This is a genomic window from Streptomyces sp. NPDC004629, assembly GCF_042873595.1.
In the GTDB taxonomy this organism is placed as follows: domain Bacteria; phylum Actinomycetota; class Actinomycetes; order Streptomycetales; family Streptomycetaceae; genus Streptomyces.
The window spans coordinates 263500-319653 of the sequence record NZ_JBIALO010000003.1 but is presented as its reverse complement, the minus strand read 5'-3'; the positions used below and the strand labels follow the sequence as shown (position 1 = coordinate 319653).

Genomic DNA, 56154 nt, shown 5'->3' with positions numbered 1-56154 from the left:
GGGACAGCTCGGTCAGCGCCGCGACGACGCCGGCGTCCAGCCGGGACGGCCAGCGGCCCATCCGCCAGGCGGGGAGCGCGACGCGGGTCAGCAGCCGGTCCCAGCCCGCGTACGCCAGACCCACCTGCTCCTGTGCGACGATCCGCAGCCCGTAGTCCACCGCCTGGGCCCGCTCGGCGGCGGCCGCCGCCACGCCCCGCTCCATCTCGGCAGCATGCCCCCGGCAGCCGCGCAGCATCAGCCGGGCCGCCCAGCCGGCGCCCGCGAGCACGCTGCGGGCGAGCGGGCCGCGGCCGGGCGCCGAGGTCACGGCCACCGCCGCGTCCAGCCCCCGGACGAAGCGGCGGGCCGCCGCTATGTCGGGGTGCGCCGAGGGGCCCGTGCCGGCGACGACCGGGGCGAGGACCGCGCGCAGCTCACCGACGCGCATCCACCACAGGAAGGGCGAGCCGATCACGAGGACGGGAGCGGCGGGCGTACGACGGTAGGGGCGCCGCCCCGGGCCCGTCAGTTCGTCGCGGCGGCGCACCGCGGGCGGGCCGTGCGCGGGATGGGTGCGGTCCTCCAGCCAGCTGTCGCAGTCCGGGGTGAGCGCTATGGCGGACGGGGCCGGTACGTCCAGGCGGTCGGCGAGGTCGCGCACCATTCGGTACAGATCCGGGGCGGACTCCTCGGAGACCGGGATCGTCGGGCTGACGGCGGGGCGGGCGCGGGCCACGACCAGGGCGACGCCCGCCGCGGCCAGCAGCACCAGCAGGGCGACCACGGTCACGATCCCGCGCGCGGTGTCCCAGCCGCCGCCCACGAGATGGCCGGTGGTGCCCCCGGTCAGCAGGATCACGGCCGCCGCGGCGGGCAGCAGCGCCACGGCCAGCGCCCGGCCGCGCACCCGCAGCACGGCGAGGGCCCGGGATCGCGCGGCCTGCGCGCCCGCCTCCACACCCATACCGGTCACGACCGGACGTCACCCCCTCACTGTCCTGGCGTTTTCCTGGCGTTGCTCACTCCCCCACTGTGGCACCCGCCACTGACATCGCAATGCCGGTGGGCCAAGTGCCGGAACGCATGCGCCGCACCCTAGTTGGGGCCCCGGCCTCCGTCAGCCGGATGGAACATCGCTCACTCGATGGAATGGCTTTGGTCAGAGGTGGATGACAGACAGCAAAGATCAGGCCCCGGATTTACGTCCGGGGCCTGATCTGCGTCGACTGCGGTCAGGCGCCCGCCGCCTCGGCCGCGATGTCCGTACGGTGCTGGGATCCTTCGAGACCGATACGCCCCACGGCCGTGTACGCGCGATCGCGGGCCTGGGCCAGGTCCGCGCCGGTTGCCGTCACGGACAGGACCCGCCCGCCGGCGCTGACGATCGCATCGCCGTCCCGCTTGGTCCCGGCATGCAGGACGTACGTGTGCGGGGCGTCCTCGGCGGCCACCTCGTCGAGACCGCTGATCGGGTCACCGGTGCGCGGGCTGCCGGGGTAGTTGTGCGAGGCGACGACCACGGTGACCGCGGCCTCCTCGCTCCAGCGCAGCGGCTCCAGGTCGGCGAGGGTGCCCCGCGCGGCGGCGAGCAGCACGCCGGCCAGCGGGGTCTTCAGCCGGGCCAGCACCGCCTGGGTCTCGGGGTCGCCGAAGCGGGCGTTGAACTCGATGACCCGGACGCCGCGCGAGGTGATCGCGAGGCCGGCGTAGAGCAGGCCGGAGAAGGGGATGCCGCGGCGGCGCATCTCGACGACGGTCGGCCGCAGGACGGTCTCCAGGACCTCGTCCACCAGCTTCGGGTCGGCCCAGGGCAGCGGCGAGTACGCGCCCATGCCGCCGGTGTTGGGGCCCTCGTCCCCGTCCAGGGCGCGCTTGAAGTCCTGCGCGGGCTGGAGCGGGACGACGGTCTCGCCGTCGGTGATCGCGAACAGGGACACCTCGGGGCCGTCGAGGAACTCCTCCACCACCACGCGCTCGCAGGCGGCGGCGTGCGCCTTCGCGGCGTCGAGGTCGTGCGTGACGACGACGCCCTTGCCGGCGGCGAGACCGTCGTCCTTGACGACGTACGGCGCCCCGAAGGCGTCGAGCGCCGTGGCGACCTCGTCGGCGTTGGTGCAGACGTAGGAGCGGGCCGTGGGTACCCCGGCCGCCGCCATCACGTCCTTGGCGAACGCCTTGGACCCTTCGATCCGCGCGGCCTCCCCGGACGGGCCGAACACGGGGATGCCCGCCGCGCGCACGGGGTCGGCCACCCCGGCGACCAGCGGGGCCTCCGGACCGACGACGACGAGGTCGGCGCCGAGGTCGGTGGCCAGCGCGGCAACGGCCGCGCCGTCGAGGGGGTCGACCGGGTGCAGCTCGGCGACCTCGGCGATGCCGGCGTTGCCCGGGGCGCAGTGCAACGCGGTGACGGCGGGGTCGAGGGACAGGGAACGGCACAGGGCGTGTTCGCGGGCGCCGGTGCCGATGACGAGGACCTTCACGGGGTCAGCCTAACCGGCAGGGAGAGCGCCCATTTGTGCGGGCTGTCGAGGGGCCGGGGGCGGTCGGCTTGTGTGAATCTCCGAAGACGCCCGAAGACATCCGAAGAAAGCCGAAGACATACGCCGGGGACGGGCGAGGAGGGCCCGGGTACCCGGACCGCTCCGCCCAGGGCGGCGAGGAGCGCCGGCGCATCCAGACCGCTCCCCACGGCAAGAGGTGCCGGGGGCCCGGACCGTTCCCCCAGGCGGCAAGGAGCGCTGCCGTACCCGGACCACTCCTCCGGGCGGCGTGGAGTGTCAGGCGCATCCGGACCACTCCCCACAGCGAGAGGTGCCGAGGGCCCGGACCACTCCCCGGGCGGCGAGGAGCGCTGCGTACCCGGACCGCTCCTCCGGGCGGCGAGGAGCGGTGGGGCAATCCGGACCGCTCCGCCAGGCGGCGTGGAGTGCCGGCGCATCCGGACCACTCCCCACGGCGAGAGGTGCCGGGGGCCGGACCGCTCCCCACGGGCGGCGAGGAGTGGCGGCGCATCCTGACCCCTCCCCACGGCAAGGGGTGCCCGGACCGCTCCCCGGGCGACGAGCGCTGCCGGACCGGTCCGCCTGTCGGTGCGGGTCGGGCCCTACTCGTTCGTGAACTCCTCCACCACCGTCGCGCCCAGTTCCCGGACGATGAGGTCGTGCCCGGACAGGGCCGACTCGTCGAGGTCGGGGTCGTCGTCCTCGGGAATGTCGTCCTCGGGGGCGACCGGGGGCGGTTCCGGAGCCGCCGTCGGCCGGGGGGCCGGGGCGGCGGCCGACCCGGCGGCGGAGGACCGGTCCTGGGGCGCCGCGGCCGGCGGTGCCGCCTGCTGGGGTGCAGCGGGGCGTGGGCCGGGCCCGGTGCCGGGAGCGCCGTACCCCTGGGTCCCGCCACCGCCGTAGCCGCCGCCTCCGCCGTGGCCGCCCGGAGTTCCGCCGGCCGGCGCCGGGGCCGGGCCGCCCGACGGGTCGATGATCGCCTCGATCTTCCACTGCACGTTGAACTGCTCGGCCAACGCCTGCCGCAGTACGTCCTCGCTGCCGCTGCTCGCGAAGTTGTCACGGGCGCCCGCGTTGACGAAGCCGACCTGGAGGGTGCTGCCGTCGAAGCCGGTGACCTGGGCGTTCTGGCTGAGCAGGATCCAGGTGAAGCGGCGGCGGTTCTTGACGGCCTCCAGGATGTTCGGCCAGAGCATGCGGGGGTCGAGGCCACCGGGGGCGGGTGCCGCCGGGGCCTGCGCGCTTGCGGCGGCCGGAGCCTGCGCGGTGGCGGCGGGAGCCTGGGGGGCCGCGGCGGCCGGGGCCGGGGCCGGGGGCTGCTGTCCGCCGCCCGCCGCGGCCGCCGTGGGCCAGCCGCCGGGCCGTCGCCCACCGCCCGCGGGTGCCGCGGTGGGCCAGGCACCCGGGGCGGAGGCGGGAGCGGGCGTGGGGGCCTGGGGGGCGGCCGGTGCGGGGGCCGGCTGAGCCGCGGGCGCGGGCGTCGGAGCCGCCGGGGCCTGCGGGCTTGCGGCGGCCGGGGCGGTGGACATGGCGCCAGGAGGGGCCCCCGGTGGCGTCTGCGGAGGCGTCTGCGGAGGCGCCGTCGGAGGTGTCATCGGGGAGGCGCCGCCGCCCGGTGTCCGTACGGCCGCGCGGGCCGCGGCGGGACCACCGCCGGGCAGCCCACCGCCGCCTCCCGGGTGGGCGTCGGGACCGGGGACGTACCCCGCCGCGGGGGCGCCGCCGCCTCCGGAGAAGTTGACGCCGCGCTCCAGCCGGTCGAGGCGTGCCATGACGGAACGCTCGTCCCCGTAGGCCGCGGGCAGCAGCACGCGCGCGCAGATGAGTTCGAGCTGGAGGCGGGGGGAGGTGGCGCCGCGCATCTCGGTCAACCCCTCGTTGACCAGGTCGGCGGCGCGGCTCAGCTCGGCGGCGCCGAAGATGCCCGCCTGGGCCTGCATGCGCTCGACGACATCGACGGGGGCGTCGATGAGCCCCTTCTCCGCGGCGTCCGGCACGGCGGCCAGGATCACCAGGTCACGCAGCCGCTCCAGCAGATCGGCGACGAACCGACGGGGGTCGTTGCCCCCCTCGATCACCCGGTCCACGACCTCGAAGGCCGCGGCCCCGTCACCGGTGGCGAACGCCTCGACCACGGAGTCCAGCAGCGACCCGTCGGTGTATCCGAGCAATGAGGTGGCCATGGCGTACGTCACACCGTCGGCGCCCGCGCCCGCGAGGAGCTGGTCCATGACGGACATGGAGTCACGCACGGACCCGGCCCCGGCGCGCACCACGAGCGGCAGCACCCCGTCCTCGACCGGGATGTCCTCCTTCTGGCACACCTCAGCGAGGTACTCCCGCAGGGTGCCGGGCGGCACCAGCCGGAACGGGTAGTGATGGGTGCGCGACCGGATGGTCCCGATGACCTTCTCGGGCTCGGTGGTGGCGAAGATGAACTTGAGGTGCTCCGGCGGCTCCTCGACGACCTTCAGCAGGGCGTTGAAGCCGGCCGACGTGACCATGTGGGCCTCGTCGATGATGTAGATCTTGTAGCGGCTGCCTGCGGGGCCGAAGAAGGCCTTCTCGCGCAGCTCACGGGCGTCGTCCACGCCGCCGTGCGACGCGGCGTCGATCTCGATGACGTCGATGGAACCGGGCCCGTTCCTGGCCAGGTCGCGGCAGGACTGGCACGCGCCGCACGGCGTGGGCGTCGGCCCCTGCTCGCAGTTCAGACAGCGGGCCAGGATGCGCGCGCTCGTCGTCTTGCCACATCCGCGCGGCCCGCTGAACAGGTACGCGTGATTGACCCGGTTGTTCCGCAGCGCCTGCTGCAACGGGTCGGTGACATGCTCCTGCCCGATGACCTCGGCGAAGGTCTCCGGGCGATAGCGGCGGTACAGCGCGAGAGACGACACGCTTACGAGGTTATAGGCGCCCACTGACAACGATCCCCGCCGCGGTCCCCGCGCCCGGGCATGCAAGCGCCCCCCACGCACCCGTCAGAGCCAACCTACCCTTGCTGCCTTCCGGCCCTGGGGGAGTTCAGTCAGATAGCGCCGCGTGAGGGGCTTCGCAAAGAGTACCCGATGTCAGCGGGAGGAACGAGTTCGCGAGCACTCCTCCGGGTCATGTAATGTTTCCGGCGGAGGATTCGCCTAGAGGCCTAGGGCGCACGCTTGGAAAGCGTGTTGGGGGCAACCCCTCACGAGTTCGAATCTCGTATCCTCCGCAGCCGCCTGAACAGGCGAAACGAAGAGCTGGACCGCTCATTGCGGTCCAGCTCTTCGGCATGCCCTGGTTGCAGTTTCGGTTGCATTTACAGGCGGCATTCAGGACATACCATCGAGCAGGAAAGGCTCACACTCGCGCCCTGCAGGGCGACCGGCGCAGACCCTGAGGAGCTTTGACACCGAACGCGGTCATGCCCCCGCATCCGGCGGTGCCTTATTCACCCATCGCGGGCCGACCCGCGGCGACTCTGCTTTCTGCGGATCCACGCGGATCTGTCCTCGGTCCCGGGATGTCGCGGTCATAGCCCGATCATCCGGACCTTGCTGCCGCACAGCCGGGTCAGGTCATCGACATCCGACGTGAGGATGGCGACCGGGCCAGGCTGACGCAAGGCCGCTTCCGCGACGGTGGCGTCGATCGCGTACTTGTGTCCGTGCAGACCGGCGCCCTTGAGCAGTTGGGCCGCCGCCTTGGCCGCCGCCTCCGTGATCGGCTCCACCTTGACCCGGGAGAGCGCCCATTGCAGTCGGGGCAGGTTCACCCTGGCGTGGCTCACCTCCACGATGGTGTTGGCGCTGACGACAAGGTCCGCTCCCATGTCGTGGAACACCTGGAACATCGCCAGAACCTTCCGGTCCTGCGCCACCCAGGCCGACAGCCCCTCGCTGTCCAGGACGACGGTCTCGATGTGCCCGCTCACGCGGCGCTCGCGCCGCCGGCGGCCGACGTCGTACCGAAGATCCGCGACCGCGCCTCGGCCAGCTCTTCCTCACTGAAGACCCCGTGCTCGTCTGTGTGGCTGCGCAGGTCGGCCCCCAGGAGCTGGTGCCGGATCTGCCTGGCGACCGCTTCGGCCACGTAGCCGGAGATGTTGTCCGTGATCTTCTTCAGCTCCGCCACCTGCTCGGTGGGGAGTGTCACCGTGATGCGTGTGGTGTCAGCCATAGCCGCAAGCATACTGCGGTATGCGCACTACGTGCTGTCTGTTCCCCGCAGTCGGTCCGAGCCGGCAGCAGTCGGGGTGGCTGCCCGTTCGAGCAGGGGCTCAGCTGGGCAGTTGTGCGACGCACCAGTTCAGCGGGCCCAGTAGCGGTATGCCTCGATCCATTGCGAGCCCTCTGGGGCGGGTTCCGGCAGCGGCAGGTCCAGAATTCCGATTTCCTGCCGGTCCGACCCTCGGGCGCAGCGTGCGACCACGCGCCCGTCCTCGGCCAGATCGACACCGACCACGCTCACCTCAACGCCGAGAACAGTCGTGGTGAACGGCACGGCAAGGCTCTCCTCGATCATCGTGAAGAAGCCGGTGAGCTGCTCACCCTCGCCGTAGGCGTCGACGGTGGCCTCTTCGATCAACGCCTCCAGCGCGGCTGGATCCCACGTGTTCATGGCCTCACCGTAGCGCTGCACCATACGGCTGAGGACCGGTGTGTTCAGCAGCGGCGTATCCGTCGTGGCGCCGTCGCCGGCAGTCAAGCCAAGGCCCGTGGTTGCCAGCGTGTGACGTTGCCTGGTGAGGTTCGGTAGTGAGCGGTCCGGGGGAAGGTCCGGCAAGCGACAGGGCGGAAGAGAGTGGCACGAGTCGTCGTACGAGAGCCGAGTACGGGCGCGAGGAGCACACTGCCGCCGGCCCGGCAGAAAACGTCCGCCTTCGTGAGGGAGCTGCTCGGCGCCGGCTGGGCGGCGGTGTTCCTGCCCGGTGAGCCCGCCCGCCTTGGGCGGCTGCTGCTGTGGAAGCCGACCGGGGCAGCAGCCGGAGACAGCGTGGCGCCCACCGGCCTTGAGACCGAAGCGGTGGAGCTGGTCCTGCCGCACGGCCGCTCGGTCAGGCGGCGCAGGGTCGAGGGTTACGCGCTGCCTGTCGCCGTCGCTGTCTCCGCCCTGGCCGATGCGGAGCCGACGCATCCCTCCGGCGCCGCCTGGCAGGCCGTCACTCGCTTCGCGCTGCGGCTGCTCGCCGACGGCCGCCTCCACCCGGCCATCACCCCCGCCGGTTACGACACCTGGCAGGTGGGTCCCTGCAACGCCGCCCAGCGCCAGACGCTGGACGCCCTGGCCGCCGCTTTCCCGCCACACGCCCACTGCCTGCCCGAGCCAGGCCCTGCGCCGATGGGGGTCCCCCCTGTTCGAGCGCAGCCGAGAACTCGGGGGAGGATCGCCGAACCGGCTGCGCTGGTACGCCAGTTCTGCGACGCGGTCGCCGATGATCTGGTCCGTACCCCGGCCGCGCCGCTCGCCATGGGAGCGCTGCCGTACGCCTGGCGCGAGGCCCGTGCCGTGCCCACCTTGCGTGAATGGGCCGAGGAAACCCAGGCGGCGCTCACCGCCGAGGTCAGTGTCTCCCTGCGCGTCGACGTACCCGAAGGACGCCGACGGCAGTTTCGGGCCGTCCTGCAAATGCACACCGCGGCGGACCCGGCGTTCGTCATCGAGGCCGCACGGCTGTGGAGCGAGCAGACCGAAGTGGAGCGGCTGCTCGGCCCACGCGCCGAGACCGAGACCCTGCTCGCCCTGCGTCGCGGTGCCCGCGCCTGGCCCCCGCTGCGGAGGCTGCTCAACGATGCCGCTCCCGATCAGCTCCGGTTGACCGACGACGAAGCCTTCGAGCTTCTCGGGGATGCCACGGACGCGCTGCGCGCGGCCGGTGTCGACGTGCACTGGCCGCGCGAACTGGTCAAGGCACTCACCGCGACCGCGGAGATCGGGCATCGCACCGCCCCCGGTTCCACCGCGGACGGCCTGCTGGACACCGAGGCCCTCCTCGACTTCCGCTGGCAGGTCTCCCTCGGCGGCGAGCCGCTCACCGAGGCCGAGATGGATGCCCTCGCAGAGTCACGCCGTCCCCTCGTCCGGCTTCGCGACCAATGGGTGCTCGCCGACCCGAAGCTGGTGGCCCGCGCCAAGCGCCGCCGGATGGAACCGCTCACCCTCATGGAGGCGTTGAGCGCCGCGCTGACCGGCGAGGCCGAGCGGGACGGTGACCGGGTCCCCTGTGCGGTGGTCGGTGCGCTCGGCGACTTGGTCGCTCGTATCCGCGACCCCGAGTCCCGCACGCCCGTGCCCCAGCCCGCCGCACTCAAGGCCACGTTGCGCGAATACCAGAAGCGGGGCCTGGCCTGGCTGGCCGAGATGTGCGCGCTCGGCCTCGGCGGCTGTCTCGCCGACGACATGGGCCTGGGCAAGACCATCAACCTTCCTCGCTCTGCACCTGCACCGCCAGAGCGACCCCACCACCGCGGGCCCCACCCTTGTCGTCTGCCCGACCTCCCTGCTCGGCAACTGGCAGCGCGAGGCCGCCAGATTCGCGCCGCTCACCCCCATACGCCGTTACCACGGCGGCGACCGCCACCTCAAGGACCTGGCCGGCGACGAGATCGTCCTGGTCACCTACGGGGTGCTGCGCCGTGACCGCGAAGTGCTCGCCGAGACAGCCTGGTCGCTGGTGGCCGCCGACGAGGCCCAGCACGTCAAGAACCCCTACGCCGTCACCGCCCGCGAATTGCGCGCCCTGCCCGCCCGCGCCCGCGTCGCTCTCACCGGCACCCCCGTGGAGAACAACCTTTCCGAGCTGTGGGCACTGCTCGACTGGACCACCCCGGGGCTGCTCGGCACACTCGCCGCCTTCCGTGACCGGCATGCCCGCGCCATCGAGGTGGGCGAGGATCCTGAGGCAGCCGAGCGTCTGTCCCGTCTCGTACGTCCCTTCCTGTTGCGCCGCAAGAAGTCCGACCCGGGCATCGCGCCCGAACTGCCGCCCAAGACCGAGACCGACCGCGTCGTCCCGCTGACGGCCGAGCAGGCCAGCCTGTACGAGGCACAGGTCCGCGAGACCATGGCGAAGATCGCGGAGTCGGAGGGCATCGCCCGACGCGGTCTGGTACTCAAGCTGCTCAACGCGCTGAAGCAGATCTGCAACCACCCCGCCCAGTACCTGCGCCAGTCCACTCCCCTGCGGGGCCGCTCCGGCAAGCTCGACCTGCTCGACGAACTTCTCGACACCATCACCGCCGAAGGCGAATCCGTGCTGGTCTTCACGCAGTACAAACAGATGGCGGCTCTGCTGGAGAAGCATCTCGCCGAGCGCCGCGTCCCCGCTCTATTCCTGCACGGTGCCATCCCCGTCGCGCCGCGCGAGGAGATGGTGGACCGCTTCCAGCGCGGTGAAGTGCCGGTATTCCTGCTGTCGTTGAAGGCGGCGGGCACCGGACTCAATCTCACCCGCGCCACGCACGTCGTGCACTACGACCGCTGGTGGAACCCGGCCGTCGAGGAACAGGCCACCGACCGCGCCTACCGCATCGGCCAGGACAAACCGGTCCAGGTACACAGGCTCCTCGCGGAGGGAACCGTGGAGGACAAGGTAGCGAAGCTGCTCGAAGCCAAGCGCGCCCTCGCCAACGCCGTCGTCGGCTCCGGCGAGGCAGCCCTGACCGAACTGTCCGACGCCGACCTCGCCGAACTCGTCGCCCTGGGAAGGCAGTCATGAGCCCCGCCGTCCCCGGCCCGCGTCGTGCGCCCACCCGCGGCAAGCGGGCCTTCGCCGCGACCTGGTGGGGCCAGGCATGGGTGGACGCCCTGGAGGACTCCGCCCTGGACGCCGGACGGCTCTCGCGCGGACGTACCTACGCCCGCAAAGGCATGGTCGGCCCGGTCACCGTCGCTCCGGGCAAGATCAGTGCCGCTGTCCAGGGCAGCCGCCCGCGCCCGTACCGCTCCTCAGTCCACCTTCCCGTCCTCACCGACCTTCAGTGGGACACCCTGCTCGACACGATCGCGGCCCGCGCCGGACATCTCGCAGCACTTCTCGACGACGAGATGCCCGCCGAACTCGTCGACGACGCCCGGCACGCAGGCGTCCCACTGCTCCCACTGCCCACCGAGCTCGATCCGGGGTGCTCCTGCCCCGACCGGGGATACCCCTGCAAGCACGCCGCCGCGCTCTGCTACGCCATCGCCGCCACCGTCGACACCGACCCGTTCGTGCTCTTCGCGCTGCGCGGCCGCGGCCGCGAGGAGGTCTTCGCCCAGCTGCGCGCACTCCGTACGGCAGCACAGGAGACCGCGGCCCCGCCAGCACCGGCCGGCATCCCGGCCGCCGCCGCATACGCCCGCTGGGCCGAAGAGGCTCCCGAACTGCCCGAACTCCCGGAACCCGCCGCCCACACCACGGCGCTGCCCGTCGCTCCGCCACCCGCCACCGGCCTGGCCGCCGCGGACCTGGAACGTCTCATGGCTGACGCCACCGCGCGCGCCGCCCGGCTCCTCGCGGGCGACACCGCAGACCTGCACCTGACCCAGCACCAGGACGCGGTGCGCATCGCCGCAAGCGACCCCGGGCCCGAGTGGTTCCACCACCTGATCCAGAACACCGGCACCAACCCCACTGCCTTCGCACGCCTCACCCGCGCCTGGCGTCACGGTGGCCCCACGGGCATCACCGTCGCCGAACAGCCCTACGCCCCCGACCCGACGGTGATGAAGGCCACCCGCACCGCCCTGGACGCGGCCCTCGCCGAGATGACTGACTCACCCACACACCTCAGAACCTGGCGCAACCGCCTCACCCTCACCGACCACGGCATCCAGCTGCGTCTGGGCCCCGACACCCGCTGGTACCCCTACCTCCAGGACGACGACGGCGAATGGTGGCCCGCGGCACCAGCCGAAAGTGACCCGGTCACCGCGCTCACTGCGGTCTGGTCGGAGAACGGGGAGTAAGGAGGCAGTTCCCTACTGAGCGGGAGCCACGGGCAGAAGCCGTGGTTGCAGTTCTGGTTGCAGTTCTGGTTGCATTCGTACAGCACCGTTCAGAACCCCCGCCCGAACCAGCTGCACCGCAGGTCAGGACGTTGCCGTACGCCCCAAAACCCCCAGACGAAGGCTTGGAAAGCGTGTTGGGGGCAACCCCTCACGAGTTCGAATCTCGTATCCTCCGCCAGTGCCTCACCGGGCACGTTGTCGAAGGGCCCCATTGCTTGCAGTGGGGCCCTTCGACGTGTGTCGCTGCGCCAGACCCTGGCACGTCCGACACTGCGCCGCGATCCCTACACCACTCCCCTGCCAGGTGTGTATCTCTGCTCGGCTTCCTCCCCCCAGGTCCGTCCGTCCACGGCATGTGCGGTCACCTCGCCGCGCTCTCCGCCCTCCGGCGCCACCACGGCATACGAAAGTCACCCGCCCTGTCCCCCAAGAACAAAAAGGAGTTCATCCAATGCGCACACCCACCTCGGCAGCCGCAACAGTCGCCGCCACCGGTATGGCGTTAGCCGTCGTGACGCCGGCCACCGCGCGCGAGACCCTGGCACCCCGAACCGTTGAATCGTCGGCCGAGTTCGAAACGGTGACCGCGGCGGGACAACGGCTCTGCAAGAACACCGCCGACACCAGTTCCTGTGCCCCATGGACGAACAGCACCTGGTGGCCCATCGACCAGACCTGAACCGACTTCCAGCTCACCGCACTCGAACCACCGCCGCATCCATCGAACGAGGTGCCCCTTGCTGACGCTCCTGTGGAAACGCCACGGCCTGTTCATCACGATCGGAATCATCTGCATCCTGGTGAACAGACAGGGGCTGGGCCCACTGTGGTACGCAGGCGTCACCCTGTTGCTGGCGGGCGAACTGATGCGTTGGACCCTGTCGCGCAGCCAACGTCCCCCACAGCAGCAGACGCCCGTGGCGGTCGAGGTACCCGTCACCGGACGCTGGCAGGCCCTCAACGGCCCTGGTACGAAGGTCCCGAGCCACACCCATAGCCACGCACAGACGTACGCCATCGACCTCACTTACCACCCGCCGGGAGAGGTCTCACCCGCGTTTCGCCGGCTCTGGCCACTCGGCCGGCGCCCGCGCCACTACCCCGCCTTCGGCCGCTCAATTCTGGCCCCCGGTGACGGAGTGGTCGTAGCAACGGCCGATCGCCAGCGTGACCACCTCTCGCGCACGTCGCTGCCCGGATACGCATACCTCTACCTTGAGGGCTTCATCCGCAGTCTGGGCTGGCGCCGCCACCTTTGGGGCAACTACGTCATCCTCGAACTGGACCAGGGTGTGTACGCGGGGTTCGCTCATCTCCGGCGGGGCTCCCTCCGGGTGGCCGTGGGTGACCGAGTCAGCAAGGGGCAGGAACTCGCCGAGTGCGGCAATTCCGGCAACTCCTCCGAACCGCACCTGCATTTCCAGCTCATGAACGGTCCCGACTCCGAGGTCGCACGTGGCCTGCCCTTCGAGTGGCGCTACCTCGATGACGATCGGACCGAACACACTGGAGTACCGAAGGACGCCACCTACTTCACTCCGTCTCCGGGCTGAAGCAGGGGGCACCCGACTCAGGAGCCATCGGGGAGCCGACCAGTTGCCGGTTCTGGTTGCAGTTCTTGTTGCATTCACCGACGTACAGGACCGTTCCTGAAGGGACCGCTGATCCCCGCAGCGGCTCACCGTAGATGCCCCCAGGGCCCCCGAAGGGGTGGAAATAAATGTGCTCTGGGCCACAACCATCCGGTGGGTCCGCCTGTCTGACCTGATGACCGAAACGCGCGGACAGTGATCTTCGCAGGGGTTTGTGGTGATTCACAGGGATATGCCGTGTCCTGCCCGCTGTCCGGCGACCGTGAACGGCACCCGTCGAGTCAGTCATCCAGAGCTAGGGGGAGCTTCCTCATGCGTGCTCGCAGAATCCTGGTCGTGGCGGCGGTGTCCGCCTGTGCCCTCCTTCCGGCGACCTCCGCCGTGGCCGGCACCGGACCCGCTCCGTCACCGAACAAGCAGCACATGACCGCCCGTTCGGCCGTCCCGTCCGAGGCCGGCAACCCGATGAGCGTCAAGGCTCAGGCCGCCGGCGTCTGCGCGGACGCCTACCAGATCGGCACCACCGCCTACATCGACCGAGGGGGCGCGCACGTCGCCTCCGTGAAGCAGTTCTACTCACCGAACTGCAACCGCAACTACGGCTATCTGTGGGTGTGGCAGAGCTTCCGCGACAAGATCAAGGACTACGACGTGAGCACCGGCGTCTACAGCTACGCGCGCGACCAGGTCGTGGGCCAGGCCTCGTGGAAGGCCACCAACGCCCAGGAGTTCTGGTCGCTGCCGGCGGACACGGTGAACGAGTGCACCGCGGCCATCGGCAGCCTTCGCGCCCCCGGCGACCCGGTGGCGGGCCAGGCGGTCACATCGAAGCGCTGCTGACCATCCGGCCGCTCCGCCCCGCCGGCCGGGCTCCGGCGGGGCGGAGCCGTCCTTCCGGGTGACATGAGGCCCCTGCCAGGTCGGGCAGCCGGTCCCCGAGGGCCGTCACCGCCGGCAGCTTGGCCGTGCCGGCGGTCGGCGCCGGACCTCAATGGAATGCCCCCACCTCTGGCCCCCTGCCTGACTGATCGCAGCGCGCCGTCCACCATCCGGGCGATGACCTTGGCTCACCATCGGGAGGCCGTCGGGGCGGATGGCTGTTGTCGAGCAGCCCCCTCGGGGTGATCTCCCGAGGGGGCTTTGTGTCGGCGAAGGGCCCGGCGCCGCGTTCAGTACTGTTCGGTCTCCACGAAACCCGTGCTCGCGTTGTCGTCCGCGTCGAAGGCGGCGGCGGTCGGGTCGAATCCGGGCGGGCTGTCCTTCAGGGCCAGGCCCAGGCCGGCCAGCTTCGCCTTGACCTCGTCGATGGACTTCGCACCGAAGTTGCGGATGTCCAGCAGGTCGGCCTCGGAACGCGCCAGGAGTTCGCCCACCGAGTGGACGCCCTCACGCTTGAGGCAGTTGTAGGAGCGGACGGTGAGTTCCAGCTCCTCGATCGGCAGCGCAAGGTCCGCGGCCAGCGCGGCGTCCGTCGGGGACGGACCCATGTCGATGCCCTCGGCGTCGATGTTCAGCTCACGGGCCAGACCGAACAGCTCGACCAGCGTCTTGCCGGCCGACGCCATGGCGTCACGCGGACGCATGGCCTGCTTGGTCTCGACGTCGACGATCAGCTTGTCGAAGTCGGTGCGCTGCTCGACACGCGTGGCCTCGACCTTGTACGTGACCTTGAGCACCGGCGAGTAGATCGAGTCGACCGGGACACGGCCGATCTCCTGGCCCACCTGCTTGTTCTGCACGGCGGAGACATAGCCGCGACCGCGCTCGACGGTCAGCTCCATCTCCAGCTTGCCCTTGCCGTTGAGCGTGGCGAGGACCAGATCGGGGTTGTGCACCTCGACCCCGGCCGGGGGCGCGATGTCGGCGGCGGTGACCAGATCCGGGCCCTGCTTGCGCAGGTACATCACGACCGGCTCGTCGTGCTCCGAGGAGACGACCAGCTGCTTGATGTTGAGGATCAGGTCGGTGACATCCTCCTTGAGGCCCGGCACGGTGGTGAACTCGTGCAGGACACCGTCGATGCGGATGCTGGTGACAGCGGCACCGGGGATCGACGACAGGAGGGTGCGACGGAGAGAGTTGCCGAGGGTGTAGCCGAAGCCCGGCTCCAGCGGTTCGATCACGAACCGGGAACGGAACTCGTCGACGACCTCTTCGGTCAGTGAGGGACGCTGAGCGATCAGCACTAGGTATTGCCTCCAGTGTTCGGCGCCCGCTATGTGACGCCGTAGATACCAGGAAGGGTACGGGCGGTTCGGCCTCCTCTGCGGCCGAACCGCCCGACCCCGCCCCTCTGCCGGCTCAGCTCGTGCCGGAGCGAAGTCCTACGATCAGCTGGCGCAACCCCAAAGAGTCAGCCACCGGCGCAGTTCGTAGGCGCATACTGGGGGCAATGACAAAGCCTGCTGCACCGAAGCGTCATTTGCCCACCAGCCCCTTCAAACCCCCGGTCACACCGGCTCCCAAGCACTTCGCCGTGGGTGACCAGGTCACCCACGACATGTACGGCCTCGGCCGGGTCATCGGCATCGAGGACGGAATCGCGGCGCTCGTGGATTTCGGCTCGGCGCAGATGCGGATCTTGAGCCCGTACACCAAGATGACCAAGCTGTAGGACCGCTGTGCCCGGTCACGGCACGCCAGGCCCCTTCGGGGACCTGCAACGAAAGCGAGACCTCCCATCGATCTGACGTCGCTGTTCTCCGCCCTGGAAGGGCAACCCCGCCGTGCCGCTCCAGCATCGCCGCCCCCGGCGACCAACCCCTTCCAGGCCCCGGACTTCGGGGAAGACGAGACCTTCCTGCTCCAGGATGTACAGGAGCCCGCCCCGGGCATGCGTGCCGCGCGACCCAGGGCGGCCTAGGTCCCCCGAGCGCGGTGGCTTCGGCAGCCGGCCCAGGGCCGTCTCCGGTGCCTCACGAGAATGAGAAGCCGAGCCGCGATGGCGACTCGGCTCCTCTGCGTTCCTCTGGTGGCGGTCGCGCTCGGCGTGCGTGGGGGGCTTCCGGTTGGCCGGGGGCTACAACCATCCGGGGGCACGGGTGGTCTGGCCCCGTAGCCGACCGGTCACACGCCGCACTCGGCTGACGGCAAGCCTTCTCTCCACCGCAAAGGAACGCTCACCGATGCTCACACGGCACCTCACGCGCACCGCGGTCGCCTCCTTGGCTCTCGCCTCCGTCCTGCTCACGGCCGGCGGAGCCGGCGCGGCGACGGAGCCCCGCTGGGAGGTCTCCCTCTCCGGCCCCGGCCCCGCCGAGTCCCTGATGTCCGTCTCCTCCGTCGGCGACGATCTCGCCTGGGCGGTCGGCAGGACGGGCGGCCAGGGCGTCATCATGCGCTGGGACGGCGCGAAGTGGAGCAAGGACACCGCTCCGGGGCTCCCCGAGGTCTGGCAGTGGTCGTCGGTCAGCGCCGTGTCCGCGGACGACGTCTGGGCCTACGGCACGGTGGAGCGGGACCAGGCGCTCGTGCACTACGACGGGCAGCGCTGGACCAGCGTGCCCACGGCCGGGCCCGCCGACGACTCCTGGCCGGAGGTGCCGATCGAGGCCGTACCCGGACGCCTCTTCAAGGGCGGCGACGCGCTCTACACCTACTCCGACGGCACGTGGCAGACCTTCGCGCTGCCGGACCTGGTCGACATCCGGGACATCGACGCCCTCTCGGCGAACGACGCCTACGCCACCGGCATGCAGTACCCGGTGGACGGGGGCCACCCGGTGACGTACCACTGGGACGGCACCACCTGGACGCTGATGGAGGAGCCCCCCGTGCGCACCGGCACGGACACCGCCAAGATCGCCGCCGTGGCACCGGACAGCGTCTACGTCGCCGGGTGGGCCGACGGATCCGATGCCGGGCCGCCCGTGCCGAGCGTCGCCCACTGGGACGGCACCGCGTGGAAGGACATCACGGGAGCACTCGCCGATCTCTACCTGCACGCGATCGCTCCCGACGGCCGCGGCGGGCTGTGGGTCACCGGCAACGACCAGACCGAGCCGACGCGTGCGGAGCCGGTCTTCTGGCACTTCGACGGCACCACGTGGACGAAGGAGGCCGGAGCGCTCGCGCCCGACGGCGACACCAGGTGGCCCTCCTACACCTTCTACGACCTGGCACCGGCCGACGGCACCGGTGACGTCTGGGCCGTCGGTGACTACTCCACCCCCATGGACGCGCACGGCGATCAGGCGATCCACGGTCTGATCGAGCGCTCCAGCACGCCTTCCGAGGCGTCGACCGGCAGCTGACGGTCCTTGCGGCCAGCCCGGTCGTGCGGCCCGCCGTGAGGCCCCTCAGGATGCCGGGGGCACGGCGCCGGGCGCCGGCCGTGGGCGCGTGCGGGTTCGCGTCCGGGGCCCTGTGCCGCGGCGCCGGGGCGCACCCGCATGCGGGGCGAGGGCACCGACCTGAGCTGCGACTCCGCCTCCGCCTTCGCGGGCAGTCGAGCAGCGGCACGCCGCCGCGCCCTGCCCGGCCTCGTCCGGAGCGGACGCCCCAGGCGCATCGCCCTGCGGCATCTGCCCGCAGGGCAGGGCAGGCGGCGCGTCCGCAGCCGGCGCCCGGCCGCCCTCGTCCGCGGGAACTCCCCGCTCCGGACCGTCACCCTCCGCATCGGACTTCACCTCAACGGGCGAAGGGGGCGCGGGGCCGCCCTTCCCGCCCGGAACCCCGCTGATCGCCGCTTTCCGGGCGGTGAACGGCCACTTGGGAGCGGCCTGGACCCAGGCCCGGGTTTTCCGGGGTGCGGGGTGCTCGGGTGGTCCGTTCAGCCGATCCGGTGTTACCTGGAGCGAGGGGATACACCGGTATGAGTGAGGACTCACCGGGGCAAAGGAGGCCGAAATATGCGCAGGAAACCGGTCATGCGAACCTTGGCCGCCGCTCTCCTCGCAGGCGGTGCGATCGTCGGAACGGGAGTGGCCGCCAGTCCGGCCTCGGCAGCGGTCCCTACGCACGGCGTCGCGTCGCTGTCGCACACCAGCCTGGTGACCGGCGGCGGATGCGGCTTCGGTGGCTTCAACCGCGGCTTCAGCCCATTCTGCGGGTACGGCGGGTACGGCGGCTACGGGTTCGGCGGCTACGGCTTCAGCCCGTACGGATACGGCTACGGCTACGGCAACTCTCCCGTGGTGATCGTCGTACGGTGACCCGCTGACGGCGAGGAAGCCACAGGCACCGACACAGCAGCGAGAAGGGAAGCGGAGGCTCCGGCCGAAACAGGCCGGAGCCTCCGTCGTGCTCCGGGGGCAACAGCGCGTCGGCCGCGGGGAGTTGCGGACGGTCCTGAATGCGGTCCCGGAAGCGGAGATTCACGAACCTTTCACGGACGCGCGTCTCCGCTGTGCTAGGGAGTATCCGTGCCTTGTTTTGGCCGGTCACGGTGCCCTATCCGTGATGCGGGGATTACGTCACAAGAACGAGATTGGCGTAGGGTAGCTGTCCTATTAACTGTCTGATTCCATACCGGAGTTGACAGTTGGTCCGCGCTGTGCGCCGCGTGTCCCCAACTGCATGACCGAGAGGACTCCGATGCCCGAAACCCCGCCCTATGCAGTGAGTTCGGAGCCCGGCCGGGTGACGGCGCCGCCCTCGGCGCGGAACAGACATGCCCGGCCGCCGACACAGGACGCGCCGACAGATTCGGCCATTCGTTCCCACCGCTCGCCCATGGTCCGGCTCGCGGTGGTGCCGGCGGCGCTGATGGCGCTGCTGGCCGCCGTCGTCGTGCTCTTCGTGCTGCGCAGCCAGGAGGGTACCGCCGACGCGGCCACCTGGGGCGTGCTCACCGCCGCCGCCGTTCTCGGCTGCGGCGTGCTGGCCGGAGCCGGGTACGCCGGCCGCGCCGAGAGCCGTTCGGTGTCGCGGCAGTACGAGTCGCTGCGCCGTACCGTCGCCGCGGGCCAGGCCGACCTGCAGGACGTGCTGCGCCGGCTGGAGCAGGGCGAGCAGGTGGAGCAGCAGCCGTTCACCCACCAGGCCCCGCCGCGCAGCGACGCGCTCGGCCGGCTCGCGTACGAGATCAACGTCAGCATGTGGCAGGCCAGGACGGCGGTCGCACGCACGGCGCAGTTCACCCGCGGCTCCTCGCCGGACAGCGAGGAGAAGGTCGAGGTCTTCGTCAACCTCGCCCGGCGCCTTCAGTCGCTCGTGCACCGCGCGATCAACATGCTCGACCAGTTGGAGAACGAGGTCGAGGACCCGGAGCTGCTCAAGGGCCTCTTCCACGTCGACCACCTGGCCACCCGCATCCGCCGGCACGCGGAGAACGTCGCCGTGCTCGGCGGCTCGGTCTCCCGCCGGCAGTGGACCCGCCCGGTGACCCTGACCGAGGTGCTGCGGTCGTCCATCGCGGAGGTCGAGCACTACTCGCGGGTCAAGCTGGTGCCGCCGATCGAGGGCACGCTGCGCGGCCACGCCGTCGCCGACGTCATCCACCTGCTGGCCGAACTCGTCGAGAACGCCACGATGTTCTCCGAGCCGCACGCCCAAGTCCTGCTGCGCGCCCAGCGGGTGACCGCCGGGCTGGCCGTCGAGGTCGAGGACCGCGGTCTGGGCATGCCCCTGCAGGAGCAGACGCGGATCAACACGCTGCTCGCCGAGCCGGACCGCATCGACCTCAGCAAGCTGCTCGCCGACGGCCGTATCGGCCTGTACGTGGTGTCCGCGCTGGCCCGCCGGCACGGCATCGCGGTCCGGCTGCAGAGCAACATCTACGGCGGGGTCCAGGCCATCCTGGTGATCCCGCGCGGGCTGATCGGCGACGAGGAGGTCGAGGCCCCCGCCCAGGCCGTCGCCGAGGTGCCCGCGCAGACGCATGTCCCGCCGGCCCAGATGCCGCAGGCCCAGGTCCCGCAGGCCCAACTGCCGCAGGCCCAGGTCCCGCAAGCCCAGGTCCCGCAGGCCCAGCTGCCGCAGGCCCGGGTCCCCGGGGCGCAGATGCCCCCCACGCACAGGGCCGCGCCCCAGGGGCACCCGGCCCAGGTGCCGCCCGCCCAGTACCAGGCCGTGCAGGCGGCACCCGCCCAGCAGCCCGCCCTGCGGCAGCCGCTGCCGCAGGCCCGGACCGCCGCGCCCGCGCCCGCACAGCCGTACTCGCGGGGCGCGGGTGCCCCGGCGGCACCCCACGACCATGGTTCCCCGCACGGTGGGAACACCCAGAACGACCGGCCGCGGCTGCCGCAGCGCCGCGCACAGGAGCACCTGGTACCGGAACTGCGCAACGGTCCCGCCCCCCGCCGGGACGACGAGCGGGAGGTGGAGCACGATCCTGGACTGATGGCCAGCTTCCAGCGCGGAGTCAGCCTCGCTGATCATGAACCCGACGAGCCTCCCACCGACAGCCCTCGCTGACCGCAGGCTCCGTACTTGTAACGAGGAGAAGAACGTCACCGTGAGCGACATGCATGCCGGCCAGTCGAAGAATCTGGACTGGCTCCTGGCCGGCCTCGTCCAGCGGGTCCCCTACACCCGCAGTGCCCTTTTGCTGTCTTCCGACGGGCTGGCGAAGGCCTACGACGGGCTCGACACAGTTGCCGAAGCAGAACACCTGGCCGCCCTGGCGTCCGGCCTCCACTCGCTGGCCCGCAGCGCGGGCATGCAGTTCGCGCAGGGGGCCGACGTACGGCAGGTGGTGGTGGAGCTGGACACCGTGCTGCTGTTCGTGTGCGCGGCGGGCTCCGGCGCCTGCCTGGCCGTCCTCGCCGACCGGGAGGCCGACGCGGCGGTGCTCGGCTACGAGATGGCCATGCTGGTCAAGAGCGTCCGCCCGTACCTGTCCACGCCCGCCCGCCAGCAGGCGGCGGGCGCGTCGATGGATCCGGGGCGCTGAGCATGACGGACGCGGAGGACGGGTCGTGGCTCGATGACGAGGCCGGGCGGTTAGTACGGCCGTACACCGTCAGCAACGGGCGCACCCGGCCCTCGGCCCACTTCGACCTGCTGACCATGGTGATGGCCACCGGCACCCGGCCGCAGTCGTATCTCGGCCCGGACTACGACCAGGTCCTCGCGCTGTGCGACGCACCCATGTCGGTGGCCGAGGTGGCCGCCCATCTGCGGCTGCCGGCCGTCATCACCAAAGTTCTGCTCTCCGACCTCGTGACGCACAGGGCGCTCACCACGCGGGCGCCCCGCGTCGTAGAGGCGGCCTCCCCGACCGATCGAAACCTCCTGGAGGCGGTGCTGCATGGCCTTCGCAAGCGGCTCTGACCCCTTTCCGACCGCCCTGAAGATCCTCATCGCCGGGGGCTTCGGGGTCGGCAAGACCACCCTCGTCGGAGCGGTCAGCGAGATCGAGCCGCTGAGCACCGAGGAGTTGCTGACGAGTGTCAGCGCCCGCACGGACAGCCTGGTGGGCATCGAGGACAAGTCGACCACGACCGTGGCGATGGACTTCGGCCGCATCACGCTGAATCCGGACAACGTTCTGTATCTGTTCGGCACGCCCGGGCAGGAACGCTTCTGGTTCATGTGGGACGAGCTGTCCAACGGGGCGCTGGGCGCGGTCGTGCTCGCGGACACCCGGCGACTCGACCACTGTTTCGCCGCCGTCGACTTCTTCGAGCGGCGCGGCATCGGGTTCATCGTGGCCGTCAACGAGTTCGACGGCGCCTACCGCTACGACGCCGAAGAGGTGCGCGCGGCCCTCGACCTCAAGCCCGACGTCCCCGTCGTGACGTGCGACGCACGGCAGTGCAACTCCGGAACCCGCGTGTTGATCGCCCTCGTCCAGCACCTGCTCGCCTCGACTCCCGGCATCTCGCCCGCGGACCTTAACCCGTCGCGCTGAGGCCAGCTCACCGCGACCGAATGGAGCCTGCATGTCAGCCCCGGTTCCCTACAACACCCCGTTCGACCCGACCGGCCATCTGCTGCTGACCCCGGAGGACCGGGACGCGCCCGCCCGGGTGGCCCGGCTGCGCGAACTCGGCATCGGGGAGACCCCCGTGCCGGAGTTCGACGAGTTCGCGCGCAATCTGGCGCATGTCACCGGCGCGCCGTTCTCGATGGTCAACTTCATCGACGAGAACCGGCAGTACTTCGCCGGTCTGTACGCCGCCGGCCGGCCGGGCGTGCAGCTGGAGGCGGCGCCGCAGCAGCAGCCCCAGGTCGGCCGGACGATGACGCGCGACCAGGGCTACTGCCCGCATGTCGTCGTGCGCAAGAAGGCGCTCGTGCTGGAGGACGTCTGCGACTATCCGCGGTTCGCCGGGAACCGCGTCGTGGACGAGATCGGCATCCGCTCGTACATGGGCGCGCCGCTCATCGACTGGAAGACCGGGATGGCCCTGGGCACGATCTGCGTCGTGGACACGGACACCCACCCGTGGGGGCGGGACGGCCTGACCACCATCAAGTCGATGGCCCAGCAACTGGTCGACCGGATCCACGAGTTGGAGAGCCGGGGCGGGATCTGAGCCGCCGCGGGGCGGGCGCCCCGCATGCGGTGGGGCCCTGGGCCGATGCGCGGGAGCCGCGGGCACGACGCTGTGTCCGTGGCTCCCGGTCGTTCAGCTCAGGCCCGCCGTCTCCAGCTGTCCCAGCCGGCGGCGCGGCTCGACGGTGCGGACGAGACCGGACAGCCGCTCGGACCACTGGCCCTTGGCCGTGCCCAGGGCGACCTCGCCGAGCCGCAGCAACTGGATGTCCGAGGTGCCCGCGGGGGCGTAGATGTGGTGCGCGTCCCGCAGATAGCGCTCGACCGGGCGGTCGGTGAACAGGCCGCTCGCCGCGTGGATCTCCATGGCGTCGCGGGCCGATTCGACGGCCGACTCATGATTGAGGAACTTGGCGTTCATCAGCTCGGAGTCGCACGGCAGCCCCTGGTCGAGCAGGTGCACGGCGTGGTAGGCGGCCAGCCTCGCCGTCATCAGCCGTGACTTCATCCTGCCCAGCCTGAGTTTGATGCTGTTCAGTTTGGCGAGCGGTGCGCCGTACCGCTCGCGCTTGATGCACAGCGCTGTGGTCTCCTCGAAGGCCGCCTGGTGGATGCCGAGCGAGACCGCGGTGAGGTTGGGCCGCCCGTACAGCACGCTCGACGAGTAGGCGACGGCCAGGCCCTGGCCCTCTCCGCCGAGCAGATTGGCCGCCGGCACCCGGCAGTTGTCGAAGACGAGTTCACCGAAGCTGAATCCGTGCAGGCCCATGGCGGGCCGGAGCGGGGCGAGCGAGAAGCCCGGGCGGTCGGACTCGACGAGGAAGGCGGACAGCCCCTTCGAGCCCTCACCGGTGCGGACGACCACTCCGTGCACATCGCCGACGTGGCTGTTGCCGACGAAGACCTTGCGGCCGTTGAGGATGTAGTCGTCGCCGTCGCGGACGGCGGTGCTGCCCATGCCGAGGACATGGCCGCCCGATTCCGGTTCGGTGACCGCGATCGTCGGCAGGCAGTCGCCGGCCGCGATGCGCGGCAGCCAGGTCCGCCGTTGCAGCGCGTTGCCGAAGTGGATGATTTTGGCGACGCCGAGCTGGGAGGCTTGCGCCATGGCTCCCATGGCCCCGCAGACACGGGCGAGTTCCTCGATGATGATGGTCTTGGCCAGGTGCCCGGCCCCCATCCCGCCGTACTCCCTGCCGATGGTCACGCCGATCCAGCCCTGCCGGGCTATGAGCTTGGACAGCTCGTGCGAGACCGTCCTGGAAGCCTCCATCTCAGGAATCCGCGGGCGTACCTCCCGCTCGGCGAACTCCCGTACGCGATGCCGTAGATCCTCATGCCATCCGCTGGTGAAATAGCGTTCCACAACCCCTCCAACACGCTGCCTCCGTGTCCGGCTGGATCCGAAGGTCGTTCGTAGGCAGTGGTTCCTCGCCCCAGGCTGACCGCCCAAAGAATTGTCTACTTATCGATCCATCTCAGCCAAGATCAACCAGTGATGTTGACCGAAATACGGCATCTTGCGCTCCGTCTCATGGGTGCGATACGGGAGACCACCTGCTCCCGACCCCACACACTACGGAGAGATACCAACCGAGCGTGAACAGGGGTTACCTGATCTGGACACAGGCCTGCCCACCAGGCAATTGCCTGGCGGGCAGGAGGCGTTGCCCGACGACAATCGGTCACGGCGGGGCTGGCTGATAAGAGAACCGGCTCCGCTTTCCCGGCGCCGGTCCAACGACGCAGATCAGCCAAAGTTGCGGCGCGGGGCGGACCGGGTGGCGTCCGTCGGGGTGGGGACGCCTCGGCTCGCGCGCGACGAGGGTGCGGTGGGCGCGACGTCCGTCTGCGACGACGAAGGGGCGGCGGTGGTGGTCGGCACGCTGCTCGGCGCGCCGTCGGCACCCCGGGACAGGCGGCCGGGGCCCGGAGTCGGGGACTCCCGGACCGCCGACGGCATCGGCCTCGGGGACACGGGCGGGGACGTCGGCGGCGCGGTCGGGGGCGGCGGCGCGAGCGGCACCGTCGGGCGGGCGGGGGCGGGGGCGGCCGGTGCCGACAGGTGCAGGGGCAGCGCGACGAGGGCGGCCACCGCACAGGTCAGGGCGGCGCCGGCCGCGGCGCGCAGCAGCTTGCGGCGGGCCGCGGCCCGGCGGATCGCCTCGTAGCGGCCGGGGGGCGGGCCGAGATGCTCGGCCGGGGGACGCAGGACCACCAGGAGGGGGTCGTCGGGCGCGAACTCCGGGTCTCCGTCAAAGCGTGTGGTCAAGGCTTCTCCTCAGATGGACGCGGAGCAGTTCCCGGGCCGCGTGCAGGTCGGCCTTGACGGTTCCTTCCTTGCGCCCGGTCAGCACGGACACCTCCCGGATCGGCATGTCAGCGTAGTAGTGGAGGAGGATCGGGACGCGCAGCCGTTCCGGCAGGGACTGCACCAGGAGGCGTACCGACGGGTCCGGGGCCTCGGCGTGCGGGCGGACGGCGGCCTCCGTGGTCACCCGGCGCACGGCCCTGCGCTCGCGTTCCAGCCGGCGCCAGTGGTCGCGGACGATGTTGGCCGCGGTGACGTAGAGGAAGCCGCGGGGCTCGTCCACGGACGTCCAGCGGGCCCAGAGCCGGGTGAACGCCTCGGAGGCGATCTCGTGGGCCGTCTCGTCGTCGTCGACGAGACGGCGGCACCAGCCGGCGAGACGCGGGTACAGGGCGGCGAACAGTTCGGACGCTGCCTTGTCGCGGGACCGTTTCAACGCTCTCCAGGTTCGTCATGCCTCGGGGGCGCAGGTGGGGGGCATGCGGGGGCCGGGCACGGCGGCACCCGTGGGGAAGGATGCCGGGCCCGCGGTGCGCGTTCCGCGGACCCGGCCCGCATCCCGCCGGGTCAGGAACCGGTGCCGCTCAGCGCGGCGAAGACGATCACGTTGTCCTGGTAGCCGTCGCCGGTGTGCGGGCCGCCGCAGGTGATGAGGCGCATCTCGGGCCGGTTCACGTCTCCGTAGACCTCGTCGGCCGGGAAGTCCGCCTTGGCGACGGTCCGCACCCGGGTGACGGCGAACTCCGCCCGGGTGCCGTTCTCCAGGCGTGCCGTGATCGTCTCGCCGGGCCGCAGCCGTCCCAGGTGCCGGAAGACTCCGTCGCCGTAGGCGCCGACCGTGACATGGCCGAGAATGACCGACGGCCCGACCTGGCCCGGTGTCGGCGAGTGCCGGTACCAGCCCGCGCGGTCGTGCGCGCTGACCGGCGGCACCTGCACGCTGCGGTCCGCCGCCAGCCCCAGGTGCAGGAGCGGGGTGTCCACGTCGATGGCCGGGATCAGCAGCCGGACCGGGACCGAACGGGCGAGCGGGCGCGGCGCGGCTCCCGTACCCGTCGAGGCCGGTGCCCCGCCCCGCTCGCTCCCCCGGGCCGCGGGCGCGGCCGGCCGCTCCGTCCGGCCGCCGCAGCCGGCGAGCAGCGTCGCCAGCGCCGCGGCGGCGAACGCACGCCGGGAGGGCGGGGTCATGCCCCGGTGGTCCCGGCCGCCCGCCGACGACGTACGACGAAGACCGCCCCGCCGGCCGCGACGAGGGCCGCGGCGGCGCCCCCGCCGACCAGCCCGGCCTGGGAGCCGGACCCGGCGGACGGCGCCGTCACCCCGGTGTCGGGCGCGCCCTCGGGCACCACGGAGACCTGCCCGCGGTCCGGCGCCCGGGTCGGTTCGGCGCTCGACACGCGGGAGGGCACCGGGCTCGGCTCGGACGGCTGGTCGGTGGGGGCGGTGGTGGCGGCCCTGGTCGGGACCGGGGAGGGTGCCGTCCCGTCGGCGAACGCGGGTGCGGTGCCCGCCAGCACGGCGGTGCACGCGAGGGCCATGACACTCAGGACAGTTCGGCGCATCGGATCGCTCTCTTTCGTCTCTTCGCCCGGTGGTCGACGGGCGGTCAAATCAAGCGAAGAGACGACACACCTCAACCCCGGGTTGTAAAGAACAGGCAAAGCCAAGAGGGGAGGCATCCAATGACACCACGCCCCCACCCCGCCCGCCCGGTCGGTCAAGCCGTCACGGAGTGACCCGGATGGGGTGCGTCACCGTCACCTGGTCCAGATCCGACGCCCGGACCGTCACCTTCATCGTCCAGGTGCCGGGGATGGGCAGGTTGAGGGAGCCGGTGCCCCAATAGCCGCCCAGGTCGGAGACCTTGGCGTCGATCGGGCCGATCCGCTGGGCGGGCAGGGTGAAGGAGAGCCGCAGTTCGGGGACGGTGGACAGCCCCCCGTCGGGTCCGAACACGACGGCCTGCACGGAGGTTCGGCCCACCCGGCCGGGGTCCAGCGTGACCTGCACCTTGCCGCGCGCGCCGCCGATGGTGAAGGGCACCGTCGTGACGGACGCGGCCGGTATGTCGGTCGCCGGTGCCGCCGCCGCGGCCTCGGCCGCCGCACGGCCCGGCAGGGTGCCGGTCAGCACGGTGGTGAGCCCCAGCACCACGACTCCGACGGCCGCTTCGGCGAGCACGGACCGGCGCAGCGCACGGCGGTCCGGCTCCGGGGCGGCCGGCCCGTCCCCGGCGGGCGGGCGGGTCGGACCGTCCGCCCGCTCCGCCCGCGGACGGGACGGCGGACCACCGACTCGCTCGGGCACCGGCTCGGGCACCCGCTCCTGCCGGGCCTCGGCCCCCGCCGGCACCAGCCGCGCGGTCCACCGCCGGGACCGGCCGGCCACGGCCAGCAGCAGCGCCACCGCCGCCAGCTTGGCGACCAGGATCCGGCCGTACGACGTGCCGCTGAGCGCCTCCCAGGAGCCGAGGCCGCGCCAGGACTGGTAGACGCCGGTGCCGACCAGGACGGCCACGGCGGCGAAGGCCAGCCGCGAGAACCGGACGACCACGGCCGCCGGTACATCGTCCGGGACCCGGTACAGCGTGGTCAGCAGGGCCGCAAGGCCGCCCAGCCAGACCCCCGTGGCCAGCAGGTGCAGCACGGACGAGGCCATCGCCAGGGGCACCTGGATGCCGGCGGAGGCGTGCTCGGCCGCCGCCCAGGTCAGTGCCAGCGCGACGGCGAGCACGGTGCCCGCCGCGAGCACCGCACGTGAACGCCGCCGCAGCCGCGTGAGCAGCGCTCCGGCGACGAGCAGCAGCGCGAGCCGGGCCAGCAGGGCGAGCCCCGGACGGCTCGTGGCGGTACGGGTCAGCTCCGAGGGGTCGAGGGCGGCGGCCGGGCCGGTGCCCGCCTCGTACGGGCCGCGCAGCACGAGCAGGACCGCGGTGGCGGCGACCAGGGTCCACCAGCCCGCCGCGACCACGCGCCGCAGCCGTCCGGGGTGCGGCGGCCGGCAGCAGGCGAGGAACGTCAGGGCGCCGACGAGCAGGGCGAAGCCGAGGTAGGCGGCGTAGCGGGCGGTGCCGTGGAGGCCGCCGGTGACGGGGTCCCCGTCGGGTCCTTCGGGCACGGACACCGTGGTCGGGGAGGGTTTGCCGACGGAGAAGGTGAAGGCGCCGGCGATCGGGTGGCTGTCGGCCGAGACGACCCGCCAGGCCACGGTGAAGGTGCCGGTGCCGAGCCCGTCCGGCAGGCTCACCCGGGCCGTGTCGGAGCGGCCGGGCGCGTGCCGGGCCTCGCCGGTGGCGACCCGCCGGTTGGCCGGGTCGTACACGCGCAGGGAGTCGTCGAGCAGGCCGACGGACTCGGTGAAGGTCAGGGTGATGTGCCGGGGGGCGGACGCGACGACGCCGCCGTCGTCCGGGTCGGTGCCGCGCAGGGCGGCGTGCGCCGAGGCGGGGGCCGCCCCGCCGAGCAGCAGCAGGCCCAGCACGGCGCCCAGCACCATCAGTCTGTGCAGTCGCCGGTTCTCCGACCGGTCGTCACCGCGCTGCTCGCCCACGTCACCGCTCCGTGTTCGGGATCACGTGCTCTGGGATACGTACGCACGAGCCGCCCGCCGTGCTCACCGCCACGGGCCGTGCTCGCGCACGCCGAGCGGGGTCCGCCGGGCGCGCCGAAGGGGCGCGGGGCTTGTGTATCACCCTGCGGCTCCACCGGGGAGCCGACGGCCCCGAAACCGCTGCACACGACCGACCGCGCATCACGGCCCGGCCGGCGGAGCGCTCGGGCGGCGATCCGTCAGGCGTCGCCGGGGAAGACCGTCTCCCTGGGCAGGAAGGCCAGTTGGGCGTGCTTCTCGGGCAACCGGACGTCCGGCAGGTCCACTTCCGGCAGGACGACGGCCGGGCCCGGCTCGAAGCCCTGCTGCACGAAGCGGGCGACGGCTTTGGCGTTGCGCACGTCCGGGTCGACGACGATCCGGCGCCGGTCCAGGCCCCGCAGGACGTATTCCGCGACCGCCGACAGCAGCGCCGACGACCAGCCGGAACGGCCACCGTCCGGCCCGGCCGGGGCGAGCAGCAGATGGACTCCGATGTCGCCGGGGCGGACCTCGTAGCACTCGCCGACCCGGTCGGCCCCCGGTTCGTAGGTCTGGAGCAGGGCGGCCGGTTCGCCGTCCTTGACCACGAGGAAGGCGTGGTGGGTGTCGAGGCCGGCCATGTGGGCGTAGATGTCGGCCACCTGGTCCTCGGTGAGGCCGTTCATGCCCCAGAAGACGGCGCGTTCCTCGCTGGCCCAGGCGTGGACCACCGCGGCGTCGGCGTGCGGGTCCAGCGGCAGGATGCGGACGGTGCCGAAACCGTCGACGTGTTGCTCGTGCACGGCCTCGCGGGCGGCGGCGTACGGGGCGGGCATCGCGGTCTCCTTCGTGAGGCGGGTCCAGTCGGTGACGACCGGCACGAGTTCTCCCCTGGTCCACAGGGGGAGTTGGTCGCGGTGGTGGGGTGCGCCGGGGACGCCGTCGGCGCCGAACGGGACCACCCAGCTGCTGTCCTCGCGGCGGGCCAGGTCCCAGACGTAGCGGGCGGCCGGGCCGCGGGCGGCGAGGTCGGTGAGGCCGGGCACGGCGGAGGTGCACAGCACGCAGTCGTGGTCGCCGGCCAGGCCGGGTTCGGCGGCCGGTTCGTACGGCGTGCGCGCCCGTGCCCGCCAGGGCGCGAGGCGGTGGGTGTCGGCCCAGGTGCCGGCGGGCGGCGCCGCGGCCACCTCCTCGACGGCGGCACGGACCGCGGCGGGGCGGTCGATGCCGTACAACTCCTCGGCCGCCAGCAGGTGTTCGAGGGCGAAGCCGATCCGTGGGACGAGGCCGAGCCAGGGCAGCAGCACGTCCGGGTAGGCGGGCGGCTCGGTGAGCGGGGCGAACACCGGGTGCGCGGCGAGACGGCGCACGACGGCGCCGCGTACCGCCGCGTACACCGCTGCGTCTGCGCTGTCCGCGTCCATCCGGCGGTTCCAGGCCAGGAGGCGGTCCCGGAGCCGGGCGGCCCGCGGGGTGAGGCCGTCGAGGGCGGCCAGGTGGTCGAGGAGGGGGCCCGCGGAGGCGAGGTGGGTGTCGGTGTGGATGGCGGGCATGTCGTCGGCCGACCAGGTGCGGCGCTCGTCGAGGAGGGCGCGGATGCGGTCGGCGCGGTGCGGCGGGGCGAACTCGACGCCGAGGGGGGTGGCGGGTCCGCGCTGGTTCGCCATCACGGCGACGCCGTCGGTCAGTCGGGCGCGGGGCATGGGGTGCCGCCCCCGCCAGCCGTGCCCCGGCCGCCACGCGGGCACCGGCCCCAGCAGGTTGGCCCCGGACCGCTCCGGCACCCAGCCCGCGACCCGGTGCAGCACCCCGCCCTCGGTGTCGGCGGCCAGCACGACGTTCACCGGCTCCACCCATGTGTCCAGGGCCCGGTCGACGTCGTCGGCCCGCCGGGCCCGCAGCAGCGGAAGCAGCGCACCGAACCCCAACTCCTCGGTGACCCGGGGGGGATGGCGCAGCGCGAGGGCCGGCGGTTCGTCCCCCGCCGGTACGCCGCCGTCCAGGCCCTCCGGGCCGCCGGCGATCAGCGGGCCGCGGGCCGTCTCGATGACCTCGATCTCGACCGGGTCCTCCCCGGCGACCCGCACGGTCTCGGTGTGCCGGTGGGCGCGCCGCCAGGTGCCGTCGGGTCCGAGGGCCTGCACTCCCGCGCCGGTGCGGCGCAGCCGTTCGCGGTACAGGTCCTGGTAGTCGGCCATGGCGTTGGTGATGGCCCAGGCGACCGTGCCGGTGTGGCCGAAGTGGGGGATGCCGGGGACGCCCGGCACGGCGAGGCCGATGACGTCGAACTCGGGGCAGGCGAGCCGGATCTGCTGGTAGACGCCGGGGTCCTCGATGAACCGGTGCGGGTCGCCGGCGAGGACCGCCCGCCCGGTGGCGGTGCGCGCGCCGCTGACGAGCCAGCCGTTGCTGCCCGCGGTGCCCGGCCCGTCCGTGGCGAACAGCCCGACGGCCGCGGCCCCCAGGTGCCGTGCGGCCGACTCCCGCCAGAGTTTGGCGGGGAATCCGGCGAACAGGATGTGTGTGCCGAGCCAGACGCCCAGCGGGGTCCACGGCTGCCAGCGGCCCGGCGCGAGCCCGGTCTGCGCGAACTCGGGTGCCCGGCGGGCGCCTTGGTCCAGCCCCTCGTTGACCCCGTCGACGTAGGCCCGCACCCAGTCCGCCGTTTCCGGGTCCCGTCTCTCAAGGGCCGCGAAACAGCGTCTCGCGGTGTCGTCGAGCCGGGCCCGGCGGGCGAACACGTCCCAGGGCAGGGCCTCGGCGCCGAGGAAGGACGCCGAGGTCCCGCACGAGCGGTGCCGTTCGACCTCCAGTTGCCAGGCGCGGTCGAGGGCGGTGACCCGCCCCTGTGCGCGGGCGAGTTCGCGGGCGCTGCCGGCCCGCAGGTGCGGGATGCCGAAGGCGTCGCGGTAGATCTCGGTGGTCATCCTGCAACCCCATTCTGTTTTTAGGTTAGCCTTACCTAAATACATCCCGCATCGTGGAGGGATCGTACGCGAGACATGGAGGAGCCATGGCACAGGGGCGCGGATGGGAGGGCGCGGTCCTCAGACTGCTGCGCGCCCGGGACTTCGAGTTCACCGTCATCGACGCCGAGGACGTCACCCCGCACTACCGCCGGCTGCGCCTGACCGACGGCGGTCTGCTCGCGGCGACCGGCGTCCACCCGACCATGTGGGTGCGGCTGTGGTTCACCGACGGCGGCCGGCCGCACCAGCGGGCGTACACCCTCGTCGACCCCGATCCCGCGGCCGGCACCCTCGCCCTGGAGTTCGCCCTGCACGACGGTCCCGCCTGCGACTGGGCGCGCGCGGCCCGGCCCGGCGACACCATCGAGGCGACCGTCCAGGGCACGGGCTTCCGGCACCCCGACCCCGCGCCCTCCCATCTCGTCGCGATCGGCGACCCCGCCTCGCTGCCCGCGATCAACTCCCTGCTCGGCGCGCTCGGAGCCACCCCGGCGACCCTCTGGTTCGAGGGCGAGACGGACGGCCTGCCCTGCCGCGCCGACCCGTCCCGCCACGAGATCCGCCAGGTCCCCCGCCGCAACGCGGGCGCACACCTCGTCCAGCAGGTGCGGGCGGAACTGCCCGCACTGCTCGCGGACACCCCGCACCCGTACGTGTGGATCGCCTGCGACACGGCGACCACCCGGACCCTGTCGTCGTACGTGCGCCGGGAACTGGGCGTCCCCCGGCAGCGGGTGCACGCGCTGGGCTACTGGCGCGCGGCCTGAGCCGGGCGCTCCGCCGGATGAGCCGTCATGGGTCGTCGTTCGTCCGCGGCGGCGTCGTGGTTGCTCGCGCAGTTCCCCGCGCCCCTTCGGGGCTCGGGTTCGGCAGACAGAAGGCGCACTAGCGTCAGCCGGGTGGCCCGTCCCGGGTGGCGGGCCACCCGGGGCCGGTCCAAGCATGGAGCATGACCGAGCCACCGAGCAGCGGCTCCGCCTGGGGCCCCGAGTACGACGACCGCAAGGTCCACGCCACCCACCCGGCGACCGGCCGTCACGAGCCCGAACCGCCTTTCGAGGGGCCGCTGCACGCGTTGTCCCGTGCCGCCTGGCAGGTGGTCCTGCTCACCGGGGTCGCCTCCTTGATCCTGGGCGTACTGGTGCTGGTCTGGCCGGGTGCCTCGCTGCTCGCCGCCGGCGTGCTCTTCGGCATCTACCTGCTGATCAGCGGCGTCTTCCAGCTGATCGCCGCGTTCGGCACCCACAAGGCGACCTCGCTGCGGGTCCTCGCCTTCATCAGCGGCGCCCTGTCGATCCTGCTGGGCCTGTTCTGCTTCCGCGGCCCCATGCAGTCGATCCTGCTGCTCGCCCTGTGGATCGGCATCGGCTGGCTGATCCGCGGCATCACCCAGACCCTGGCCGCCGCCTCCGACGGCGCCATGCCCGCGCGCGGCTGGCAGATCTTCCTCGGCATCGTCACCTTCGTCGCCGGGATCGTGCTGATCGTCTCGCCGTTCGCGTCGATCGCCGTACTCACCCTGGTCGGCGGCATCTGGCTGGTCGCGGTCGGCATCGTCGAGATCTTCACGTCCGTCCGGATCCACGGCCATGCCCGCCAGGTGCCCCGCGCCGTGTGACGCCCCCGCGTACGCCGTACGAGCGGATCTCGGGGCCGCCGCGATGGATGCCGTACGCGCCGCGGGCAGACGACTTTCGATGAGCGGCGCACGCACCCTCCCGCACGGCCGGGCCTGGCTGCGGGTGCTCGTGCTGCTGCTCGCCCTGCTGGTGCCCGGCGCCCACGCCGAGGCGCACGCGACGCCGGTGTACGCCGGCGACGTCGTGCAGTACGACGACCTGGACACGGCCCTGCGGCCACCGTCCCGAGCCGTTCCCCAGCTCCTCCTACCCGTGCGTCCCGCGCCGCTCGCCCTCCCGGCGGACGCCCTCCCGCACGGCCGCCCGCTGCCCGCGCCCCGGTCGCCGTACGCGCTGCGCGCCCTGTGTTCCGTGGTTCTGCGCTGCTGACAGATCCCGTCGCACCCCCGGACACCACACGAGAACCACGAGCACCAACTCGCACCATCGCGGAACACGAGGAACACGAGGAACACGAGGAACACGGCCATGCCTTCAGACACCTACGCGGTCCTGCGCGCCCTGCTGCGCGCGGAGGCCCTGCGCAGCGCACCGAAGTCGGAGACGGACAAGCCGAAGCCGCAGCAGCAACCCGCGAAGCGGGAACGCGGCTGACGCGCGGGCCGGGCGCCCGGCGGCACGCGGCCGACGCGTGGGCCGGGCGCCCGGCTCAGCGCCTCCTGCGGGCCGTGCCGAACAGCGAACGGGTGATCTCCCGCCCGAGCTGTGTGCCCACCGACCGCGCGAGGGACTTGAACATGCCGCTGCCGACGACCTGTTCGACCAGGGTCGGCTCCTGCCCGGCCGCCCTGCCCCGCTCCGCCGGGGCCCGCGCCTCCCGTGGCCGGCCCCGCTCCTGCGCCGCCGTCAGCTTCTCGTACGCGGACTCCCGGTCCACAGCCTGTGCATAACGGCCGTACAGCGCGGACCCCTGCACGGCCCGGTCCACGGTGGCGCCGTCCACCGGGCCCATCAGGGACCGGGGCGCGCGCAGCCGGGTCGCGGCGACCGGGGTCGGGGCGCCCCTCTCGCTGAGCACGGTGACCACGGCCTCGCCGGTGCCGAGGGTCGTGAGCAGCTCTTCGAGGTCGTACGCCGAGTTCGGGAAGGTCCTCACCGTGGCCTTCAGGGCCTTCTGGTCGTCCGGGGTGAAGGCCCGCAGCGCGTGCTGCACCCGGTTGCCGAGCTGCCCGAGGACATCGGACGGCACGTCCTTCGGGCTCTGGGCGACGAAGAAGACGCCGACCCCTTTCGAGCGAATGAGGCGCACGGTCTGTGTGATCGAGTCGAGGAACGCCTTGGAGGCGCCGTCGAACAGCAGATGCGCCTCGTCGAAGAAGAAGACCAGCTTCGGCCTGTCGACGTCACCGACCTCGGGGAGGTCGTGGAAGAGGTCGGCGAGCAGCCACATCAGGAAGGTCGAGAACAGCCGCGGCCGGTCCTGCACGGCGGGCAGTTCGAGGACGGAGACGATGCCGCGGCCGTCGGCCGCGGTCCGCAGGAAGTCGCCGGTCGCGAACTCCGGCTCCCCGAAGAAGCCGGCCATGCCCTGCGCCTCGAACGCGGTGAGCGAACGCAGGATCACCCCGGCCGTGGCCGTCGACAGCCCGCCGATCCGCTTCAGCTCCGCCTTGCCCTCGTCGGAGGTCAGGAATGCGACGACCGCCCTGAGGTCCTTCAGGTCGAACAGCTCCAGGCCCTTGGTGTCCGCGTAGTGGAAGATCAGGCCGAGCGACTGCTCCTGGGTCTGGTTGAGCCCGAGCACCTTGGCCAGCAGCACCGGGCCGAAGCTGGTGATCGTGGCCCGGACGGGGACGCCGTGCCCCATGCCGCCGAGCGCGAAGAACTCGACGGGGAAGCCGGCCGGGCTCCACGGCTGGCGCACCTCCGCCGCCCGGCCGCGCACCCGGTCGTCCCCGGCGCCCGGCGCCGAGACTCCGGACAGATCGCCCTTGACGTCGGCCAGGAACACCGGCACGCCCTGCGCCGACAGCTGCTCGGCGATCAGTTGCAGGGTCTTGGTCTTGCCGGTGCCGGTGGCGCCCGCGACCAGTCCGTGCCGGTTGAGCATGGGCAGGGGGATGCGGATCTGCGCGTCGGGCAGGCACTGCCCGTCCCACAGCAGGGCGCCCAGGTCCAGCGCCGGGCCGGCGAAGGCGTATCCGGCGGCGATCTCCAGGGCCTCCCGCGGCAGGGCGGGAGCGCTCTCCCGGGGCTCGGGAGCGGCGGCAGGCCGCGCGGTCTCGCTGTCACTCATCTCAGCCCCCTGTTCCCGGTATGCCCTGGTTTACGGCGTCTTTTCCAGCGTCGCACTCCGTCTCCACGGCTGCGCCCGGAACATGTTGACCGGTAGGCTTTCCGTGTGATCTTCAAGCGCATCGGAAACGGCCGGCCGTACCCCGACCACGGCCGGGAAAGCACCCGGCAGTGGGCGGACGTCGCGCCGCGCCCGGTCCGCCTCGATCAGCTCGTGACGACCAAGGGCCAGCTCGACCTGGAAACCCTCCTCGCCGAGGACTCGACCTTCTACGGCGACCTCTTCGCGCACGTCGTGAAGTGGCAGGGCGACCTCTACCTGGAGGACGGCCTGCACCGCGCGGTCCGCGCGGCCCTGCAGCAGCGCCAGGTGCTGCACGCACGCGTACTCGAACTGGACTGACGCGCGCAGGCGGCCACGGCGGCCCCCGCGCGGAAGGCGACGGGCGCCGCGGAACGCATCGGCGGCCACGCCCGTGCCCCGACCGCGGTCCTTCGGTCACACCGCCGGACGCATCGCACGCGCCGGACCCACCGGGATCGGCGGACATCCCACGGACGCCGACCGGCCATATGCCGGTCGCCCGTTGACCCTTTCGGGTTCTCCTGCCCTGCATCGAATGATCATCTAGTAGGCATGGCCGCCCCGGCGCACTACGCTGCGCTCATGAGCATGCTGACTCCCCCCGGCATGGGCGGCAAGTACCGGATCACGGGGGACAAGTACCCGAGGATGCGCCCTCCCCGGCGGCGCGGCAGGCTCGTGTTCGGGCTGGTGGCCTCGGTCGCCGTGCTCGGCCTGATCGGCTGGGGGACCCTTCAGCTCATCGACGTCTTCACCGGCGGCAAGAAGGCCTCGGCGGCCGGCTCCGCGTCGGACTGCCCCACGGGGGCCGCCGCCTCCCCGAGTCCGGCCGCGGCACCGCCCCGGCCGGGCACGATCACCGTCAACGTCTACAACGCCACGCCCCGCACCGGCCTCGCCAAGGCCACCGCGGACGAGTTGGAGAAGCGCGGCTTCAAGATCGGCGAGGTCGGCAACGCACCGGCCCGGTTCGACCAGAAGATCAAGGGCACCGGGATGCTGATCGGCCCCGGCTCCGCGCTGAACACCTCGCTGCCCGTCCTCGCCACCCAGCTCGGCAGCGCCGAACGCCGCGCCGACGCCGGCCGCAAGGGCACCGCCCTCGACCTCATCCTCGGCACCGGCTTCCAGGGCCTGGCCAAGCAGGCGGACGCCGACAAGGCGCTGGCCGCGCTCGCTGCGCCGAAGCAGGCGTCCACCACGTCGAAGAAGGACTGCTGAACCGTACGCCGGTCCAGGTCAGGGCCTGCTGAGGCCGCCATACACCGGCGCACTCCGAGGACCGACCGTCTCCGACGGCCGTACGCCGGGCTCCGTTGATATAGGGCTACCGACGGCCGCACGCCGGCCCCGCCCGAAGAAGGGCTACCGACGACCGTGCGGGGTGCGTCACAGAAGGGCCACCGACAGCCGTATGCCGGCCCAAGGCGAAGAAGAACCGCCGACAGACGTACGCGGGGGCGCGTCGCAGGAGGGCTGGAGACGGCCCGACGCCGACGTCGACGCCCGTCGCGGCGAGAAGAATCGCCGGCGGCCGTGCCCCGCGGCCTACTCGGCCGCCCCGTACAGCCGGTCCCCCGCGTCTCCCAGGCCGGGGACGATGTAGCCCTGCCCGTTGAGGTGGTCGTCGACCGCGGCCGTGACGACCGTGACCGGGGTGCCCGCCAGCTCGCGCTCCATGACCTCGACGCCCTCCGGCGCCGCGAGCAGCACCACGGCGGTCACATCGTCGGCGCCGCGCCTGATCAGCTCCCGGATCGCGGCGACCAGGGTGCCGCCGGTGGCGAGCATCGGGTCCAGGACGTACACCTGCCGGCCGGAGAGGTCCTCCGGCATACGGGTGGCATACGTGGAGGCCAGCAGCGTCTCCTCGTTGCGGATCATGCCGAGGAAGCCCACCTCGGCGGTCGGCAGCAGCCGGACCATGCCGTCCAGCATGCCCAGCCCGGCACGCAGGATCGGCACCACCAGCGGGCGCGGGTGGGACAGTTTGACGCCGGTGGTCGTGGCCACCGGCGTCGTGATGTCGACCTGTTCGGTACGCACGTCCCGCGTGGCCTCGTAGGCGAGCAGGGTGACCAGTTCGTCGGCGAGCCGCCGGAAGGTCGCGGAGTCGGTGCGCCGGTCGCGCAGCGTGGTGAGCTTGTGGGCGACCAGGGGGTGGTCGACGACGTGGAGACGCATGCCCATAACAGTAACCGCGCTTCCGCGCAGCTCGCGCTGGCATCAAACCGCCCGTCCGGGGGAAAGTGGGTGGGACTGACCGGGGTGGTGAAACCGATGCCTGAGCAGCACGAGCGCATACCTGACCCGTCCGGCGGCCCCGGCGCGCCCGACGGCTCCGACACGACCGGCGCGACCGGCTGGAGCACGTCCGGGCCGGACGGCGACGCCGAGCGCAGGCGCCGCCGGGCACGGTTCCTGCGCGAGCTGACCGAGGCGCGCGAGTTGCGCGACCGCGTCCAGCCGCGACGCGCCAAGGCGGCCAGACTCCGGCACGCGATGCGCATGCGCACCTTCCGCTGGTAGGGAAGACCGGCGGGCGCGAGTGCGTTGCGGGTAGGGCGTGCGTGAGCGCCCCCAAAAGCCGCGTACGATCCGCAGGTGGCGGCAACGAGTGCGCTGGTGATTCCTTGACCGACATCCGGATGCGACTTTGCATACGGGCGATCAAAACTGCCAGACACAGGGAGCCGAAGACGTCCCCTGAGCGCTTTGTTTCTGCCACGATTCCGAGTGGGTGGGGCTCGGAGCCCAGCTCTCCCCGCCCAGAACCTCCGCCGGGGGGACCCCCAACCGGCACGCCTAAGACCAGTGGGAGAGTCACGGTGTACTTCGCCGCACTGCTCGCGCGCACCGAAGACGGGTGGGAAGCGAGCGACACAGAGCTCGACGATGTGGAAACCCTGTCGGATCTGGCCGACCTGGCCCGGGAAGCCTCTCCCGAAGAGGACACGGTGCTCGTTCTGATCGAGCAGGAGGACGCGTGGTTCGGCGTCGTCCGCGTGGACGGCGAGGACGACCCTCGCATCTACGTCTCCGATGCCGCCGCCGCTGCCCGCAGCGCCTACGGCGAACTCCTGCTCACCGACGAACTGCTCGGCCGTGAACCCGGCTCGGACGGTCCCGACCTGGACTCCCTGAACCTCGACGGCACGGAGGACGGTGAGTCCGAGGAGGAGGACGACGACGACGAGGGCGGCCCGGCCGCCGACGCGGTGGCCCACGGTCCGGTGGGCGACAGCGAGATCCTGGACGATCTCGGCGTCGGCGAGAAGGAGCTGCGCGCCCTGGGCGCGGAGGACGCGCTGGGCGCGATCGCCGACGCGCTGGGCGCCTCGGAGGTGCTGGAGACCGTCCGCTGACCGCCTCACCCACCGGGCGGACCCCGGATCCGGTACGCGACCGCTGGCGGACCGCGATGCGCGGTGCCCTGGCCGAGGCCGAGCGGGCCGTCCGGGGCGGGGACGTCCCCGTCGGTGCCGTGGTGCTGTCCCCGGACGGCACGACGGTGCTCGCGAGCGGCCACAACGAACGCGAGGCCACCGGCGACCCGACGGCCCACGCGGAGATCCTCGCGCTCCGGCGGGCCGCGGCCTCGCTGGGCGGCTGGCGGCTGGCCGGGTGCACGCTCGTGGTCACGCTGGAGCCCTGCACGATGTGCGCGGGCGCGCTCGTGCAGGCCCGCGTCGACCGTGTCGTCTACGGCGCACGCGACGAGAAGGCGGGCGCGGCCGGTTCTCTGTGGGACCTCGTGCGCGACCGGCGGCTCAACCACCGGCCCGAGGTCGTCGAGGGCGTCCTGGCCGAGGAGTGCGCCGGGCTCCTCACCGCGTTCTTCCGGGACCGCTGAATACCGATTTCGGACCATGGCCCGCGGTGTTGTAGGGTCTCCCTCGGTAGCGTGTCCGAGCGGCCGAAGGAGCTCGCCTCGAAAGCGAGTGTGGCGCAAGTCACCGAGGGTTCAAATCCCTCCGCTACCGCAGGTGAAGGGCCCCGTCCGACGACGGGGCCCTTCGTGCGTGCGGGGACGCCGGCTGCGCGGGCGCGCATACGGGGGCTCGCGCGCAGGTCGGGTGAGGCGGGGCGGCTCGATGTGCCGCGGTCGGCGCCGCCGTCCTGCCTCATCACTCGGGAGGCGTCATCCGCAGGAAGACCCGCAGGACACCGCGCGCGCCGGTGGGGAAAAATCCTCGGGCCGTGGGCCGTTGGTCGGCGTGGGGCGCGTGAAGGTTACACTCGCCGCCGGCAGCAGGGGGCCCGACGGGCACACAGTGACAGGGGAGGCGCGGTGGCCGTGAACGCCAAAAAGATCGCCGTGTACGTGCTCGTGGTCTTCGTGCTGTACGTGATCATCACGGATCCGGAAAGAGCCGCGGAGTACGTCCAGATAGGCTTCGAGGGCATATCGGACGCGGCCAAGGCCATCGGCGACTTCATGACCTGGGTCGTCAGCAGCGGAAACGGCTGAGGAAAGAGCTGAGGGGAAGCCCATGATCCGGCACCTGGTCCTGTTCCGGCTCGACGAGGGCATCGAGCGCGACGACCCGCGGGTCGTGGCGGGCGTCGAGGCGTTCCGTTCTTTGGGTGACCGGATCGAGGAGCTGCGGTTCTGGGAGTGCGGCTGGAACATCTCGGACCGTCCCATCGCGTACGACTTCGCGATCAACTCGGCGGTCGACGACACCGACGCACTCAGGCGCTACCTGGAACACCCGGCGCACCAGGCGGGCGTCGCGCTGTGGCGGGAGTTCGCCACCTGGGTGATCGCCGACTACCAGGTCTGAGCCGTACGGTCGAAACCTCGGCCCCGCACCGGAATGGTGCGGGGATTTTTTGGGCCCTATGCCCCAATTCATCACTCAACACGTGGTTATGCGGTGCTTGATCACAGTGCACATGTCTTGTGATGCTATGACCGCTTTTGATGGATGAGTTGACCGATAGAAGAGGTGGCGTTGACCTTGTCGGCCCGTACTGCGCCGCCCCAGGACGGGGCTCCGGCTCCGGCCCCGAACCCGGTGCCCGAGAAGCGCCGCGGTGCCGACACCCGGGCCCTCACCCAGGTCCTCTTCGCCCAGCTCAAGGATCTCCAGCCCGGCACGCCGGAGCACAACCGGGTGCGCGGGGCGCTCATCGAGGCCAACCTCCCGCTCGTGCGGTACGCGGCCGCCCGCTTCCGCTCCCGCAACGAGCCCATGGAGGACGTGGTCCAGGTCGGCACCATCGGCCTGATCAACGCCATCGACCGGTTCGACCCGGACCGGGGCGTGCAGTTCCCGACCTTCGCGATGCCGACGGTCGTCGGCGAGATCAAGCGGTATTTCCGGGACAACGTCCGCACCGTGCACGTACCGCGCCGGCTGCACGAGCTGTGGGTCCAGGTCAACAGCGCGACCGAGGATCTGACCACCGCCTTCGGGCGCACTCCCTCGACCGCCGAGATCGCCGAGCGGCTGCGCATCAGCGAGGAGGAGGTGCTGTCCTGCATCGAGGCGGGACGCTCGTACCACGCCACCTCCCTGGAGGCCGCGCAGGAGGGCGACGGGCTGCCCGGCCTGCTGGACCGGATCGGCTACGAGGACCCGGCCCTGGACGGCGTCGAGCACCGCGATCTGGTCCGGCACCTGCTGGTCCAACTCCCGGAACGGGAGCAGAGAATCCTTTTGCTGCGCTACTACAGCAACCTCACCCAGTCGCAGATCAGCGCGGAACTCGGCGTCTCCCAGATGCATGTCTCGCGGCTGCTCGCGCGCAGCTTCCAGCGGTTGCGCTCGGCGAACCGGATCGACGCGTAACCGCGACCGAACCGCTCCGGCGCACAACCGAATACGAGATCGATCGATCACCGGCCCGAGCGAATCGCCCACCAGGGCGGATTCCGACATCCGCCCGCCGACATGCCGTCAGACCCCCTCCTTCCTGGGCTGATTCACATCTCTCATGTCGACATGTCACTACAGCGTGTTGCCGACATGTGACATTCTGCGTGAAGCGCGTTTGCCGTGGCTCCGGCTCCGGTATTCAGGTGAAGGTTGCGTTCCTCGCAGGAGGACGCCACCACGACCGTCCCGCGACCCAAAGGGGGTGGCATGTCCGCAGACCAGGGCAGCTCGAAGGTGCTCACGCCCACGAAGAGCGAGGCAGCGACCAAAGAACTCGACGCTCTTGACGTGCTCGACGACGTCACGGCCCTTGGGACCACGCCGGCCCCGGCCGTCCCGGCCGACTCGGGGGCCATCGACACCCGCACCCTGTCCCGCTCCCTGTTCCTGCGGCTCGCCGCACTCGACGAAGACAGCCCCGAGCGTGTCTACGTCCGGGACACCCTCATCGAACTCAACCTCCCGCTCGTGCGGTACGCGGCGGCCCGCTTCCGCTCCCGCAACGAGCCGATGGAGGACATCGTCCAAGTCGGCACCATCGGCCTGATCAAGGCCATCGACCGCTTCGACTGCGAACGCGGCGTCGAGTTCCCGACGTTCGCGATGCCGACGGTCGTGGGCGAGATCAAGCGCTTCTTCCGCGACACCTCGTGGTCGGTGCGGGTCCCGCGGCGGCTCCAGGAGCTGCGCCTGGCGCTCACGAAGGCCAGCGACGAGCTGTCCCAGAAGCTGGACCGCTCCCCGACGGTCACCGAACTCGCCGCGGTCCTCGGGGTGTCGGAGGAGGACGTGGTCGACGGCCTGGCCGTGGGCAACGCCTACACGGCCTCGTCGCTGGACTCCCCGGCCCCCGAGGACGACGGCGGCGAGGGCTCCCTGGCCGACCGCCTCGGCTACGAGGACAGCGCCCTTGAGGGCGTCGAGTACCGCGAGTCCTTGAAGCCGCTGCTGGCCAAACTCCCGCCCCGGGAGCGCCGGATCATCATGCTGCGTTTCTTCGCGAACATGACGCAGTCCCAGATCGGCGAGGAGGTCGGCATCTCCCAGATGCATGTCTCCCGCCTGCTGACCCGGACCCTGGCGCAGCTCCGCGAGGGCCTGATCTCGGACTGAGCCCGGGAGCCCCTGCCGCCCGCCCCTTCCTTCCTGACGGCCCGTCAGTCACACTGGCGCAATGCTGGGAACTGGGACGGGCACGGGTTCCGAGACCGGGACCGGAGCGGGCACAAGGCCCTGGACGGGCCTGACTCATGGCCGCCGGGGCGCCGTTGCGGCCGCGTCGGCGGCCGTCGTCGTCCTGGGCGGGGTGCTGGCCTCGTGCGGAGGAGACGGCGCGAGCGGTGGTTACGTCGCCGTCGGGGCGCCGGGCGCCTCCCCGCAGACGCGGCCCGGTACGGGGCTCAGGCCGAGCGACTCGGTGACGCTGGTGCCGCTCGACGCGTCACCCGAAGCGGACGGCAACGCGCCCGCTCGCGCGCCGACTTCGCGGCCCGCGCCCGCCTCCCGGGCACCCGGCGCCCGCGACGGCGGGGACGGGTCCGCCCGCGGCGGCGGACGGGCACCGGAGGCGCCCGCCACTCCGGCCGCGCCCGCGGGCTCCGGGTCGACCGGTACGGCCGCCGGGTCACCGGCTCCGTCGGCGCCACCCGCCGACGGAGCGCCACCGTCGTCCCCCGCTCCCGCTCCCGCCGCCCTCGGCTGGGACGACCCTACGCGGGAGGCGACGGAGCAGCGGTGGTGCGAGAAGGTGACGGTCACCTTCCACAACACCGGTGGCACGGCGGTCCGTTCGGGAACGGTGACGTTCGGCACGCACATCATCGGGGCGCTCGGCATCGACTGGGCGACGGTGGAGTCCACGCGGGACCTCCCGGTACCGCTTCGCCCGGGCGCCGACGAGGAGCACACCTGGAGGGTGTGCGTCGACGCCTGGCGGGTGCCGCTCGGGATGCATATCGAGACGCGGGACGTGTCGGTCACCTGGAAGTGACGGGCCGCCCGGCGGCCGGTGCGGGGCGGTCAGTGCGGGGCGGTCAGTGCGGGTGGCGCAGGCCCGCGATGAGGAGTCCGACCAGTCGGCGGGCGTCGTAGCGGGGGTCGCTCTCCGCGCCGATGCAGAGGTTCCCGACGCCGCGCATCAGCTCGTAGGCCGTCAGATCGGACCGGATCTCGCCGGACGCGGACGCGGCGTCGAGCAGTTGGGTGCACACGGGCACGAGGCGGTCGAGGAAATAGGTGTGCAGCGCCTCGAAGCCCGCGTTGTCGGACTGCAGCACGCCGGCCAGTCCGTGCTTGGTGACCAGGAAATCGACGAAGAGGTCGATCCACCGGGCCAGCGCGGCGTGCGGGGTGGGGCCGGTCTCCAGCAGGGCCGGACCGGCCTCGGCGCAGGCGTCGACCTGGTGCCGGTAGACGGCGATGATGAGGTCCGCCCGGGTGGGGAAGTGGCGGTAGATCGTGCCCACTCCGACGCCGGCGCGGGCGGCGATGTCCCGGACCGGCGCGTCCACGCCCGACGCCACGAAGATCGCGGCGGCCGCGTCGAGCAGCGTCTTCTCGTTGCGCCGGGCGTCCGCCCGCTTGGACCGGGCCGCGCGCTCCGCGCCCTCGCCGCCGTCGCTCACCGCACCGTTCCTTCCGCCCGCGGGGCTGCCTGAGCGGATCCTTGTCTCCCGTCACTTATCGGAGCGAGGTTCCGCTTTCTCATGATGTCAGAGCCGCGGTTCGACGACCACCCTTGGGTGCCGTGGGGGTGCTGTGCGGGTGATCTGGCCTGTGCCGGAGCGTGGGGGCCTGGCGCGCAGTTCCCCGCGCCCCCAGGTGGGCTGCCCCCGGCGTGGGATCGGGAAGTGCCGGTCCGGGCCCCGGCGCCATGGGGGTGCGGGTGATCTGGCCTGTGCCGGAGCGTGGGGGCCTGGCGCGCAGTTCCCCGCGCCCCCGGGTGGACTGCCCCTGGCGTGGGGTCGGGGAGTGCCGGTCCGGGCCCCGGCGCCCCTGCTCCGGCGCGTTGGGGCTTGGCGCGCAGTTCCCCTCGTCCCTGGGTGGGCTACTTCAGTGCCAGCCAGGCCACCGCCGCTACGATCACCACCGCCACGACGACGCCGAGGATCACGCCGATGCGGGGACCGGTCGAGCCGGACGCCTGCTGCCGAGCGCCCTGGGGGGCCTCGTCGACGAACGCGCGGAACATCTGGGTGCTGCCTGCGGGGTCGGGGTTGCCCTGGGGGCCCTGGGTGTTAGCCATGGCCCGAGACCCTAGCGAAGACGGGCGGGGCCGCCCAAGTGGGGGCACTGAAGAGCCCATACGGAACACGTGTGCGCCCCCGACCCCGGCCCCCTAGCCACCCCCTTTCACCCCGACGAATGACCCCACCTGCGTATTTACGGTCGCAATACTTGCCTTTGCCAAGTTTTTGAGCCGCACCCCCCCGATTTGTTTGCCTTCAGCAACCAAGCACCCCTACGGTTGCCTCAAGCAACGAAAACGGGAGGTGTGATGGCTGAGCAGGCGCAGTTCGAGGAGCTGGCGCGTCAGCTCAGTGCCGTCGGAGCCGTCAAACGGGACCTGGCGCGGATACTCCCGCACGACTGCCCGGGCGGCTCCGCAGCCGTGCTGACCCTGCTCGGGCGGCACGGCGACATGCGCATGAGCAAGCTCGCCGAGCTGCTCGCCGTGGACATGTCCGTCACCAGCCGGCATGTCGCGCACGTCGCCGAACGGGGCTGGATCGAGCGGTCCCCGGACCCCGCCGACAAGCGCTCGCGCATCCTGCGCCTCACTCCCGCGGGCAAATCCATGACGGACGAACTGGCGCGACGCAGCACCGAACTACTGGCCGAACGGCTCAGCGACTGGTCCGACGACGAGGTCGCCCAGCTGATCCGGCTCATGACCCGGCTCAGGGACAGCTTCGGCGACTGCCGGACCGTACACGCCCGGCCCCACCCGTCGCAGCCCGCCGCCGTGCCCGAGCCCGCCCCCGCGCCGGTACTCGAAGCGACGACCACCCGTACACCCGGATAAGCACGTAGAAGCACGTAGAAGCACGTAGAAAAGGAAGCCCATGGCAACGACCACACCAGCCGGTGTGCGGGCTCACGCCAAGCACGGGGGAGGCTCCGACCAGGCTCCCATGACGCACCGGCAGATCATGGAAGCGCTCTCCGGGCTGCTGCTCGGCATGTTCGTGGCGATCCTGTCGTCCACGATCGTCTCCAACGCCCTGCCGCGCATCATCGGTGACCTCGGCGGCGGCCAGTCCGCCTACACCTGGGTGGTCACGGCCGCCCTGCTGTCGATGACCGCGACCACTCCCCTGTGGGGCAAGCTCGCAGACCTGTACAGCAAGAAGGCACTCGTCCAGATAGCCCTGGTCATCTACGTCCTGGGCTCGGTCGTCGCCGGTCTGTCGCAGAACCCCGGCATGCTGATCGCCTGCCGCGTCGTGCAGGGCGTCGGCGTCGGCGGTCTGTCCGCCCTGGCGCAGATCGTCATGGCGGCGATGATCTCCCCGCGCGAGCGCGGCCGTTACTCCGGTTACCTCGGTGCCACCTTCGCCGTCGCCACCGTCGGCGGCCCGCTGCTCGGCGGTGTCATCACCGACACCTCGTGGCTGGGCTGGCGCTGGTGCTTCTACGTCGGCGTGCCCTTCGCGGTCATCGCGCTGATCGTGCTCCAGCGGACCCTGCACCTGCCCGTCGTGAAGCGGGAGGTGAAGGTCGACTGGGGCGGCGCGTTCGTCATCTCCGCCGCGGTCTCGCTGCTGCTGGTCTGGGTGACCTTCGCCGGTGACAAGTACGACTGGCTGTCGTGGCAGACGTACGCGATGGTCGGCGGCTCCCTCGTGCTCGGCGCGCTGTTCGTGCTCACCGAGACCAGGGCGAGCGAGCCGATCATCCCGCTGCGGCTGTTCCGCAACCGCACCATCACCCTCGCGTCGCTCGCCTCGCTGTTCGTCGGCATCGCGATGTTCAGCGGCACGGTCTTCTTCAGCCAGTACTTCCAGCTGGCCCGCGACGAGTCGCCGACGATGTCGGGTGTCCTGACCATCCCGATGATCGGCGGCCTGTTCGTCTCCTCCACCGTCTCCGGCCAGTTCATCACCCGCACCGGCCGCTGGAAGGCCTGGCTGGTCAGCGGCGGCGTGCTGGTGACGGCCGGGCTCGGCCTGCTGGGCACCATCCGCTACGACACCGACTACTGGAAGATGGCCGTCTTCATGGCCATGCTGGGCCTCGGCATCGGCATGATGATGCAGAACCTGGTGCTGTGCACGCAGAACCAGGTGGAGCCGAGCGACCTCGGTTCGGCCAGCTCCACGGTCACCTTCTTCCGTTCCCTCGGCGGTGCGGTCGGCGTCTCCGCGCTCGGCGCGGTGATGTCCCACCGGATCACCGACTACGTCAAGGACGGCCTCGCCGATCTGAACCCGAAGTACGCCAAGGGGCTGTCCGCTTCGGGCTCCACGGACTCCATCCCGGACATGAACGCCCTGCCCGCGCCGCTGCGCACCGTCATGGAGAGCGCCTACGGGCACGGCATCGCCGACGTGTTCCTGATCGCCGGCTGCCTGGCGGCGGTCGCCTTCCTCATCACGCTGTTCATCAAGGAGGTCCCGCTGCGTACCAAGGGCGCACTGGCGCAGGCCGCCGCCGAGAGCGAAGCCCCGGCCGAGACCCCGGCCGCGGCCACCGCCGTGCCGGCCGCGGAGAAGGTGCCCAGCTGGGCCTCCCCGGTCGTGGCGGGCCCCGACAACGGCACGGACGGCGCGGAGCCGGCCGCGACACGGCAGCTGACGGCCGTCGCCACCGTGCCCGCCCCGGAGCAGCCCGCCTCCGGCGGCATCCCGGTCCACGGCTTCGTCCGCGGCGCCGAGAGCGCCCCGGTCGCGCGGGCCGCGGTCACCCTGATCTCCCTCTCCGGCCGCCAGCTGGGCCGCTCGGTCACCCAGGCCGACGGCTCCTACACGCTGGACGCGCCCGGCACCGGCTCGTACGTCCTGATCGCCTCCGCCGACGGCTTCCAGCCGCAGGCGTCCACGATCGTGGTGCACGAGGACCCGGTGTCCTACGACGTCCTGCTCAGCGGCACCAGCGGGCTGAGCGGTGTGGTCCGGGCGGCCGGCAGCGCGCTGCCGGTCAAGGACGCGATGGTGATCGTCACCGATGTGCGCGGCGATCTGCTGGCCACCGGGTCCACCGGGGAGCAGGGCCAGTTCACCTTCGGTGAGCTGGTGCCCGGCGCGGTGACGGTCGCGGTGAACGCCGCCGGGTTCCGGCCGCGGGCGCTGCCCGTCGAGATCGGCACCACCGGGGTCACCCGGATCGAGGTGGACCTGGAGGCGGGCGCCCGGCTCCAGGGCGTCGTCCGGGCCCCGCACGGTCCGCTGGCCGACGCCCGGGTGACCCTTGTGGACGCGGCGGGCAACGTGGTCGGCACGTCCACCACGGGACCGGACGGTGCGTACGCCTTCACCGACCTGAACGCCGGCGACTACACCGTCATCGCGACCGGCTACCCGCCGGTGGCGACGGCCCTGACGGTGCAGGGAGCCGGAGCCGACGGACACGACATCGAACTCGCCCACCCCGGCGAGTAGTCCGGCACCCGGCCCGTGGCGGGCGCGCTCCGAGCGGCGGCGCGCCCGCCACGGGCCGGACACTTTATGACCAATTTGTACGGCTTTTCGAGGCCGCCATGGATGTTCGGTCCATGGCTTCGCAGGGAGAAAACGGGATGGGACTGACCGCGAGGATCCACACCCGGGACGGATGGGCCGTGTCGCACGCGGTCGTCACGGTGACCGACATGACGGGCACGCAGGTGCTGCGCGCCGAGGCCGACCCGGAGGGCGCCGTGCGGGATACGACCGCGCTCGCGCCCGGGGCGTACACGGTGATCGTCACGGCCATCGGGTACGCGCCCGCCGCGGCCAGCGCGATCGTCACCGCGAGCGGGCGGGCCGAGGTCGGCACGGTGACGCTGGCCCGGCAGGGCGGCACCGAACTGCCCCCGCCGGGACCGTGGACCATCGACCCGGCGCACTCGACGGTGGCCGCCGTCGCCCAGCACCTGGGCATCTCCAGCGTGCGCGGCCGGTTCACCGACTTCGCCGGCACGATCGAGATCGCGCCCGACGACGTCGGCAAGTCCCGTGTGCAGGCGGTGATCCGGGCCTCGTCCATCGACACCGGCAACGGCATGCGCGACACCCATCTGCGGTCCGCGGACTTCCTGGACGTCGAGCGGTACCCCGAGATCACCTACCGCTCGACGGGGCTGTCGGTGGCCGGCCAGGACCGCTGGACGGTCCACGGCGAGCTGGCCATGCGCGGTGTCGTACGCCCGGTCGATCTGGACCTGGCCTACCTCGGCACCGGCTCCGACCCCTGGGGCGGCACCCGGGCCGCCTTCCGCGCGACGACGGAACTGCGCCGCGAGGACTTCGCCATGAACTACAACCAGGTCGTCCAGGCGGGCATCGCGGCCATCGGCACGACCCTGAAGGTCGAGCTGGACGTCCAGGCGGTGCAGGGCGAAACGCTGCCACAGGCGTAGGAACGGCAGGGTCAGCCAGAACGGGGGCCGCTGCCCCTAGGCTGCCCGCATGGCACCGAACATCGCGACGAACACCACCGTCTCCCTCGACGAGCTGCTGGACTTCGTGCGGCCCCGGCACCGGGCCGTCCTGCTCACCCGGCGGACCGACGGCGGCCCCCAGGCATCGCCGCTGACCTGCGGGGTCGACGACTCCGGCCGGATCGTGGTCTCCACCTACCCGGAGCGCGCCAAGACCCGCAACGCCAAGCGGGACGAGCGGGTCAGCCTGATCGTGCTCAGCGACGACTGGAACGGGCCGTGGGTCCAGGTCGACGGGACGGCGGAGGTCGTCGACAGCCCGGACTCCGTGGAGCCGCTGGTCGAGTACTACCGGAACATCGCCGGTGAACACCCGGACTGGGACGAGTACCGCGCGGCGATGCTCAAACAGGGCAAGTCGATCATCCGCATCACCCCCACCCGCTGGGGCCCGGTGGCCACCGGCGGCTTCCCGGCCCGCCTGGTCGAACAGAACTGACCCCGCCGGGGCGGCGGCCCCGACCGTACAGGACCAGACCCAGCACGGCAGCCAACCCACCCGAACAGAACCAGGCCCGACGCGGCAGTCACCCCACCCGAACAGAACCAGGCCCGGCGGGGCATGCAGCCACGTCCGAACAGAACCAAGCCAGCGGAGCAGCCGACCGGCTCACACCCAGGACCACGCGACCGGGACGCCCCGCCCAGCCCCCGGCGGCGCGACTCCCCGGTAGGGCACGCAACAACTCACAGCGAGCAACACGCGGCCGGGACGCCCCCCAACCCCGTCGCCACCGCGGCAGCTCCCCCGTGGGGCACGTGGTGGCTCACACCGAGGAGCGGGGGGGGCGGGATGCACGCGCGCCACTTCAGCCCCACCTCGCCAGGGGAGCCACCCGCCATCGCGGCTCCCCTGGGAAGGGCACGCAACAGCTCACGCTGAGGAACACGCCGCCGCAGGACCCCTCAACCCCGCGGCCACCGCGGCAGCTCCCCGTGGGCGCGTGGTGGTTCACGCTGAGGAGTGCGCGGCTGGGGCGGGCCGGCGGCCATGTCACCGTCGTCGAGTGGCTACGGCTCGGGGCTGGTTCTTCGGACCATCTCCTCGATGCCCGCGATCAGGAGGTCCAGGGCGAAGGCGAAGTCCCGTTCCAGCATCTCCTCGACCGTGTCCCCGCCGCGGGCCTCCAGGATGTCCCTGGACTCCTTGATGACCTCGGCGGCCTGCGGGGCCGCGGTCACCGCGGTCATGGCGGTGCGGTGGTACTCGTCCGGGGTCATGCCGGTCGCCGCGACCCGGGCCGCGAAGTGTCCCTCGATCGTGCCGAAGCCGTACACGAACTGGAAGACGGCCGAGATGGCGCCCATGATGCCGTGCGCGGGCAGCCCGGAGCGGCGCACGATCTGCTGCACCCGGCCGGAGAAGCCGAGCGAGTTCGGGCCGATGTTGAGGTAGCGGCCGGCCAGCGGGGACAGCCACGGGTGCCGCACCAGCAGCGCGCGGTACTCCCGGGCCAGCGCACGCAGTTGGTCCCGCCAGTCCTCGCCCGCCTCCTCGGGTCCGGGCAGCCGCAGTTCGCCGAAGGCCGCGTCCAGGGCGAGTTCGAGCAGGTCGTCCTTGGTGTCGACGTACCAGTACACGGACATCGCGGTGACGCTCAGTTCGGCGGCCAGCCGCCGCATGGAGAACCGGGCGAGCCCCTCCGCGTCCAGCAGCCGCACGGTCGCCTCGGTGATCCGCTCCCGGTCCAGGCCGGACGGCTGCCCGCCGCCGCGCCCGCCACGGCGGGTCTTCCCCTCCAGCCAGACACTGGTACGCGCCGCCCGCCCGGCCGCCTCCACCATCGACGCACCTTCCTGATCTCCGACCACTTGGCACGATGCTAGGCCCGTGAGGGCCTCGGTGACCCCCCGCGATCACCCCGTGCCCGCACCCCGGGGCGCCGGCCGGACCGTCAGGCGAGCACCCGCTGCGCCCGCCGCAGCAGCCCACCGGCCACCAGCCCGCCGGCCAACATGGCGACCGCGCCCACGAGTTGGCCCGCCTCCAGCCCCGAAGCCAGCCCGCCCGCCGCGGCCCGGGAGCTGAGCACCGCGCCGAGCACCGCGACCCCGAGCCCGTTGCCGAACTCCGCGAGCGTCCCGTTGATCCCGGCCCCGACCCCCGCCCTGGCCGGCGGGATCGAACTCATGATGGCGTGTGCCATCGCCGGGTTGGCGATCGCGCAGCCGCCGCCGATCAGCAGCAGCCCGAGCAGGGTTCCGGCGTAACCGCCGGAGGCCAGCAGGGCGATGGACACCAGCCCCGCCGACATCAGCGCCATGCCCAGCACGATCGCGAGGGCGAGCGGCGCCGTGCGCAGACCGGCCTCCAGGGGGCCGTAGCCGAGGACGAACTGCAGGCTGGGTGAGCAGGAACAGCGCCCCGCCCAGGCCGAAGCTGATCAGCACCGCCCCGCTCACCGCGCCCGTGAACCGGCGGTCACGGAAGAAGTGCAGGTCGAGCATGGGTACGGGACGCGGCTCTCCCAGCGGGCGAAGCACGCGAGGACGATCACCGCGACGAGGGCGCTCACCAGCACCTGGGCCGACGACCAGCCGTGCACCGGGCCGGAGATGATCGCGAAGACCAGTCCGGCCATGCCGATGGTGGCGAGCACGGCGCCGAGCAGGTCGGGCCGGTCGCCCTCGGGGTTCTTCGACTCCGGTACCAGCGCCACGACCGCCACCAGCGCCAGCGCGACGACCGGCAGGTACATCAGGAAGATCGCGCCCCACCAGAAGTGGTTGAGCATGAACCCGCCGATCAGCGGTCCGCCGGCGAAGCCGAGCGCGTTGACCGCGCTCCAGATGCCGATCGCCTTGGGCTGTTCCTCGGGCGCGAAGATCTGCATCGCCACCGCCAGGCCAGTTCACGGGTGAGCGATCGACGTGCTGTACACCGTAAAACAGTTCCTATACGGCGTACAACGGACAAGGGAGCGGGGTGGTGACCGCGGTCCCGGCCACCGCCCCGCTCCGTACGGCCGGTCCTCAGCCGCCGCTCGACTGCTGCGTGAGGTCGTAGAAGGTGGCCGAACCGACCGTCACCTTCTTGAAGTTGCTCTCGACCCACCAGGTGATCTGCGAGGCGGTGCCGCTGTCACTGCCGCCCATGCCGCCACTCGTACCGCCGCCGGCGATGAAGTAGTGGATCCTCCCGTCCGCCACGTACTGCTTGAACTGCGCCAGTGTCGGGGACGGGTCGGTGCCGTTGAAGCCGCCGATCGCCATCACCGGCTCACCGGTGGCCAGTTGGTAGCTCGCGGCGTTCTGGGAGCCGATGGACGCGGCGACCCAGGTGTACGTCCCGGCGTCCGCCTCCAGCAGCTTCTTGGCCTCGGAGCCGACCGTGGCACCGTCGAGCAGACCGCCGGCGCCACCGCCGCCCATCCCGCCGCCCTCGCCGACGCCCGGGAAACCGTTGCCGTTCTGCTGACCCTGGCCACCGCCGTCGCCGTCCTGCTGGTTCTGACCGGGCAGGCCGCCACCCGGGAAGCCACCGGTGCCACCGCCGGGGAAGCCGTTGCCGTTCTGCGTGCTCCCGTTGCCGTTCTGCGTGCCCCCGTTGCCGTTCTGCTGGTTCTGGCCCGGCATGCCGCCGCCCAAGCCGCCCCGCATGCCGCCGCCGGGACGGCCGCCGAAGCCCATCGCGCTCGCGCCCGCCGGACCAGCCGTCGGAATGGAGCCGGTGTGCGCCGAGTCGACCGTACTCAGGGTGTACGCAGTCGGCCCGGCCAGCGCGGCGACGAGACCCACGGCCGCCGCCCCGAGGGCCAGCCGGCGCGGCGCCCGGCCCGCGAAGACCAGGCCCAGCGCGGCGGCCAGGCCGCCGATCAGGACCAGCCAGCGCAGCCAGGGCAGATGGTCCGGGGTGCGGTTGAGCAGGACATAGCCCCAGGCGGCGGACGCCACCACGGAGGCCGCGAGGGCGATCGACGCCCAGGTCTCGGCCCGCCGCTCCCACAGCAGACCGGCGCCCATGCCGATCACGGCCGCGAGGTAGGGGGCGAGGGCGACCGTGTAGTACTGGTGGAAGATGCCCGCCATATAACTGAAGACGATCATGGTCATCAGCAGCGAGCCGCCCCAGACCAGGAATCCGGCCCGGGTCACCGAGGCACGCCGGGCCCGCCGGGTGGCCCACAGGCCGGCCACCAGCAGGATCAGCGCGGCCGGGATCAGCCACGAGACCTGGCCGCCGATCTCGGCGTTGAACATCCGGTCCCAGCCGGTCTCGCCCCATTGGCCGGTGCCGCCCGGGCCGCCACCGCCGCCGACGCTGCCCGTCTCCTCGCCGTTCAGCCGCCCCAGGCCGTTGTAGCCGAAGGTCAGCTCAAGGAAGGAGTTGTTCTGCGAGCCGCCGATGTACGGGCGGGACGAGGCGGGCCACAACTCCACGACCGCCACCCACCAGCCGCCGGCGACGACCATCGCCGCCGTGGCGAGGGCCAGTTGGACGAACCGTGTACGCGGCCGCACCGGGGCGCAGACCGCGTACACGACCGCCAGCGGCGGCAGGATCACGAACGCCTGCAGTGTTTTGGCGAGGAAGGCGAAGCCGACCGCGACGCCCGCCCAGACCAGCCACCGGGTGCGCCCGTCCTCCACGGCACGCATCACGAAGTAGCAGGCCAACGCCATCAGCAGGGCCAGCATCGCGTCCGGGTTGTTGAAGCGGAACATCAGCGCCGCGACCGGGGTGAGCGCAAGCACGGCGCCCGCGATCAGACCGGGCACCGGGCCGGACCGGCGCCGCACCGCGGCATGGACGACGGCGACGGTGCCGACGCCCATCAGCACCTGCGGGATGAGGATCGCCCACGAGTTCAGGCCGAAGATCCGCACCGACAGCTCCATCGGCCACAGGAACGCCGAGGGCTTGTCGACGGTGATCGCGTTGCCCGCGTCCAGCGAGCCGAAGAAGAACGCCTTCCAGGACGTGCTGCCCGCCTGAACGGCCGCCGAGTAGAAGGAGTTGGCGTAACCGGATGCGCTCAGGTTGTACAGGTACAGCAGCGCGGTGGCGAGCAGCAGGCCGAGGAGGGCCGGGCGCGTCCAGCGCGGGTCGCCCGGACGTCCGCGCCACAGTCTGCGGGCGAGGGGCTGCTTCGGCTCGCCCGACTCGGGGGCCGGGGCCGGGCCCTGTGACGGGGGAGCGGTGGGGGGCGGGCCCCATGAGCCGGGTCCTGTCCGGTCGGTCGGCTGGTCGTAATGGGTGGTCATCGGGCATCCCCCGGGTCGGTGTCGTGAAGGCGCACCGGGTGCAGTCGCACGGTGGCGTCCCTCCAGTTCCCGTCCACACCGTCGCCGGCACGGAGTTGGGTGGTCTGGTGCGGTTGCTGTACTTGTCGGGCGCGCTGGACCTGGTGCCGGTCTTGCGCCTGCCGCAAGTTCTGGCCCTGCTTCAGGTCTTGCGCCTGCTGCGGTTGCTGGTTCTGCTGCGGTTGCTGTGCTTGTTGCGGGTGCGGCGTGGGGCGTCGCGGCAGCGGGGCTCTCGGCCGGGGCTGGCGGGGCCCCGGGGGGAGGTGGGCGTCGGACAGGGGCCGGTCGGGAGAGCCCGGACGGACCGGGTAGGCGGCGGCCTGGTGCGGGGAGACGGAGCCAGACTCGCGACCGAACCCGGAGCCGGACTCAGGACCGGACTCGCGGCCAGGCCCGTGGCCGGACTCGGAGCCGGACCCACGGCCAGACCTCACACCGGACCCGGAGACAGGCTCCGGGCCGGGCCCGGGGCTGAACTCGGCGTCGGGCTCGGGGTGGTCTGGGAACACCCACGCGCGGAACAGGAGGAAACGCAGCACCGTCGCCGCGAGGTTCGCGGCGATCAGCACCGCCAATTCGGTGGAGTGCGCGGGATCGCCGGCGGCCGCGTCCAGGGCGGCGAGCGAGCCGCTGGTCAGGGCGAGGCCGATGCCGAAGACCACCAGACCCTGTGCTTGGTGCCGTACCGCGCCGCCGCGACCGCGCACCCCGAAGGTCAGCCGCCGGTTGGCCGCCGTGTTGGCGACGGCCGAGACCAGCAGGGCCGCCGCGTTGGCCACCTGGGAGCCGGCGAACTGCCGGAAGACGCTGTAGAGGAGCAGGTAGAAGAGGGTCGACAGGCCGCCGACCACGCAGAACCCGACGAGTTGCCGGGCCAGCCCCGTCGGTACGTCCTGGATCTCGCGGTCGCGCGGGTCGTCGCCGAACGGCCGGGTGAGCCGGTCCAGCGGCAGCGAACCGGTGGCCAGGGCCTTGCCCACCCGCCACAAGCCTTTGAGGTCGTCGGTCGCCGTCCGCACGATGTGCACCGTCGAGTCCGGGTCGTCGACCCAGTCGACCGGCACCTCGTGGATGCGCAGCCCGGCCCGCTCGGCGAGCACCAGCATCTCGGTGTCGAAGAACCAGCCGGTGTCCTCGACCAGCGGCAGCAGCACCTGGGCGACCTCACGCCGGATCGCCTTGAAGCCGCACTGCGCGTCGGAGAAGCGGGCCTGCAACGAGCCGCGCAGGATCAGGTTGTAGGAGCGGCTGATGAACTCCCGCTCGGCGCCCCGTACCACCCGCGACGAGCGGCTGAGCCGGGAGCCGATCGCGAGGTCGGAGTGGCCCGAGATCAGCGGGGCCACCAGCGGCAGCAGCGCGTTGAGGTCGGTGGACAGGTCGACGTCCATGTAGGCGAGGACCGGGGCGTCCGAGGCGGACCACACGGCCCGCAGCGCGCGCCCGCGTCCCTTCTGTTCCAGGCGGAAGTCGACGACCTCGGGGATCCGGGCCGCGAGGCGGGCCGCCACCTCGGGGGTGGTGTCCGTGGACGCGTTGTCCGCGATCGTGATGCGGAACGCGTACGGGAAGGTGCGCGTCAGATGCTCGTGCAGTCTGAGCACGCAGGGCCCGAGGTCCTTCTCCTCGTTGTAGACGGGGATCACTACGTCCAGGACAGGCGTACCGGCGTCGCCGGCCGGGAGGTGCTCCCGCGCCGGCAGGGTGCCGGGAGAAGAGTCGGTTCGCATGTCCCCGACTGTCGTCAGGCGCCCTGTTCCGCCCATGTGCCGGCGCTGTGCTGCGCCTGTGAGTGCGATGACCGCCGCGGTTCAGCGGTCGGCCGGGGCAGCGCCGGGTGCGGCGCGGGCAGGTGGACGGTGAACACCGTGCGCCCGGGGACGCTGTCCACGGTGACGGCACCGCCGTGCGCGGTCGCGACGGCCTGCACGATGGCCAGGCCCAGACCGGTCGACCCGGTGGATCTCGACCGTGCGGAGTCGCCCCGCGCGAACCGTTCGAACACGTGCGGCAGCACCTTCGCCGGGATGCCCTGGCCGTCGTCCTCGACGTCGACGCACAGCCACGGTCCGCGCCGCTGTACGCGGGCGGTGACCGTGGTGCCGGGCGGGGTGTGGTTGCGGGCGTTGCCCAGCAGATTGACCAG

Annotated in this window: 52 protein-coding genes, 2 tRNA genes, 1 other RNA gene and 2 pseudogenes (2 of these 57 cut by a window edge); 33 read left to right on the top strand and 24 right to left on the bottom strand. The window is 72.0% G+C overall.

Annotated elements, in window-relative coordinates:
• From ACFYTE_RS06745 to ffs, 4 genes are all read right to left on the bottom strand, one after another.
• Positions 1-946 carry the 5' portion of a hypothetical protein gene (locus ACFYTE_RS06745; RefSeq protein WP_388705955.1) on the bottom strand. It extends 1019 nt beyond the left edge of the window, so only the first 946 of its 1965 coding nucleotides appear in the window; its start codon is at positions 944-946; its stop codon lies beyond the left edge, outside the window.
• A gap of 268 nt (positions 947-1214) precedes the next feature.
• Positions 1215-2465: a phosphoribosylamine--glycine ligase gene (gene purD, locus ACFYTE_RS06740; protein ID WP_388705818.1), complete on the bottom strand. Its 1251-nt coding sequence runs from the start codon at positions 2463-2465 to the stop codon at positions 1215-1217.
• A 623-nt stretch (positions 2466-3088) separates the two neighbouring features.
• Positions 3089-5383, bottom strand: a complete 2295-nt coding sequence (locus ACFYTE_RS06735) for a DNA polymerase III subunit gamma and tau (protein WP_388705816.1) — start codon at positions 5381-5383, stop codon at positions 3089-3091.
• A gap of 59 nt (positions 5384-5442) precedes the next feature.
• Positions 5443-5541: signal recognition particle sRNA small type (gene ffs, locus ACFYTE_RS06730), an RNA gene on the bottom strand.
• A gap of 71 nt (positions 5542-5612) precedes the next feature.
• On the opposite strand from ffs, the gene ACFYTE_RS06725 reads away from it, so the two are divergent.
• Positions 5613-5697: transfer RNA gene (locus ACFYTE_RS06725), tRNA-Ser, on the top strand.
• A gap of 300 nt (positions 5698-5997) precedes the next feature.
• Here the strand turns inward: ACFYTE_RS06725 and ACFYTE_RS06720 are convergent.
• The 3 genes from ACFYTE_RS06720 to ACFYTE_RS06710 form a co-directional block, all read right to left on the bottom strand.
• Positions 5998-6399 carry a DNA-binding protein gene (locus ACFYTE_RS06720; protein ID WP_388705813.1) on the bottom strand — a complete coding sequence of 134 codons (402 nt, stop codon included), beginning with the start codon at positions 6397-6399 and terminating at the stop codon, positions 5998-6000.
• Positions 6396-6644 carry a hypothetical protein gene (locus tag ACFYTE_RS06715; protein ID WP_388705811.1) on the bottom strand — a complete coding sequence of 83 codons (249 nt, stop codon included), beginning with the start codon at positions 6642-6644 and terminating at the stop codon, positions 6396-6398. The genes ACFYTE_RS06720 and ACFYTE_RS06715 overlap by 4 nt, the downstream gene beginning before the upstream one ends.
• Before the next feature lie 129 nt (positions 6645-6773).
• Positions 6774-7172, bottom strand: coding sequence for a calcium-binding protein (locus ACFYTE_RS06710; protein ID WP_388705808.1), 399 nt, complete (start codon positions 7170-7172; stop codon positions 6774-6776).
• A 177-nt stretch (positions 7173-7349) separates the two neighbouring features.
• On the opposite strand from ACFYTE_RS06710, the pseudogene ACFYTE_RS06705 reads away from it, so the two are divergent.
• The 5 genes and pseudogenes from ACFYTE_RS06705 to ACFYTE_RS06685 all read left to right on the top strand — a co-directional run bounded on the left by ACFYTE_RS06705 (position 7350) and on the right by ACFYTE_RS06685 (position 13888).
• Positions 7350-10182 (top strand): annotated as a pseudogene (locus tag ACFYTE_RS06705) (SNF2-related protein).
• Complete coding sequence (locus ACFYTE_RS06700) at positions 10179-11414, top strand: SWIM zinc finger family protein (RefSeq protein WP_388705807.1); 1236 nt, start codon at positions 10179-10181, stop codon at positions 11412-11414. Before ACFYTE_RS06705 ends, ACFYTE_RS06700 begins: the two are co-directional and overlap by 4 nt.
• A gap of 493 nt (positions 11415-11907) precedes the next feature.
• Entirely contained in the window at positions 11908-12135 is a 228-nt protein-coding gene (locus tag ACFYTE_RS06695) for a hypothetical protein (protein WP_388705804.1), read from the top strand.
• A 58-nt stretch (positions 12136-12193) separates the two neighbouring features.
• Positions 12194-13009: a M23 family metallopeptidase gene (locus tag ACFYTE_RS06690; protein WP_388705802.1), complete on the top strand. Its 816-nt coding sequence runs from the start codon at positions 12194-12196 to the stop codon at positions 13007-13009.
• Between the two features lie 351 nt (positions 13010-13360).
• Entirely contained in the window at positions 13361-13888 is a 528-nt protein-coding gene (locus ACFYTE_RS06685; RefSeq protein WP_388705800.1) for a hypothetical protein, read from the top strand.
• A 329-nt stretch (positions 13889-14217) separates the two neighbouring features.
• On the opposite strand, the gene ACFYTE_RS06680 is transcribed toward ACFYTE_RS06685, so the two are convergent.
• Entirely contained in the window at positions 14218-15234 is a 1017-nt protein-coding gene (locus ACFYTE_RS06680; RefSeq protein ID WP_388705798.1) for a DNA-directed RNA polymerase subunit alpha, read from the bottom strand.
• 206 nt (positions 15235-15440) lie between these two features.
• Between ACFYTE_RS06680 and ACFYTE_RS06675 the strand changes: the two genes are divergently transcribed.
• The 8 genes from ACFYTE_RS06675 (at position 15441) to ACFYTE_RS06640 (ending at position 22470) form a co-directional block, all read left to right on the top strand.
• Positions 15441-15662 carry a hypothetical protein gene (locus ACFYTE_RS06675; RefSeq protein ID WP_388705796.1) on the top strand — a complete coding sequence of 74 codons (222 nt, stop codon included), beginning with the start codon at positions 15441-15443 and terminating at the stop codon, positions 15660-15662.
• Positions 15663-16173: 511 nt separating this feature from the next.
• Positions 16174-17301: a hypothetical protein gene (locus tag ACFYTE_RS06670; RefSeq protein ID WP_388705795.1), complete on the top strand. Its 1128-nt coding sequence runs from the start codon at positions 16174-16176 to the stop codon at positions 17299-17301.
• A gap of 615 nt (positions 17302-17916) precedes the next feature.
• Positions 17917-18201 (top strand): hypothetical protein, encoded by a 285-nt coding sequence (locus tag ACFYTE_RS06665; protein ID WP_388705792.1) that lies wholly within the window; start codon positions 17917-17919, stop codon positions 18199-18201.
• A 520-nt stretch (positions 18202-18721) separates the two neighbouring features.
• On the top strand, positions 18722-20404 hold the full coding sequence (locus tag ACFYTE_RS06660; RefSeq protein ID WP_388705790.1) for an ATP-binding protein: 1683 nt from the start codon (positions 18722-18724) through the stop codon (positions 20402-20404).
• 49 nt (positions 20405-20453) lie between these two features.
• A complete protein-coding gene (locus ACFYTE_RS06655) occupies positions 20454-20882 on the top strand; it encodes a roadblock/LC7 domain-containing protein (protein WP_388705953.1) in 429 nt (142 codons plus the stop codon).
• A gap of 2 nt (positions 20883-20884) precedes the next feature.
• A complete protein-coding gene (locus ACFYTE_RS06650; protein WP_388705787.1) occupies positions 20885-21262 on the top strand; it encodes a DUF742 domain-containing protein in 378 nt (125 codons plus the stop codon).
• Entirely contained in the window at positions 21240-21842 is a 603-nt protein-coding gene (locus ACFYTE_RS06645) for an ATP/GTP-binding protein (protein ID WP_388705784.1), read from the top strand. Before ACFYTE_RS06650 ends, ACFYTE_RS06645 begins: the two co-directional genes overlap by 23 nt.
• 31 nt (positions 21843-21873) lie before the next feature.
• The gene (locus ACFYTE_RS06640) at positions 21874-22470 is read left to right on the top strand and encodes a GAF domain-containing protein (RefSeq protein ID WP_388705783.1); all 597 of its coding nucleotides are present in this window, start codon (positions 21874-21876) and stop codon (positions 22468-22470) included.
• Positions 22471-22563: 93 nt separating this feature from the next.
• Here ACFYTE_RS06640 and ACFYTE_RS06635 read toward each other — a convergent pair whose 3' ends face one another.
• The 7 genes from ACFYTE_RS06635 to ACFYTE_RS06605 form a co-directional block, all read right to left on the bottom strand.
• Positions 22564-23796: an acyl-CoA dehydrogenase family protein gene (locus tag ACFYTE_RS06635; RefSeq protein WP_388705780.1), complete on the bottom strand. Its 1233-nt coding sequence runs from the start codon at positions 23794-23796 to the stop codon at positions 22564-22566.
• A 384-nt stretch (positions 23797-24180) separates the two neighbouring features.
• The gene (locus ACFYTE_RS06630) at positions 24181-24702 is read right to left on the bottom strand and encodes a hypothetical protein (RefSeq protein ID WP_388705778.1); all 522 of its coding nucleotides are present in this window, start codon (positions 24700-24702) and stop codon (positions 24181-24183) included.
• The gene (locus ACFYTE_RS06625) at positions 24686-25177 is read right to left on the bottom strand and encodes an RNA polymerase sigma factor (protein ID WP_388705775.1); all 492 of its coding nucleotides are present in this window, start codon (positions 25175-25177) and stop codon (positions 24686-24688) included. The genes ACFYTE_RS06630 and ACFYTE_RS06625 overlap by 17 nt, the downstream gene beginning before the upstream one ends.
• Positions 25178-25308: 131 nt before the next feature.
• Positions 25309-25929, bottom strand: a complete 621-nt coding sequence (locus ACFYTE_RS06620; protein ID WP_388705774.1) for a class F sortase — start codon at positions 25927-25929, stop codon at positions 25309-25311.
• A complete protein-coding gene (locus ACFYTE_RS06615; RefSeq protein WP_388705771.1) occupies positions 25926-26303 on the bottom strand; it encodes a sortase-dependent protein in 378 nt (125 codons plus the stop codon). The genes ACFYTE_RS06620 and ACFYTE_RS06615 overlap by 4 nt, the downstream gene beginning before the upstream one ends.
• A gap of 163 nt (positions 26304-26466) precedes the next feature.
• Positions 26467-28236, bottom strand: a complete 1770-nt coding sequence (locus ACFYTE_RS06610) for a copper resistance CopC/CopD family protein (RefSeq protein ID WP_388705950.1) — start codon at positions 28234-28236, stop codon at positions 26467-26469.
• 293 nt (positions 28237-28529) lie between these two features.
• The gene (locus ACFYTE_RS06605; protein ID WP_388705768.1) at positions 28530-31238 is read right to left on the bottom strand and encodes a GNAT family N-acetyltransferase; all 2709 of its coding nucleotides are present in this window, start codon (positions 31236-31238) and stop codon (positions 28530-28532) included.
• Between the two features lie 86 nt (positions 31239-31324).
• Here ACFYTE_RS06605 and ACFYTE_RS06600 point away from each other — a divergent pair, with 86 nt between their 5' ends.
• The 4 genes from ACFYTE_RS06600 to ACFYTE_RS06585 all read left to right on the top strand — a co-directional run bounded on the left by ACFYTE_RS06600 (position 31325) and on the right by ACFYTE_RS06585 (position 33514).
• Complete coding sequence (locus ACFYTE_RS06600) at positions 31325-32047, top strand: siderophore-interacting protein (RefSeq protein WP_388705765.1); 723 nt, start codon at positions 31325-31327, stop codon at positions 32045-32047.
• 182 nt (positions 32048-32229) lie between these two features.
• Entirely contained in the window at positions 32230-32898 is a 669-nt protein-coding gene (locus ACFYTE_RS06595; RefSeq protein ID WP_388705764.1) for an HdeD family acid-resistance protein, read from the top strand.
• A 79-nt stretch (positions 32899-32977) separates the two neighbouring features.
• The gene (locus ACFYTE_RS06590) at positions 32978-33289 is read left to right on the top strand and encodes a hypothetical protein (RefSeq protein ID WP_388705761.1); all 312 of its coding nucleotides are present in this window, start codon (positions 32978-32980) and stop codon (positions 33287-33289) included.
• Between the two features lie 99 nt (positions 33290-33388).
• Positions 33389-33514, top strand: a complete 126-nt coding sequence (locus ACFYTE_RS06585; RefSeq protein ID WP_388705759.1) for a hypothetical protein — start codon at positions 33389-33391, stop codon at positions 33512-33514.
• A gap of 55 nt (positions 33515-33569) precedes the next feature.
• Here ACFYTE_RS06585 and ACFYTE_RS06580 read toward each other — a convergent pair whose 3' ends face one another.
• Positions 33570-35156 (bottom strand): helicase HerA-like domain-containing protein, encoded by a 1587-nt coding sequence (locus ACFYTE_RS06580; protein WP_388705757.1) that lies wholly within the window; start codon positions 35154-35156, stop codon positions 33570-33572.
• Positions 35157-35261: 105 nt separating this feature from the next.
• Between ACFYTE_RS06580 and ACFYTE_RS06575 the strand changes: the two genes are divergently transcribed.
• Positions 35262-35558: a type II toxin-antitoxin system VapB family antitoxin gene (locus tag ACFYTE_RS06575; RefSeq protein WP_003999914.1), complete on the top strand. Its 297-nt coding sequence runs from the start codon at positions 35262-35264 to the stop codon at positions 35556-35558.
• 264 nt (positions 35559-35822) lie between these two features.
• On the top strand, positions 35823-36461 hold the full coding sequence (locus ACFYTE_RS06570) for a LytR C-terminal domain-containing protein (protein ID WP_388705754.1): 639 nt from the start codon (positions 35823-35825) through the stop codon (positions 36459-36461).
• A gap of 327 nt (positions 36462-36788) precedes the next feature.
• Here ACFYTE_RS06570 and upp read toward each other — a convergent pair whose 3' ends face one another.
• The gene (gene upp / locus ACFYTE_RS06565) at positions 36789-37424 is read right to left on the bottom strand and encodes a uracil phosphoribosyltransferase (RefSeq protein WP_388705752.1); all 636 of its coding nucleotides are present in this window, start codon (positions 37422-37424) and stop codon (positions 36789-36791) included.
• Positions 37425-37520: 96 nt separating this feature from the next.
• Here upp and ACFYTE_RS06560 point away from each other — a divergent pair, with 96 nt between their 5' ends.
• The 9 genes from ACFYTE_RS06560 (at position 37521) to ACFYTE_RS06520 (ending at position 43115) form a co-directional block, all read left to right on the top strand.
• Entirely contained in the window at positions 37521-37769 is a 249-nt protein-coding gene (locus tag ACFYTE_RS06560; RefSeq protein ID WP_388705751.1) for a hypothetical protein, read from the top strand.
• Positions 37770-38068: 299 nt separating this feature from the next.
• Positions 38069-38605, top strand: coding sequence for a hypothetical protein (locus ACFYTE_RS06555; RefSeq protein WP_388705749.1), 537 nt, complete (start codon positions 38069-38071; stop codon positions 38603-38605).
• Positions 38606-38661: 56 nt separating this feature from the next.
• Complete coding sequence (gene tadA, locus ACFYTE_RS06550) at positions 38662-39093, top strand: tRNA adenosine(34) deaminase TadA (RefSeq protein WP_351738555.1); 432 nt, start codon at positions 38662-38664, stop codon at positions 39091-39093.
• 45 nt (positions 39094-39138) lie between these two features.
• A tRNA-Ser gene (locus ACFYTE_RS06545) sits at positions 39139-39223 on the top strand.
• A gap of 308 nt (positions 39224-39531) precedes the next feature.
• Positions 39532-39711, top strand: a complete 180-nt coding sequence (locus ACFYTE_RS06540) for a hypothetical protein (protein WP_388705747.1) — start codon at positions 39532-39534, stop codon at positions 39709-39711.
• Between the two features lie 22 nt (positions 39712-39733).
• Positions 39734-40027 (top strand): Dabb family protein, encoded by a 294-nt coding sequence (locus ACFYTE_RS06535; RefSeq protein WP_388705746.1) that lies wholly within the window; start codon positions 39734-39736, stop codon positions 40025-40027.
• A 171-nt stretch (positions 40028-40198) separates the two neighbouring features.
• On the top strand, positions 40199-41038 hold the full coding sequence (locus tag ACFYTE_RS06530) for an RNA polymerase sigma factor SigF (protein ID WP_388705949.1): 840 nt from the start codon (positions 40199-40201) through the stop codon (positions 41036-41038).
• Between the two features lie 294 nt (positions 41039-41332).
• A complete protein-coding gene (locus ACFYTE_RS06525) occupies positions 41333-42238 on the top strand; it encodes an RNA polymerase sigma factor SigF (RefSeq protein ID WP_388705743.1) in 906 nt (301 codons plus the stop codon).
• 61 nt (positions 42239-42299) lie between these two features.
• The gene (locus ACFYTE_RS06520) at positions 42300-43115 is read left to right on the top strand and encodes a hypothetical protein (RefSeq protein ID WP_388705740.1); all 816 of its coding nucleotides are present in this window, start codon (positions 42300-42302) and stop codon (positions 43113-43115) included.
• A 43-nt stretch (positions 43116-43158) separates the two neighbouring features.
• On the opposite strand, the gene ACFYTE_RS06515 is transcribed toward ACFYTE_RS06520, so the two are convergent.
• Together ACFYTE_RS06515 and ACFYTE_RS06510 are read right to left on the bottom strand one after the other, a co-directional pair.
• The gene (locus ACFYTE_RS06515) at positions 43159-43749 is read right to left on the bottom strand and encodes a TetR/AcrR family transcriptional regulator (protein ID WP_388705738.1); all 591 of its coding nucleotides are present in this window, start codon (positions 43747-43749) and stop codon (positions 43159-43161) included.
• 422 nt (positions 43750-44171) lie between these two features.
• Positions 44172-44369: a hypothetical protein gene (locus tag ACFYTE_RS06510; RefSeq protein ID WP_388705736.1), complete on the bottom strand. Its 198-nt coding sequence runs from the start codon at positions 44367-44369 to the stop codon at positions 44172-44174.
• A gap of 252 nt (positions 44370-44621) precedes the next feature.
• Here ACFYTE_RS06510 and ACFYTE_RS06505 point away from each other — a divergent pair, with 252 nt between their 5' ends.
• From ACFYTE_RS06505 to ACFYTE_RS06490, 4 genes are all read left to right on the top strand, one after another.
• Complete coding sequence (locus ACFYTE_RS06505; RefSeq protein WP_388705733.1) at positions 44622-45149, top strand: MarR family winged helix-turn-helix transcriptional regulator; 528 nt, start codon at positions 44622-44624, stop codon at positions 45147-45149.
• Between the two features lie 40 nt (positions 45150-45189).
• A complete protein-coding gene (locus tag ACFYTE_RS06500; protein WP_388705730.1) occupies positions 45190-47724 on the top strand; it encodes an MFS transporter in 2535 nt (844 codons plus the stop codon).
• Positions 47725-47861: 137 nt separating this feature from the next.
• Complete coding sequence (locus ACFYTE_RS06495; protein WP_388705728.1) at positions 47862-48683, top strand: YceI family protein; 822 nt, start codon at positions 47862-47864, stop codon at positions 48681-48683.
• 49 nt (positions 48684-48732) lie between these two features.
• Positions 48733-49203, top strand: a complete 471-nt coding sequence (locus tag ACFYTE_RS06490; protein WP_388705727.1) for a PPOX class F420-dependent oxidoreductase — start codon at positions 48733-48735, stop codon at positions 49201-49203.
• A 572-nt stretch (positions 49204-49775) separates the two neighbouring features.
• On the opposite strand, the gene ACFYTE_RS06485 is transcribed toward ACFYTE_RS06490, so the two are convergent.
• The 5 genes and pseudogenes from ACFYTE_RS06485 to ACFYTE_RS06465 form a co-directional block, all read right to left on the bottom strand.
• Positions 49776-50549, bottom strand: coding sequence for a TetR/AcrR family transcriptional regulator (locus ACFYTE_RS06485; RefSeq protein ID WP_388705724.1), 774 nt, complete (start codon positions 50547-50549; stop codon positions 49776-49778).
• 110 nt (positions 50550-50659) lie between these two features.
• Positions 50660-51616: pseudogene (locus ACFYTE_RS06480) on the bottom strand (MFS transporter); the annotation flags it as partial.
• A 121-nt stretch (positions 51617-51737) separates the two neighbouring features.
• Positions 51738-53969: an ArnT family glycosyltransferase gene (locus ACFYTE_RS06475; protein WP_388705723.1), complete on the bottom strand. Its 2232-nt coding sequence runs from the start codon at positions 53967-53969 to the stop codon at positions 51738-51740.
• The gene (locus ACFYTE_RS06470) at positions 53966-55738 is read right to left on the bottom strand and encodes a glycosyltransferase (RefSeq protein WP_388705720.1); all 1773 of its coding nucleotides are present in this window, start codon (positions 55736-55738) and stop codon (positions 53966-53968) included. The genes ACFYTE_RS06475 and ACFYTE_RS06470 overlap by 4 nt, the downstream gene beginning before the upstream one ends.
• 14 nt (positions 55739-55752) lie before the next feature.
• Positions 55753-56154 carry the end of an ATP-binding protein gene (locus ACFYTE_RS06465; protein ID WP_388705718.1) on the bottom strand. 1248 nt of this gene lie beyond the right edge of the window, so the window shows 402 of its 1650 coding nt (coding positions 1249-1650); the start codon falls outside the window, past its right edge; the stop codon is at positions 55753-55755.

Excerpts from the sequence above, each read along its gene's own strand:
- ACFYTE_RS06715 (WP_388705811.1), bottom strand. The coding sequence starts at position 6,644 with ATGGCTGACACCACACGCATCACGGTGACACTCCCCACCGAGCAGGTG.
- ACFYTE_RS06700 (WP_388705807.1), top strand. The coding sequence starts at position 10,179 with ATGAGCCCCGCCGTCCCCGGCCCGCGTCGTGCGCCCACCCGCGGCAAG.
- ACFYTE_RS06695 (WP_388705804.1), top strand. The coding sequence starts at position 11,908 with ATGCGCACACCCACCTCGGCAGCCGCAACAGTCGCCGCCACCGGTATG.
- ACFYTE_RS06685 (WP_388705800.1), top strand. The coding sequence starts at position 13,361 with ATGCGTGCTCGCAGAATCCTGGTCGTGGCGGCGGTGTCCGCCTGTGCC.
- ACFYTE_RS06675 (WP_388705796.1), top strand. The coding sequence starts at position 15,441 with ATGACAAAGCCTGCTGCACCGAAGCGTCATTTGCCCACCAGCCCCTTC.
- ACFYTE_RS06670 (WP_388705795.1), top strand. The coding sequence starts at position 16,174 with ATGCTCACACGGCACCTCACGCGCACCGCGGTCGCCTCCTTGGCTCTC.
- ACFYTE_RS06665 (WP_388705792.1), top strand. The coding sequence starts at position 17,917 with ATGCGAACCTTGGCCGCCGCTCTCCTCGCAGGCGGTGCGATCGTCGGA.
- ACFYTE_RS06660 (WP_388705790.1), top strand. The coding sequence starts at position 18,722 with ATGGTCCGGCTCGCGGTGGTGCCGGCGGCGCTGATGGCGCTGCTGGCC.
- ACFYTE_RS06655 (WP_388705953.1), top strand. The coding sequence starts at position 20,454 with ATGCATGCCGGCCAGTCGAAGAATCTGGACTGGCTCCTGGCCGGCCTC.
- ACFYTE_RS06650 (WP_388705787.1), top strand. The coding sequence starts at position 20,885 with ATGACGGACGCGGAGGACGGGTCGTGGCTCGATGACGAGGCCGGGCGG.
- ACFYTE_RS06645 (WP_388705784.1), top strand. The coding sequence starts at position 21,240 with ATGGCCTTCGCAAGCGGCTCTGACCCCTTTCCGACCGCCCTGAAGATC.
- ACFYTE_RS06640 (WP_388705783.1), top strand. The coding sequence starts at position 21,874 with ATGTCAGCCCCGGTTCCCTACAACACCCCGTTCGACCCGACCGGCCAT.
- ACFYTE_RS06620 (WP_388705774.1), bottom strand. The coding sequence starts at position 25,929 with ATGACCCCGCCCTCCCGGCGTGCGTTCGCCGCCGCGGCGCTGGCGACG.
- ACFYTE_RS06615 (WP_388705771.1), bottom strand. The coding sequence starts at position 26,303 with ATGCGCCGAACTGTCCTGAGTGTCATGGCCCTCGCGTGCACCGCCGTG.
- ACFYTE_RS06610 (WP_388705950.1), bottom strand. The coding sequence starts at position 28,236 with ATGGTGCTGGGCGCCGTGCTGGGCCTGCTGCTGCTCGGCGGGGCGGCC.
- ACFYTE_RS06605 (WP_388705768.1), bottom strand. The coding sequence starts at position 31,238 with ATGACCACCGAGATCTACCGCGACGCCTTCGGCATCCCGCACCTGCGG.
- ACFYTE_RS06600 (WP_388705765.1), top strand. The coding sequence starts at position 31,325 with ATGGCACAGGGGCGCGGATGGGAGGGCGCGGTCCTCAGACTGCTGCGC.
- ACFYTE_RS06595 (WP_388705764.1), top strand. The coding sequence starts at position 32,230 with ATGACCGAGCCACCGAGCAGCGGCTCCGCCTGGGGCCCCGAGTACGAC.
- ACFYTE_RS06590 (WP_388705761.1), top strand. The coding sequence starts at position 32,978 with ATGAGCGGCGCACGCACCCTCCCGCACGGCCGGGCCTGGCTGCGGGTG.
- ACFYTE_RS06585 (WP_388705759.1), top strand. The coding sequence starts at position 33,389 with ATGCCTTCAGACACCTACGCGGTCCTGCGCGCCCTGCTGCGCGCGGAG.
- ACFYTE_RS06580 (WP_388705757.1), bottom strand. The coding sequence starts at position 35,156 with ATGAGTGACAGCGAGACCGCGCGGCCTGCCGCCGCTCCCGAGCCCCGG.
- ACFYTE_RS06570 (WP_388705754.1), top strand. The coding sequence starts at position 35,823 with ATGAGCATGCTGACTCCCCCCGGCATGGGCGGCAAGTACCGGATCACG.
- upp (WP_388705752.1), bottom strand. The coding sequence starts at position 37,424 with ATGCGTCTCCACGTCGTCGACCACCCCCTGGTCGCCCACAAGCTCACC.
- ACFYTE_RS06560 (WP_388705751.1), top strand. The coding sequence starts at position 37,521 with ATGCCTGAGCAGCACGAGCGCATACCTGACCCGTCCGGCGGCCCCGGC.
- tadA (WP_351738555.1), top strand. The coding sequence starts at position 38,662 with ATGCGCGGTGCCCTGGCCGAGGCCGAGCGGGCCGTCCGGGGCGGGGAC.
- ACFYTE_RS06535 (WP_388705746.1), top strand. The coding sequence starts at position 39,734 with ATGATCCGGCACCTGGTCCTGTTCCGGCTCGACGAGGGCATCGAGCGC.
- ACFYTE_RS06525 (WP_388705743.1), top strand. The coding sequence starts at position 41,333 with ATGTCCGCAGACCAGGGCAGCTCGAAGGTGCTCACGCCCACGAAGAGC.
- ACFYTE_RS06520 (WP_388705740.1), top strand. The coding sequence starts at position 42,300 with ATGCTGGGAACTGGGACGGGCACGGGTTCCGAGACCGGGACCGGAGCG.
- ACFYTE_RS06510 (WP_388705736.1), bottom strand. The coding sequence starts at position 44,369 with ATGGCTAACACCCAGGGCCCCCAGGGCAACCCCGACCCCGCAGGCAGC.
- ACFYTE_RS06505 (WP_388705733.1), top strand. The coding sequence starts at position 44,622 with ATGGCTGAGCAGGCGCAGTTCGAGGAGCTGGCGCGTCAGCTCAGTGCC.
- ACFYTE_RS06500 (WP_388705730.1), top strand. The coding sequence starts at position 45,190 with ATGGCAACGACCACACCAGCCGGTGTGCGGGCTCACGCCAAGCACGGG.
- ACFYTE_RS06495 (WP_388705728.1), top strand. The coding sequence starts at position 47,862 with ATGGGACTGACCGCGAGGATCCACACCCGGGACGGATGGGCCGTGTCG.
- ACFYTE_RS06490 (WP_388705727.1), top strand. The coding sequence starts at position 48,733 with ATGGCACCGAACATCGCGACGAACACCACCGTCTCCCTCGACGAGCTG.
- ACFYTE_RS06485 (WP_388705724.1), bottom strand. The coding sequence starts at position 50,549 with ATGGTGGAGGCGGCCGGGCGGGCGGCGCGTACCAGTGTCTGGCTGGAG.
- ACFYTE_RS06475 (WP_388705723.1), bottom strand. The coding sequence starts at position 53,969 with ATGACCACCCATTACGACCAGCCGACCGACCGGACAGGACCCGGCTCA.
- ACFYTE_RS06470 (WP_388705720.1), bottom strand. The coding sequence starts at position 55,738 with ATGCGAACCGACTCTTCTCCCGGCACCCTGCCGGCGCGGGAGCACCTC.